This is a genomic window from Streptomyces sp. col6 (assembly GCF_008042035.1).
Classification (GTDB): domain Bacteria; phylum Actinomycetota; class Actinomycetes; order Streptomycetales; family Streptomycetaceae; genus Streptomyces.
Window position 1 is genome coordinate 1 of the sequence record NZ_RDBL01000002.1, and the last position, 53,394, is coordinate 53,394.

The 53,394-nt window shown below is 71.5% G+C and carries 48 protein-coding genes and 2 pseudogenes; 37 read left to right on the plus strand and 13 right to left on the minus strand.

Annotated elements, in window-relative coordinates; translation table 11 throughout:
- Window positions 1–65 precede the first annotated feature (65 nt).
- Window positions 66–1,106, plus strand: a complete 1,041-nt coding sequence (locus EAO73_RS00135; RefSeq protein WP_147969404.1) for an NAD(P)-dependent alcohol dehydrogenase — start codon at window positions 66–68, stop codon at window positions 1,104–1,106.
- Window positions 1,107–1,175: 69 nt separating this feature from the next.
- On the opposite strand, the gene EAO73_RS00140 is transcribed toward EAO73_RS00135, so the two are convergent.
- From EAO73_RS00140 to dhaK, 4 genes are read right to left on the minus strand one after another with little or no spacing between them, the layout of a single operon-like run.
- Complete coding sequence (locus tag EAO73_RS00140) at window positions 1,176–1,667, minus strand: NUDIX domain-containing protein (protein ID WP_147969405.1); 492 nt, start codon at window positions 1,665–1,667, stop codon at window positions 1,176–1,178.
- Between the two features lie 28 nt (window positions 1,668–1,695).
- Entirely contained in the window at window positions 1,696–2,106 is a 411-nt protein-coding gene (locus EAO73_RS00145) for a PTS-dependent dihydroxyacetone kinase phosphotransferase subunit DhaM (RefSeq protein ID WP_147969406.1), read from the minus strand.
- A complete protein-coding gene (gene dhaL, locus EAO73_RS00150; RefSeq protein ID WP_147969407.1) occupies window positions 2,103–2,717 on the minus strand; it encodes a dihydroxyacetone kinase subunit DhaL in 615 nt (204 codons plus the stop codon). Before dhaL ends, EAO73_RS00145 begins: the two co-directional genes overlap by 4 nt.
- Window positions 2,718–2,743: 26 nt before the next feature.
- A complete protein-coding gene (dhaK, locus tag EAO73_RS00155; protein WP_147969408.1) occupies window positions 2,744–3,736 on the minus strand; it encodes a dihydroxyacetone kinase subunit DhaK in 993 nt (330 codons plus the stop codon).
- Window positions 3,737–3,883: 147 nt separating this feature from the next.
- Between dhaK and EAO73_RS00160 the strand changes: the two genes are divergently transcribed.
- Window positions 3,884–4,429, plus strand: a complete 546-nt coding sequence (locus tag EAO73_RS00160) for a DUF1697 domain-containing protein (protein WP_147969409.1) — start codon at window positions 3,884–3,886, stop codon at window positions 4,427–4,429.
- 12 nt (window positions 4,430–4,441) lie between these two features.
- On the opposite strand, the gene EAO73_RS00165 is transcribed toward EAO73_RS00160, so the two are convergent.
- The gene (locus EAO73_RS00165; RefSeq protein ID WP_018102867.1) at window positions 4,442–4,837 is read right to left on the minus strand and encodes a TOBE domain-containing protein; all 396 of its coding nucleotides are present in this window, start codon (window positions 4,835–4,837) and stop codon (window positions 4,442–4,444) included.
- Window positions 4,838–4,935: 98 nt separating this feature from the next.
- Between EAO73_RS00165 and EAO73_RS00170 the strand changes: the two genes are divergently transcribed.
- The 6 genes from EAO73_RS00170 (at window position 4,936) to EAO73_RS00195 (ending at window position 13,562) form a co-directional block, all read left to right on the plus strand.
- A complete protein-coding gene (locus EAO73_RS00170; RefSeq protein ID WP_147969410.1) occupies window positions 4,936–6,441 on the plus strand; it encodes an MFS transporter in 1,506 nt (501 codons plus the stop codon).
- 10 nt (window positions 6,442–6,451) lie between these two features.
- Complete coding sequence (locus EAO73_RS00175) at window positions 6,452–7,477, plus strand: glutathione S-transferase family protein (RefSeq protein ID WP_147969411.1); 1,026 nt, start codon at window positions 6,452–6,454, stop codon at window positions 7,475–7,477.
- A 100-nt stretch (window positions 7,478–7,577) separates the two neighbouring features.
- Window positions 7,578–9,797, plus strand: coding sequence for an NADP-dependent isocitrate dehydrogenase (locus EAO73_RS00180; RefSeq protein WP_147969412.1), 2,220 nt, complete (start codon window positions 7,578–7,580; stop codon window positions 9,795–9,797).
- 174 nt (window positions 9,798–9,971) lie between these two features.
- Window positions 9,972–11,702 (plus strand): cytochrome c oxidase subunit I, encoded by a 1,731-nt coding sequence (gene ctaD / locus EAO73_RS00185; protein ID WP_147969413.1) that lies wholly within the window; start codon window positions 9,972–9,974, stop codon window positions 11,700–11,702.
- Window positions 11,699–12,067 carry a hypothetical protein gene (locus EAO73_RS00190; protein WP_147969414.1) on the plus strand — a complete coding sequence of 123 codons (369 nt, stop codon included), beginning with the start codon at window positions 11,699–11,701 and terminating at the stop codon, window positions 12,065–12,067. Before ctaD ends, EAO73_RS00190 begins: the two co-directional genes overlap by 4 nt.
- A gap of 133 nt (window positions 12,068–12,200) precedes the next feature.
- Complete coding sequence (locus tag EAO73_RS00195) at window positions 12,201–13,562, plus strand: NAD(P)/FAD-dependent oxidoreductase (RefSeq protein ID WP_147969415.1); 1,362 nt, start codon at window positions 12,201–12,203, stop codon at window positions 13,560–13,562.
- 34 nt (window positions 13,563–13,596) lie between these two features.
- Here the strand turns inward: EAO73_RS00195 and meaB are convergent, their stop codons facing one another.
- From meaB to mutA, 3 genes are read right to left on the minus strand one after another with little or no spacing between them, the layout of a single operon-like run.
- Window positions 13,597–14,595 (minus strand): methylmalonyl Co-A mutase-associated GTPase MeaB, encoded by a 999-nt coding sequence (meaB, locus tag EAO73_RS00200; RefSeq protein WP_147969416.1) that lies wholly within the window; start codon window positions 14,593–14,595, stop codon window positions 13,597–13,599.
- 11 nt (window positions 14,596–14,606) lie between these two features.
- Window positions 14,607–16,808, minus strand: a complete 2,202-nt coding sequence (gene scpA / locus EAO73_RS00205) for a methylmalonyl-CoA mutase (RefSeq protein ID WP_147969417.1) — start codon at window positions 16,806–16,808, stop codon at window positions 14,607–14,609.
- Window positions 16,808–18,664: a methylmalonyl-CoA mutase small subunit gene (gene mutA / locus EAO73_RS00210; protein ID WP_147969418.1), complete on the minus strand. Its 1,857-nt coding sequence runs from the start codon at window positions 18,662–18,664 to the stop codon at window positions 16,808–16,810. Before mutA ends, scpA begins: the two co-directional genes overlap by 1 nt.
- A gap of 210 nt (window positions 18,665–18,874) precedes the next feature.
- Here mutA and EAO73_RS00215 point away from each other — a divergent pair, with 210 nt between their 5' ends.
- From EAO73_RS00215 to EAO73_RS00225, 3 genes are all read left to right on the plus strand, one after another.
- Window positions 18,875–19,288 carry a DUF6325 family protein gene (locus EAO73_RS00215; RefSeq protein ID WP_147969949.1) on the plus strand — a complete coding sequence of 138 codons (414 nt, stop codon included), beginning with the start codon at window positions 18,875–18,877 and terminating at the stop codon, window positions 19,286–19,288.
- Window positions 19,289–19,337: 49 nt separating this feature from the next.
- A complete protein-coding gene (locus tag EAO73_RS00220; protein WP_147969419.1) occupies window positions 19,338–19,628 on the plus strand; it encodes an SHOCT domain-containing protein in 291 nt (96 codons plus the stop codon).
- 228 nt (window positions 19,629–19,856) lie between these two features.
- Window positions 19,857–20,660: a tyrosine-protein phosphatase gene (locus tag EAO73_RS00225; RefSeq protein ID WP_147969420.1), complete on the plus strand. Its 804-nt coding sequence runs from the start codon at window positions 19,857–19,859 to the stop codon at window positions 20,658–20,660.
- A gap of 83 nt (window positions 20,661–20,743) precedes the next feature.
- Here EAO73_RS00225 and EAO73_RS35810 read toward each other — a convergent pair whose 3' ends face one another.
- Together EAO73_RS35810 and EAO73_RS00235 are read right to left on the minus strand one after the other, a co-directional pair.
- Window positions 20,744–21,253, minus strand: coding sequence for a hypothetical protein (locus tag EAO73_RS35810; RefSeq protein WP_224756122.1), 510 nt, complete (start codon window positions 21,251–21,253; stop codon window positions 20,744–20,746).
- Window positions 21,252–21,728 (minus strand): annotated as a pseudogene (locus tag EAO73_RS00235) (electron transfer flavoprotein subunit beta/FixA family protein); the annotation flags it as partial. The gene EAO73_RS35810 and the pseudogene EAO73_RS00235, both read right to left, overlap by 2 nt.
- Window positions 21,729–21,837: 109 nt before the next feature.
- On the opposite strand from EAO73_RS00235, the gene EAO73_RS00240 reads away from it, so the two are divergent.
- The 4 genes from EAO73_RS00240 (at window position 21,838) to EAO73_RS00255 (ending at window position 26,670) form a co-directional block, all read left to right on the plus strand.
- On the plus strand, window positions 21,838–22,590 hold the full coding sequence (locus EAO73_RS00240) for a TetR family transcriptional regulator (protein WP_147969421.1): 753 nt from the start codon (window positions 21,838–21,840) through the stop codon (window positions 22,588–22,590).
- A 118-nt stretch (window positions 22,591–22,708) separates the two neighbouring features.
- The gene (locus EAO73_RS00245) at window positions 22,709–23,113 is read left to right on the plus strand and encodes a hypothetical protein (RefSeq protein WP_147969422.1); all 405 of its coding nucleotides are present in this window, start codon (window positions 22,709–22,711) and stop codon (window positions 23,111–23,113) included.
- A 193-nt stretch (window positions 23,114–23,306) separates the two neighbouring features.
- Window positions 23,307–26,027 carry a cellulose binding domain-containing protein gene (locus tag EAO73_RS00250; RefSeq protein ID WP_412074554.1) on the plus strand — a complete coding sequence of 907 codons (2,721 nt, stop codon included), beginning with the start codon at window positions 23,307–23,309 and terminating at the stop codon, window positions 26,025–26,027.
- Window positions 26,028–26,133: 106 nt separating this feature from the next.
- On the plus strand, window positions 26,134–26,670 hold the full coding sequence (locus tag EAO73_RS00255; RefSeq protein WP_147969423.1) for a hypothetical protein: 537 nt from the start codon (window positions 26,134–26,136) through the stop codon (window positions 26,668–26,670).
- Between the two features lie 97 nt (window positions 26,671–26,767).
- Here EAO73_RS00255 and EAO73_RS00260 read toward each other — a convergent pair whose 3' ends face one another.
- Window positions 26,768–27,652: an SIS domain-containing protein gene (locus EAO73_RS00260; RefSeq protein WP_147969424.1), complete on the minus strand. Its 885-nt coding sequence runs from the start codon at window positions 27,650–27,652 to the stop codon at window positions 26,768–26,770.
- 185 nt (window positions 27,653–27,837) lie between these two features.
- Here EAO73_RS00260 and EAO73_RS00265 point away from each other — a divergent pair, with 185 nt between their 5' ends.
- From EAO73_RS00265 to mmuM, 17 genes and pseudogenes are all read left to right on the plus strand, one after another.
- On the plus strand, window positions 27,838–28,638 hold the full coding sequence (locus EAO73_RS00265) for a DeoR/GlpR family DNA-binding transcription regulator (RefSeq protein ID WP_147969425.1): 801 nt from the start codon (window positions 27,838–27,840) through the stop codon (window positions 28,636–28,638).
- A 434-nt stretch (window positions 28,639–29,072) separates the two neighbouring features.
- Entirely contained in the window at window positions 29,073–30,083 is a 1,011-nt protein-coding gene (locus EAO73_RS00270; RefSeq protein WP_376556249.1) for an ABC transporter permease, read from the plus strand.
- A complete protein-coding gene (locus EAO73_RS00275; protein WP_147969426.1) occupies window positions 30,080–31,024 on the plus strand; it encodes a carbohydrate ABC transporter permease in 945 nt (314 codons plus the stop codon). The genes EAO73_RS00270 and EAO73_RS00275 overlap by 4 nt, the downstream gene beginning before the upstream one ends.
- Window positions 31,025–31,075: 51 nt before the next feature.
- On the plus strand, window positions 31,076–32,716 hold the full coding sequence (locus EAO73_RS00280; protein WP_147969427.1) for an extracellular solute-binding protein: 1,641 nt from the start codon (window positions 31,076–31,078) through the stop codon (window positions 32,714–32,716).
- Between the two features lie 43 nt (window positions 32,717–32,759).
- The gene (locus tag EAO73_RS00285) at window positions 32,760–33,935 is read left to right on the plus strand and encodes a Gfo/Idh/MocA family protein (protein ID WP_147969428.1); all 1,176 of its coding nucleotides are present in this window, start codon (window positions 32,760–32,762) and stop codon (window positions 33,933–33,935) included.
- 85 nt (window positions 33,936–34,020) lie between these two features.
- Window positions 34,021–35,196, plus strand: coding sequence for an RICIN domain-containing protein (locus EAO73_RS00290; protein ID WP_224756123.1), 1,176 nt, complete (start codon window positions 34,021–34,023; stop codon window positions 35,194–35,196).
- A gap of 326 nt (window positions 35,197–35,522) precedes the next feature.
- Window positions 35,523–36,521, plus strand: coding sequence for an MBL fold metallo-hydrolase (locus tag EAO73_RS00295; RefSeq protein ID WP_147969429.1), 999 nt, complete (start codon window positions 35,523–35,525; stop codon window positions 36,519–36,521).
- 59 nt (window positions 36,522–36,580) lie between these two features.
- A complete protein-coding gene (locus EAO73_RS00300) occupies window positions 36,581–37,954 on the plus strand; it encodes an ATP-binding protein (protein WP_224756124.1) in 1,374 nt (457 codons plus the stop codon).
- The gene (locus EAO73_RS00305) at window positions 37,951–38,376 is read left to right on the plus strand and encodes a roadblock/LC7 domain-containing protein (protein WP_147969430.1); all 426 of its coding nucleotides are present in this window, start codon (window positions 37,951–37,953) and stop codon (window positions 38,374–38,376) included. Before EAO73_RS00300 ends, EAO73_RS00305 begins: the two co-directional genes overlap by 4 nt.
- The gene (locus tag EAO73_RS00310) at window positions 38,373–38,726 is read left to right on the plus strand and encodes a DUF742 domain-containing protein (RefSeq protein WP_147969431.1); all 354 of its coding nucleotides are present in this window, start codon (window positions 38,373–38,375) and stop codon (window positions 38,724–38,726) included. The genes EAO73_RS00305 and EAO73_RS00310 overlap by 4 nt, the downstream gene beginning before the upstream one ends.
- Entirely contained in the window at window positions 38,704–39,318 is a 615-nt protein-coding gene (locus EAO73_RS00315) for a GTP-binding protein (protein WP_147969432.1), read from the plus strand. The genes EAO73_RS00310 and EAO73_RS00315 overlap by 23 nt, the downstream gene beginning before the upstream one ends.
- A complete protein-coding gene (locus EAO73_RS00320) occupies window positions 39,315–40,589 on the plus strand; it encodes a cytochrome P450 (RefSeq protein ID WP_147969433.1) in 1,275 nt (424 codons plus the stop codon). Before EAO73_RS00315 ends, EAO73_RS00320 begins: the two co-directional genes overlap by 4 nt.
- 83 nt (window positions 40,590–40,672) lie before the next feature.
- Complete coding sequence (locus tag EAO73_RS00325; protein ID WP_191133887.1) at window positions 40,673–41,092, plus strand: cell division protein SepF; 420 nt, start codon at window positions 40,673–40,675, stop codon at window positions 41,090–41,092.
- A gap of 7 nt (window positions 41,093–41,099) precedes the next feature.
- Window positions 41,100–41,495, plus strand: coding sequence for a nucleotide pyrophosphohydrolase (locus EAO73_RS00330; protein WP_147969434.1), 396 nt, complete (start codon window positions 41,100–41,102; stop codon window positions 41,493–41,495).
- A gap of 126 nt (window positions 41,496–41,621) precedes the next feature.
- Complete coding sequence (locus tag EAO73_RS00335) at window positions 41,622–42,158, plus strand: DUF6099 family protein (RefSeq protein ID WP_147969435.1); 537 nt, start codon at window positions 41,622–41,624, stop codon at window positions 42,156–42,158.
- A 92-nt stretch (window positions 42,159–42,250) separates the two neighbouring features.
- On the plus strand, window positions 42,251–43,174 hold the full coding sequence (locus EAO73_RS00340) for an LLM class F420-dependent oxidoreductase (RefSeq protein ID WP_147969436.1): 924 nt from the start codon (window positions 42,251–42,253) through the stop codon (window positions 43,172–43,174).
- Between the two features lie 13 nt (window positions 43,175–43,187).
- Window positions 43,188–44,132, plus strand: a pseudogene (gene mmuM / locus EAO73_RS00345) (homocysteine S-methyltransferase); the annotation flags it as partial.
- A gap of 6 nt (window positions 44,133–44,138) precedes the next feature.
- On the opposite strand, the gene EAO73_RS00350 reads toward mmuM, so the two are convergent.
- Window positions 44,139–44,582 carry a nuclear transport factor 2 family protein gene (locus EAO73_RS00350; protein WP_147969953.1) on the minus strand — a complete coding sequence of 148 codons (444 nt, stop codon included), beginning with the start codon at window positions 44,580–44,582 and terminating at the stop codon, window positions 44,139–44,141.
- A gap of 188 nt (window positions 44,583–44,770) precedes the next feature.
- Here EAO73_RS00350 and EAO73_RS00355 point away from each other — a divergent pair, with 188 nt between their 5' ends.
- The 5 genes from EAO73_RS00355 to EAO73_RS00380 all read left to right on the plus strand — a co-directional run bounded on the left by EAO73_RS00355 (window position 44,771) and on the right by EAO73_RS00380 (window position 52,962).
- Window positions 44,771–46,249, plus strand: a complete 1,479-nt coding sequence (locus tag EAO73_RS00355) for a 3' terminal RNA ribose 2'-O-methyltransferase Hen1 (RefSeq protein ID WP_147969437.1) — start codon at window positions 44,771–44,773, stop codon at window positions 46,247–46,249.
- The gene (locus EAO73_RS00360) at window positions 46,246–48,822 is read left to right on the plus strand and encodes a polynucleotide kinase-phosphatase (RefSeq protein ID WP_147969438.1); all 2,577 of its coding nucleotides are present in this window, start codon (window positions 46,246–46,248) and stop codon (window positions 48,820–48,822) included. Before EAO73_RS00355 ends, EAO73_RS00360 begins: the two co-directional genes overlap by 4 nt.
- Window positions 48,823–48,888: 66 nt before the next feature.
- On the plus strand, window positions 48,889–50,121 hold the full coding sequence (locus EAO73_RS00365) for an arginine deiminase (RefSeq protein WP_147969439.1): 1,233 nt from the start codon (window positions 48,889–48,891) through the stop codon (window positions 50,119–50,121).
- Window positions 50,122–50,231: 110 nt separating this feature from the next.
- Window positions 50,232–51,236, plus strand: a complete 1,005-nt coding sequence (argF, locus tag EAO73_RS00370) for an ornithine carbamoyltransferase (protein WP_147969440.1) — start codon at window positions 50,232–50,234, stop codon at window positions 51,234–51,236.
- A 307-nt stretch (window positions 51,237–51,543) separates the two neighbouring features.
- Entirely contained in the window at window positions 51,544–52,962 is a 1,419-nt protein-coding gene (locus EAO73_RS00380) for an amino acid permease (protein WP_147969442.1), read from the plus strand.
- Here the strand turns inward: EAO73_RS00380 and EAO73_RS00385 are convergent.
- The gene (locus EAO73_RS00385) at window positions 52,959–53,384 is read right to left on the minus strand and encodes an ATP-binding protein (RefSeq protein ID WP_147969443.1); all 426 of its coding nucleotides are present in this window, start codon (window positions 53,382–53,384) and stop codon (window positions 52,959–52,961) included. The two genes, EAO73_RS00380 and EAO73_RS00385, sit on opposite strands and share 4 nt — an antisense overlap.
- Window positions 53,385–53,394: the final 10 nt, after the last annotated feature.

Sequence of the window (53,394 nt, forward strand, 5' to 3'; positions counted from 1 at the left end):
GGACAACGGGGGTTTCGGGGGGGGGCAGCTCAGGAGTCACAGCCACAGAGGTCGAGGAGGACCCCATGAAGGCAGTCCAGTACCGCGAGATCGGCGCCGCACCCGAGGTCGTCACCGTGCCCGACCCCGAACCGGGCCCCGGACAGGTCCTGCTCAAGGTCACGGCGGCGGGCGTCTGCCACTCCGACATCGCCGTAATGAGCTGGCCCGCGGACCAGTTCCCGTACCCGCTGCCGCTCACCCTCGGCCACGAGGGCGTAGGCACGATCGCCGCGCTCGGAGACGGCGTCAGCGGCCTGGAGACCGGCCAGTCCGTCGCCGTCTACGGCCCCTGGGGCTGCGGCACCTGCATCAAGTGCGCCGAGGGCAAGGAGAACTACTGCCTGCGCGCCGCGGAGCTGGGCATCAACCCGCCCGGCCTCGGTTCGCCCGGCGCCATGGCCGAGTACATGATCGTCGACGACCCGCGCCACCTGGTGCCCATCGGCGACCTCGACCCGGTACGGACCGTGCCGCTCACCGACGCCGGCCTCACCCCGTACCACGCCATCAAGCGCTCCCTGCCGAAGCTGGTGCCCGGGGCCACCGCCGTCGTCATCGGCACCGGCGGTCTCGGCCACGTGGCCATCCAGCTGCTGCGCGCCCTCACGTCGGCCCGCGTCATCGCCCTCGACGTCAGCGAGGACAAGCTCGCCCTCGCCCGCACGGTCGGCGCCCACGAGGCCGTCCTGTCGGACGAGCACGCGGCGGACCGCATCCGCGAACTGACGGGCGGCATCGGCGCCCAGGTCGTCCTGGACTTCGTCGGGGCCCAGCCGACCGTCGCCACGGCGGGCGCGGCCGCCGCCATCGACTCGGACGTCACCATCGTCGGCATCGGCGGAGGAGCGCTGCCCGTCGGCTTCGGCGTCCTGCCGTTCAACACGACGGTCACCGCCCCGTACTGGGGCTCGCGCTCCGAACTGGCCGAGGTGCTCGACCTCGCCCACGCCGGCGCCGTGGACGTCCACGTCGAGACCTACACGCTGGACGAGGCACCGCTCGCCTACGAGCGCCTGCACGCCGGCAAGATCAACGGCCGGGCCGTCATCCTCCCGCAGAGCTGACCCGCCACGAGCCTCCGTGGCCGCCGCGGGCCGCCGCACGCTGCGGCGGCCCGCGGCGCCGTGTCCGGCTCAGTCGCCGCCCTCCGCCAGATGCTCGCGCAGCCGGTCCAGGAAGACGCGCTGGCCCTTGACCAGCCGCTCGGCCGCCGCCTCCGGCGTGCACCAGGCGAACCGGTCCATCTCCGGGAACTCCCGCCGCTCCCCGGATCCGCGCGGCCACTCCATAGTGAACGTACCGGGCACCGCGCTCGCCGGGTCGATGTCGCCCTCCAGCGCCCACACGGTCACCGTCTTCCCGCTGGGCTGACGGGCCTCGCCGAGCGCCACCCATGCACTCTCCGGCGGCGGGTGGCCGAACTCCTCCTCGAACTCCCGCCGCGCCGCCGCCCCGGGCTCCTCGTCCGGCTCGTACTCGCCCTTGGGCACCGACCACGCGGCCTCCTCGCGGCCCGTCCAGAACGGACCACCCATATGGCCGATGAGCACTTCGAGCCCGTGCCCGGCACCGGTGCGGAACAGCAGGAGCCCGGCGCTGCGGCGGGGGTTCTTCCTGGCGGTCATACAGTCAAGTGTGCGCGGCGCCCGGCCGCTACGCCTTGCGGTAGTCGTACGCCTCCGAAGCCGCCGCCTCCACCGCGTCGAGATCGCCGCCCGCCGACGCCGTGACCACCGCGGCCACCGCGCCCTCCACGAACGGGGCGTCCACCAGCCGCGCCCCGGCGGGGAGTTCGTCCCCCTCGGCGAGCATCGCCTTGACCGTGAGCACCGCGGACCCGAGGTCGACGAGCACGGCGACTCCCGCCCCGGCGTCCACCGACCGGGCGGCCTCGGCGATCAGCTCCGTACTCGTCCCGAGCCCGCCCGCCTGCGTGCCGCCCGCCGCGGCCACCGGAGCCGTCGCCCCTCCCGCCGCCAGCCCCCGGGCCAGCTCCGCCACGGACTCGGCCACCGGCCCGCTGTGCGAGACCAGCACGATGCCCACCTGCGCGTCCGTGTTCACGCTTCGCCCCCGGCCGTCTCCTCGGTGCCCGCCAGCGCGGCGATCAGCAGTGCGGACGATGTGGCCCCCGGGTCCTGGTGCCCGATGCTCCGCTCGCCCAGATAGCTCGCCCTGCCCTTGCGCGCCTGAAGCGGCACGGTCGCCTCCGCCCCGGCCCGCGCCGCGTCCCGGCCCGCCGCGAAGGAGGTCCCGAGCGCGTCGACGGCGGGCAGCAGCGCGTCGAGCATCGTCTTGTCACCGGCCTGCGCCCCGCCCAGCTGGGCCACGGCCGCGACGCCCTCACCGAGCGCCCGCGCCAGGTCGGCGGGGGACACGGCGGGGGCGTCGCCCAGTGCCTTGCCCGTACGCCGCAGCAACGTCCCGTACAACGGGCCCGAGGCACCGCCGACCGTCGAGATCAGCTGCCGTCCGGCCAGCATCAGCACGGCCCCCGGGGTCTGCGGCGACTCCTTCGCCAGGGCCGCCGACACCGCGGCGAACCCGCGCTGGAGGTTGCTGCCGTGATCGGCGTCCCCGATCGCTGAGTCCAGTTCGGTCAGGTACGCCGCGTCGCGGTCGACGAGACCGGCGGCCGCGGTCATCCAGCGGTGGAAGAAATCGGCGTCGAGCACATGATCTCCTAGGTCCGTCACGCGGATCAGCGTCCCCAGCGCAGCGCCGGTGTCTCGACCGGCGCGTCCCACAGCCGTACCAGCTCCTCGTCCACCTGGCACAGCGTCACCGAGCAGCCCGCCATGTCCAGCGAGGTCACATAGTTGCCCACGAGCGTACGGGCCACCACCACACCCCGCTCCCGCAGGACCCGGTGCACCTCGCCGCCGAACCCGTACAGCTCCAGCAGCGGGGTCGCACCCATGCCGTTGACCAGGGCGAGCACCGGTCCGTCGGGGCGCAGGTCGTCCAGAACCGCGTTCACGGCGAAGTCCGCGATCTCCCGCGAGGTCATCATCGCCCGCCGCTCACGGCCGGGTTCGCCGTGGATGCCGATGCCGAGTTCGAGTTCGCCGGCGGGCAGGTCGAAGGTGGGGGAGCCCTTCGCGGGGGTGGTGACGGAGCTGAGGGCCACGCCGAAGCTGCGCGAGGACTCGTTCACCCGGCGGGCGATGGCGGCGACCCGGTCGAGCGGGGCGCCCTCGCCGGCCGCCGCGCCCGCGATCTTCTCGACGAACAGGGTGGCGCCCGTGCCCCGGCGCCCGGCGGTGTAGAGGCTGTCGGTCACCGCGATGTCGTCGTCGACGAGCACCTGCTCGATCCGCAGCCCCTCCTCGTCGGCGAGCTCGGCGGCCATCTCGAAGTTGAGGACGTCCCCGGTGTAGTTCTTGACCACGAACAGCACGCCCTCGCCGCTGTCCACGGCGGCCGCCGCCCGCACCATCTGGTCGGGCACCGGCGAGGTGAACACCTCGCCCGGACACGCCGCCGACAGCATCCCGGGGCCGACGAACCCGGCGTGCAGCGGCTCGTGCCCCGAGCCCCCGCCGGAGACCAGGGCCACCTGGCCCGCCACGGGCGCGTCCCGGCGGACGACGACCCGGTTCTCCACGTCCACGGTCAGCTCGGGATGCGACGCGGCCAACCCGCGCAACGCGTCGGCCACCACGGTTTCGGGGACGTTGATCAGCATGCGCAACGGAATCTCCCAGGAGAGCTGTCGGACCCGGACGGCGTGAACCGTTCCCACCGTAGGCGGTGATCACGCCGCTGCGAAGACGGCGGGGCTACGCTGTCGCCGTCCGCCGCAGCCCGCAGTCCCTCCCGCATGAACAGGTGATCGGATTTGCTGTACATCGCACTGCTCCGAGGTCTGAACGTGCCGGGCCGCTCCGTGAAGATGGAGCGCCTGCGCGGTCTCTTCACCGAGCTGGGACTGGCGTCGGTACGCAGCTACATCCAGAGCGGCAATGTCTTCTTCGAGTCCGACGAGACGGACCGGCCGGCGCTCGCCGCCCGCATCGGGGACCACCTGGCGCAGGCGCTCGGGTACGACGTCGCGGTGTGCCTGCGTACGGTCCCCGAGCTGGAGGCGCTGATCGCACGCGACCCGTTCAAGGACGTCACGGTCACCGACGACATCCGCCAGTGCGTCGTGTTCACGACCGAGCGCATCGACCCGGACCTGGCGCTGCCGATGCTCTCCCCGAAGAAGGACATGGAGATCATCGGCGCGGCCGACCACGAGGCCTTCGTCGTCTGGCACCTGATCAACGGCAGGCCGCCGGCCGCCAAGGGCTTCCAGGAAAGCGTCCTCGGCCGGGACGCGACGACCCGCTTCTTCCACACCGTGGCGAAGATCCTCGCCGCCGCCAGGAAGGGCGCGGCCTGACCCGCCGCCCCGTCAGGCGCGGTCGATGTGCACGCTGGTCGACTTCACCCGGGCGGTGGCCTGCACGCCGACCTCCAGGCCCAGTTCCTCGACCGCCTCCCGGGTCAGCAGGGAGACCAGCCGGTGCGGGCCCGCCTGGATCTCGACCTGCGCGGCCACATCGCCGAGCTTCACGGCGGTGACGATGCCCGCGAACGCGTTGCGCGCGGAGGTGTACGACACCTCTTCGTCACCCGCGCCGTTCTGCGCGACCTCCACCGAGAACGCCGCCAGATCGCGGCCGTCGATGAGGCGGCGGCCGCCCTCGTCGCGGTGGGTCGCGACGCGCCCCGCGTCGGCCCAGCGCCGGGCCGTGTCGGGGCTGACGCCCAGGAGCCGGGCCGCCTGCCCGATCGTGTAGGACTGCATGCGCCGTACCCTAACCGGCCCCGCCCCCGCGCCGTCCCGCACGGCCGGGTGGACCAGCCGGGATGAGGAATCACGGTGTGGGTCCTAGGGTGCCAACCATGGCAGACAGCGCGGCGGACCGGGGTCCTGCGGGACGGGACGCGGACCCGGGGTCCGGGCACGACACGCCCGACCCGCGACGGTGGCAGGCGCTCGCCGTCTGCCTCGTCGCGGGCTTCATGACCCTCCTGGACGTCTCGATCGTCAACGTCGCACTGCCCTCCATCAAGGAAGGACTGCACACCCCCGAGTCCGACCTGCAATGGGTCCTGTCCGGCTACGCCCTGGCCTTCGGCCTGTTCCTCATCCCGGCCGGAAGGCTCGGCGACGCACGCGGCCGGCGCGCCGTGTTCATGGCGGGACTCACGCTCTTCACGCTGTCATCCGCCGCCTGCGGAGCCGCCCAGTCCAGCCTCTGGCTGGTGATCGCCCGACTGGTCCAGGGGCTGGCCGGCGGCATGGTCTCCCCGCAGATCTCCGCGCTCATCCAGCAGATGTTCCAGGGCCGGGAACGCGGGCGCGCCTTCGGCATGTTCGGCACGGTGGTCGGCATCTCCACCGCCGTCGGCCCGCTGCTCGGCGGTCTGCTGATCCAGGCGGCCGGGGCGGAGGAGGGCTGGCGCTGGGTCTTCTACGTCAACCTGCCGCTGGGACTCGTCTGCCTCCTGCTGGCCCGCCGCCTGCTGCCCGACACCCCGTCGGCCGGCGCGGTCCGGCTGCGGGACCTCGACCCGCTGGGCGTACTGCTCCTGGGCACCGGAGTCCTGGCCCTGCTGCTGCCCTTCGTCCAGTCCCGCCAGTGGCCCGGCAACGACAAATGGCTGCTGCTGATCCTGGCCGTCGCGCTGCTCGCCGCATTCGTCGGCTGGGAGGCCCGGTGCGGCCGCCGCGGCACCCAGCCCGTCGTCGACCTCCGGCTCTTCACCGTGCGCTCCTACTGGCTGGGCTGCCTGCTGATCCTGCTGTACTTCGCGGGATTCACCTCGATCTTCTTCATCACCACGCTCTACCTCCAGAGCGGCCTGCACTACACCGCCCTCCAGGCCGGCCTGGCGATCACCCCGTTCGCCCTGGGCTCCGCCGTCGCCGCGAGCCCCGGCGGCCGGCTCGTCGGCCGCTTCGGCCGTCCCCTCGTCGTCGTCGGACTGGCCGCCGTCGCCCTCGGGCTCGGGGCCACCGCGCTCGCCGTCCACCTGGTGCCGGGCCGGGGCGCCGGCTGGGCGATGGCGGCCCCGCTGCTGTTCGCGGGGCTCGGCAGCGGCCTGGTCATCGCCCCCAACCAGACCCTGACCCTCTCCGAGGTGCCGGTGGCCACCGCGGGCAGCGCCGGCGGCACCCTGCAGACCGGTCAGCGCGTCGGTTCCGCGATCGGGATCGCCGCCGTCGGTGCGGTGTTCTTCGCCCAGGTCGGCGGCGACGGCTGGTCCGACGCGTACGACCACGGGCTCGTCGTCTCCGTCGCCTTCGTCGTCGCCGCCCTGCTCGTCGCGCTCGCCGACGTGGGCGGCGCCCGCCGGGGCAGAAGCCGTACACAGCACTCCGCACCACCCGCAGCCGCCTCGTAGGGAGAACGCGATGAACGACTCCGCCGGCACCGAAGGCAACAGCTCGTACGGGCACAAACCCTTCAAGCGCTCCCGCAGCCACTTCGCGGACCGCATCACCGCCGACGGCCGCGACGGCTGGCCCGTCGAGGCGGACCGCTACCGGCTCGTCGTCAGCCGCGCCTGCCCCTGGGCCAGCCGCGCCCTCGTCTCGCGCAGGCTCCTCGGCCTGGAGGACGCCCTCTCGCTCGCCGTCACCGACCCGCTGCAGGACGACCGCAGCTGGCGCTTCACGCTCGACCCGGACGGCCGGGACCCGGTGCTCGGCATCCGCTACCTCAGCGAGGCCTACGACGCCCGGGAACACGACTACCCGGGCGGCGTCAGCGTCCCCGCGATCGTCGACGTGCCCAGCGGCAAGCTCGTCACCAACGACTACCAGCAGATCACGCTGGACCTCGCCACCGAGTGGACCGCCCTGCACCGCCCCGGCGCGCCCGACCTCTACCCCGAGCCGCTGCGCGCGGAGATCGACGAGGTCATGGAGGGGATCTACCGGGACATCAACAACGGTGTGTACCGGGCCGGGTTCGCGGACGGCCAGGACACGTACGAGGAGGCGTACGAGGCGCTCTTCCGCCGGCTTGAGCAGATGTCCGAGCGGCTCGCCGACCGGCGCTACCTCGTCGGCGACACGATCACCGAGGCCGACATCCGGTTCTTCACCACCCTGGTGCGCTTCGACGCCGTCTACCACGGCCACTTCAAGTGCAACCGCCGCAAGCTGTCCGAGGACCCGGTGCTGTGGGCGTACGTCAGGGACCTCTACCAGACCCCCGGGTTCGGGGACACGGTCGACTTCCACCACATCAAGCAGCACTACTACCGCGTCCACACCGGCATCAACCCGACCGGCATCGTGCCCGCGGGCCCCGACCTCTCCGGCTGGCGGGCTCCGCACCACCGCGAGCAGCTCGGCGGCCGCCCCTTCGGCGACGGAACCCCGCCCGGACCGGTGCCGGCCGGCGAGGAGATCCCGCCGGAGCACCGCCCGTAGGACGGGTTCCGGCCGGTGTGGGCAGGGCCCTGTCGAAGCGGCGCCGCTCACGAGATATCTTGATGTCAAGCAATGTTGCAGACGTAGAGCGGAGCACAGGGTGACTGACTCGACCATCATCTATACACACACCGACGAGGCCCCGGCCCTGGCGACGTATTCGTTCCTGCCCGTGATCGAGGCCTACGCCTCCAAGGCCGGCGTCACCGTCGAGAGCCGGGACATCTCCCTCGCGGGCCGGATCATCGCCGGCTTCCCCGACCGCCTGCGGGAGGACCAGCGGATCGACGACGCTCTCGCCGAGCTCGGCGCCCTGGCCACCACTCCCGGGGCCAACATCATCAAGCTTCCGAACATCTCGGCCTCGATCCCGCAGCTGAAGGCCGCGATCGCCGAGCTCCAGGCCCAGGGCTACGCCCTCCCGGACTACCCGGACGACCCGCAGACCGACGAGGACAAGGACGTCCGCGCCCGTTACGACAAGGTCAAGGGCAGCGCCGTCAACCCGGTCCTGCGCGAGGGCAACTCCGACCGCCGCGCCCCCGCCTCGGTCAAGAACTACGCCAAGACCCACCCGCACCGCATGGGCGCCTGGACCGCCGACTCCAAGACCAACGTCGCCACCATGGGCGTCGACGACTTCCGGTCCACCGAGAAGTCCGCGGTCATCACCGAGCCGGGCAGCCTGCGCATCGAGCTCGCCGGTGACGACGGCACCACCACCGTCCTGCGCGAGTCCGTACCCGTCCTGGCGGGCGAGGTCGTCGACGCCTCCGTCATGCGCGTCGCCGCCCTGCGCGAGTTCATCACCGCCCAGATCGCCCGCGCCAAGGCCGAGGGCGTCCTGTTCTCCGTGCACCTCAAGGCCACGATGATGAAGGTCTCCGACCCGATCATCTTCGGCCACGTCGTACGCGCGTTCTTCCCGAACACCTTCGCCGAGTACGGCGACGTGCTCGCCGCGGCCGGCCTGACCCCGAACGACGGTCTGGGCGGCATCCTCAAGGGCCTGGAGACCCTGCCCGAGGGCGCGAAGATCAAGGAGTCCTTCGAGGCCGAGCTGGCCGAGGGCCCCGCCCTCGCCATGGTCGACTCCGACAAGGGCATCACCAACCTGCACGTCCCGAGCGACGTCATCGTCGACGCCTCCATGCCGGCCATGATCCGCACCTCCGGCCACATGTGGGGCCCGGACGGCAACGAGGCCGACACCATCGCCGTCCTCCCGGACAGCAGCTACGCCGGTGTCTACCAGGTCGTCATCGACGACTGCCGCGCCAACGGCGCCTTCGACCCGGCCACGATGGGCTCGGTGCCCAACGTCGGCCTCATGGCGCAGAAGGCCGAGGAGTACGGCAGCCACGACAAGACCTTCGAGATCCCCGCCACCGGCACCGTCCGCGTCGTCGACGCCGCCGGCAACGCCGTGCTGGAGCAGGCCGTCGGCGCCGGCGACATCTTCCGCATGTGCCAGACCAAGGACCTGCCGATCCAGGACTGGGTCAAGCTCGCCGTCACCCGCGCCCGCGCGACCGGCAACCCGGCGGTCTTCTGGCTGGACGAGGACCGCGCGCACGACGCCCAGCTCATCGCCAAGGTCAAGACGTACCTCGCCGAGCACGACACCGAGGGTCTGCAGATCGAGATCATGACCCCCGAGAAGGCCACCGCCTTCTCCCTGGAGCGCATCCGCCGCGGCGAGGACACCATCTCCGTCACCGGCAACGTGCTCCGTGACTACCTGACGGACCTCTTCCCGATCCTGGAGCTCGGCACCAGCGCGAAGATGCTCTCCGTCGTCCCGTTGATGAACGGCGGCGGCCTCTTCGAGACGGGCGCCGGCGGCTCCGCGCCGAAGCACGTGCAGCAGCTCGTCAAGGAGGACTACCTGCGCTGGGACAGCCTGGGCGAGTTCCTCGCCCTCGCGGTCAGCTTCGAGCACCTCGCGCAGACCACGGGCAACGCACGCGCCCAGGTCCTCGCCGACACGCTGGACCGCGCCACGGCCACGTTCCTCAACGAGGACAAGTCGCCCAGCCGCCGCCTCGGTGGCATCGACAACCGCGGCAGCCACTTCTACCTGTCCCTGTACTGGGCCCAGGAGCTGGCGCAGCAGACCGCCGACGCCGACCTCGCCGCCGCGTTCGCCCCGCTCGCCAAGACGCTGGCCGAGCAGGAGCAGACCATCGTCGACGAGCTGATCGCGGTCCAGGGCAAGCCGGCCGACATCGGTGGCTACTACCAGCCCGACCCGGCCAAGGCCGCGGCCGTCATGCGTCCGTCCGCGACGTTCAACCAGGCGATCGCGAGCCTCGCCTGACCTGACGCGCACCCGACGCCCCGGCACGGCCTCCGCCGCGCCGGGGCGTCGCCGTGTCCCTCACCCCCCTGATGGGTGAATGTCGCGGCCCGGCGGGTGCCGGGCCCGGCTACGGGGCCGCTTCGCTGCTTTGCTGCATCCGGTAACACGGCTGACAAGCGAAGGAGCCGCCCCGTGACGACGACGGGCACAGCAGGTACGGCGGAGGACGAGGAGGCGTACGCCAACGAGCTACCGGTGCGCAGCAGGGAGCGCGGCAACGTCGTCATCCGGTGGGCGACCACCACCGATCACAAGACGATCGGCACGCTCTACCTGGTCACCTCGTTCGCGTTCTTCCTCTTCGGCGGTCTGCTCGCGCTCTTCATGCGCGCCGAACTGGCCAGGCCCGGCATGCAGATCATGTCGAACGAGCAGTTCAACCAGGCGTTCACGATGCACGGTACGATCATGCTGCTGATGTTCGCGACGCCGCTGTTCGCCGGCTTCACGAACTGGATCATGCCGCTGCAGATCGGTGCGCCCGATGTGGCGTTCCCGCGGTTGAACATGTTCGCGTACTGGCTGTACCTCTTCGGCTCGCTCATCGCGGTGGCCGGCTTCCTCACCCCGAACGGCGCCGCCGACTTCGGCTGGTTCGCCTACTCGCCGCTGACCGACGTGGTCCGCTCGCCCGGTGTCGGCGGTGACCTGTGGATCATGGGTCTGGCCTTCTCCGGCTTCGGCACGATTCTCGGTTCGGTCAACTTCGTCACCACGATCATCTGCATGCGCGCCCCCGGCATGACGATGTTCCGCATGCCGATCTTCGTCTGGAACGTCCTGCTGACCGCCGTGCTGGTGCTGCTGGCGTTCCCGGTGCTCGCCGGCGCACTCCTGGCGCTGGAGGCGGACCGCAAGTTCGGTGCCCATGTCTTCGACGCGGCCAACGGCGGCGCGCTGCTCTGGCAGCACCTCTTCTGGTTCTTCGGGCATCCGGAGGTGTACATCATCGCCCTGCCGTTCTTCGGCATCGTCACCGAGATCATCCCGGTGTTCAGCCGCAAGCCGATCTTCGGCTACATCGGCCTGGTGGGCGCGACGACCGCCATCGCCGGGCTCTCGATCACGGTGTGGGCCCACCACATGTACGTCACCGGCGGCGTGCTGCTGCCGTTCTTCTCGTTCATGACGTTCCTCATCGCGGTGCCCACCGGGGTGAAGTTCTTCAACTGGATCGGCACGATGTGGAAGGGCTCCTTGTCCTTCGAGACACCGATGCTCTGGTCCGTCGGCTTCCTCGTCACGTTCCTCTTCGGCGGCCTGACCGGGGTGATCCTGGCCTCCCCGCCCCTCGACTTCCACGTCTCGGACTCGTACTTCGTGGTCGCGCACTTCCACTACGTCGTCTTCGGCACGGTGGTGTTCGCGATGTTCGCCGGGTTCCACTTCTGGTGGCCGAAGTTCACCGGCAAGATGCTGGACGAGCGGCTGGGCAAGATGACCTTCTGGACGCTGTTCGTGGGCTTCCACGGCACGTTCCTGGTGCAGCACTGGCTGGGCGCGGAGGGCATGCCGCGGCGTTACGCGGACTATCTCGCCGCGGACGGCTTCACGGCGCTGAACACGATCTCGTCGATCTCCTCGTTCCTGCTCGGCCTGTCGATGCTGCCGTTCCTGTACAACGTGTGGAAGACCGCGAAGTACGGCAAGAAGATCGAGGTCGACGACCCGTGGGGCTACGGCCGCTCGCTGGAGTGGGCGACCTCCTGCCCGCCGCCGCGGCACAACTTCGTCACCCTGCCCCGTATCCGCTCCGAATCCCCGGCGTTCGACCTGCACCACCCCGCCGTACGGGAGCTGGAGGAGGCCGCGACCCGGCCCCACACCTCCGCGACGGTGGCGCCGGGGGACAAGCAGGCGTGAGCGGCGAGGAGAGGCGGGCGGCGGGCGGACCGGACACCGAGAGCGCCCGCGGGCTGGCCCAGATGGAGGGATACCTGCTGTGGAACGCCGAGGTCGAGCAGGCGCACCGGCTCGCCCGCCGCTTCACCGACCAGCTGCCCTGGCTCACGACCGCCCAGCGCGAGGACGTCGAGCGGGTCTACAGCGCGGAGCGCACCGCCGAGTCCCGGGCGATGTTGGTGCGGATCTCCGCCCGCGCCCTGCAACTGCGCGGTGAGTACACCGAGCGCTACCGCAGGCTCCGCGCCCGCTGCGTCGCCGCAGCCGTGCTCTGCGCGGGCGCGGCGGGCGGCGCCTGCGGTGTGCTGGGCTATCTGGCCCGATGACGCGCGGCGGTCGTCCGTTCTGCCGTCCCAGCAGGCGCACTCGCACCCCGGTCGTGAAGATGAGAGGTGACGGGCGCGTGTGACGGGGCAGGCGAACGGACGACCGTGCAGACCCCCAGAAGGGACGATCACTGTGGCACGACCCAGGATTCTCGTAGTCGGAGCCGGTTTCGCCGGGGTCGAGTGCGTACGCCGTCTGGAGCGGGGGCTGCGGCCCGGAGAAGCGGACATCGCCCTCGTCGCCCCGTTCTCGTACCAGCTCTACCTGCCCCTGCTGCCCCAGGTGGCGTCCGGGGTGCTGACTCCGCAGTCCGTCGCGCTGTCGCTGCGCCGCAGCAGCCGACACCGCACCCGCATCATCCCTGGCGGCGCCATCGGAGTGGACCCCGCGGCGAAGATCTGCGTGGTCCGCAAGATCACCGACGAGATCGTGAACGAGCCGTACGACTACCTCGTCCTCAGCCCCGGCAGCGTCACCCGGACCTTCGACATCCCCGGCCTCCTCGACCACGCGCGCGGCATGAAGACGCTGGCCGAGGCCGCCTACGTACGCGACCACGTGATCGCGCAGCTCGACCTCGCGGACGCCAGCGACGACGAGGAGGAGCGCGCCTCCCGGCTCCAGTTCGTCGTGGTCGGCGGCGGCTACGCCGGCACCGAGACCGCGGCCTGCCTCCAGCGCCTCACCACCAACGCGCTGCGGCACTACCCCCGCCTCGACCCGAAGCTCATCAAGTGGCACCTGATCGACATCGCGCCCAAGCTCATGCCCGAACTCGGCGACCGGCTCGGCGCCAGCGCCCTCAAGGTGCTGCGCGACCGGGGCATCGAGGTCTCGCTCGGTGTGTCGATCGCCGAGGCGGGGCCCGACACCGTGAAGTTCACCGACGGCCGGGTGCTGCCCTGCCGGACGCTGATCTGGACCGCCGGGGTCGCCGCCAGCCCGCTGGTGGGCACCTTCGACGCGGAGACCGTCAAGGGCCGGCTCGCCGTGACGCCCGAGATGGTGCTGCCCGGCCACGACGGCATCTTCGCGCTCGGCGACGTGGCCGCCGTGCCCGACCTGGCCAAGGGCGACGGCGCGGTGTGCCCGCCCACCGCCCAGCACGCGCAGCGCCAGGGCCGCAAGCTCGCCGACAACCTCCTGGCGAAGCTCCGCAATCAGCCGTTGCAGCCCTACGTCCACAAGGACCTCGGGCTCGTCGTGGACCTCGGCGGCAAGGACGCCGTCTCCAAGCCGCTCGGCATCGAACTGCACGGCATCAGCGCCCAGGCCGTGGCCCGCGGCTATCACTGGTCGGCGCTGCGCACCAACGTGGCCAAGGCCCGCGTCATGGCGAACTGGCTGATCAACGCCACCGCCGGCGACGACTTCGTACGCACCGGCTTCCAGATGCGCAAGGAAGCGACCTTGCGCAACTTCGAGTACACCGACAGCTATATGACCCCCGAACAGGTCCGCAAGCACACCGAGGCCCTGCACGCCCGGATGTGACCCGGGCGCCGGGCCCGGGTCACCGCCCGGCGGCTCAGTCCGCCGGGCGGGTGCCCCGGAACGCGGCGAGGATCTCCTCGGCGGCCAGCGTCGCCGGCAGCGTCCCCTCCCGCACCCGGCGCTCCAGATCCGGCGCCAGCGCCCGCACCCCGGCATGGGCGCGCAGGCTCTCCAGCAGCTCGTCGCGCACCATCGTCCAGGTCCAGTCGACCTGCTGTTCGCTGCGTTTGGCGGCGAGCCTGCCGGTCGACTCCAGCAGCGCCCGGTGCTGTTCCAGCCGTTCCCACAGCGCGTCGAGACCGGTCGACTCGCGTGCGCTGCACGTCAGCACGGGCGGCGTCCACGCCGCGTCCGCCGGGTGCATCAGCCGCAGCGCGCCCGCCAGTTCACGGGCCGCGGCGCGCGCGTCGCGCTCGTGCGGACCGTCGGCCTTGTTGACCGCGATGGCGTCCGCGAGCTCAAGGACGCCCTTCTTGATGCCCTGCAACTGGTCGCCGGTGCGCGCCAGGGTCAGCAGCAGGAACGTGTCGACCATGTTGGCGACCGCCGTCTCCGACTGGCCGACGCCGACCGTCTCCACCAGCACCACGTCGTAGCCCGCCGCTTCCATCACCACGATGGACTCACGGGTCGCCTTCGCCACCCCGCCCAGCGTGCCCGCGGTGGGGGAGGGGCGCACGAAGGCCGCCGGGTCCACCGCCAGGCGCTCCATCCGGGTCTTGTCGCCGAGGATGGAGCCGCCCGTACGGCTGGACGACGGGTCGACCGCCAGGACGGCGACCCCGTGCCCCAGCCCGGTGAGCATGGTGCCGAGCGCGTCGATGAACGTCGACTTGCCGACCCCGGGCACTCCGCTGATGCCGACGCGCCGTGCGTGGCCCGAGTGCGGCAGCAGCCGGCGCAGCAGCTCCTGCGCCAGTGCCCGGTGGTCGGGGCGGGTGGACTCGACGAGGGTGATGGCGCGCGCGATGTGCGCGCGCTTCCCGTCGAGCACGCCCTTCACATAACTGTCGAGATCGATCCTCGGGGCCATGGTTCAGCGGCTCACAGCTCGTGGCCGAGAGCGGAACCGAGCCGCGTCACCAGGTCGTGGGCCGCCTCCGGGATCACCGTCCCGGGCGGGAACACGGCCGCGGCGCCCGCCTCCAGGAGCGCGTCGACGTCCTGCGGCGGGATCACCCCGCCCACCACGATCATGATGTCCTCGCGCCCCTCGGCGGCCAGCTCCTCGCGGAGCGCCGGGACGAGCGTGAGGTGGCCGGCGGCCAGCGACGAGACGCCCACGATGTGCACGTCCGCCTCGACCGCCTGCCGGGCGACCTCGCCCGGCGTCTGGAACAGCGGGCCGACGTCCACGTCGAAGCCCAGGTCGGCGAAGGCGGTCGCGATCACCTTCTGGCCCCGGTCGTGCCCGTCCTGGCCCATCTTGGCGACGAGGATGCGCGGACGGCGCCCCTCCGCCTCCTCGAACGCGTCGACCAGCGCGCGGGTGCGGTCCACGGACGGCGACTCCCCTGCCTCGTTGCGGTACACACCGGAGATCGTACGGATCTGGCCCGCGTGCCGGCCGTAGACCTTCTCCAGGGCGTCCGAGATCTCGCCCACCGTCGCCATCGCGCGGGCCGCGTCCACGGCCAGCGCCAGCAGATTGCCCTCCAGACCGGGACCGGGGTCCCGCTCGGCGGCGGCGGTCAGCGCGCGCAGTGCGTCCTGGCAGGCCTGCTCGTCCCGCTCCTCGCGCAGCCGGCGCAGCTTCTCGATCTGCTGGGCGCGCACCGAGGTGTTGTCGACCTTGAGCACGTCGATCTGCTCGTCCGTCTCGACCCGGTACTTGTTGACCCCGATCACCGGCTGGCGGCCGGAGTCGATGCGTGCCTGGGTGCGGGCGGCGGCCTCCTCGATGCGCAGCTTCGGGATGCCCGCGTCGATGGCCTTGGCCATGCCGCCGGCCGCCTCGACCTCCTCGATGTGCTGCCAGGCCCGCCGCGCCAGGTCGTACGTCAGCTTCTCCACGTACGCGCTGCCGCCCCACGGGTCGATGACCCGGCCGGTGCCGGACTCCTGCTGGAGAAGCAGCTGGGTGTTGCGGGCGATGCGCGCGGAGAAGTCCGTCGGCAGGGCCAGCGCCTCGTCGAGCGCGTTGGTGTGCAGCGACTGGGTGTGGCCCTGGGTGGCGGCCATCGCCTCGACGCAGGTGCGCGTGACGTTGTTGAACACGTCCTGCGCGGTCAGCGACCAGCCGGAGGTCTGCGAGTGCGTCCGCAGCGACAGCGACTTGGCGTTCTTCGGCTCGAACTGCTGCACCAGCTTGGCCCAGAGGAGCCGGGCGGCGCGCAGCTTCGCGATCTCCATGAAGAAGTTCATGCCGATCGCCCAGAAGAATGACAGCCGGGGCGCGAAGGCGTCGACGTCGAGCCCCGCGTTCTGCCCGGCGCGCAGGTACTCCACCCCGTCGGCCAGGGTGTACGCCAGCTCCAGATCGGCCGTCGCCCCGGCCTCCTGGATGTGGTAGCCGGAGATGGAGATCGAGTTGTAGCGCGGCATCTTCTGCGAGGTGTACGAGAAGATGTCGGAGATGATCCGCATCGAGGGCTTCGGCGGATAGATGTAGGTGTTGCGGACCATGAACTCCTTCAGAATGTCGTTCTGAATGGTCCCGGCCAGCTTCTCGGGCGGTACGCCCTGTTCCTCGGCGGCCACGATGTACAGCGCGAGGACCGGCAGCACCGCGCCGTTCATCGTCATCGACACCGACATCCGGTCCAGCGGGATGCCGTCGAAGAGCTGACGCATGTCGTAGATCGAGTCGATCGCCACACCCGCCATGCCGACGTCGCCCGTCACCCTGGGGTGGTCACTGTCGTAACCGCGGTGCGTCGGCAGGTCGAAGGCGACCGACAGGCCCTTCTGCCCGGCCGCCAGATTGCGGCGGTAGAAGGCGTTGGACTCCTCGGCGGTGGAGAAGCCCGCGTACTGCCGGATCGTCCAGGGCTGGTTGACGTACATCGTCGGATACGGACCGCGCAGGTACGGCGCGATGCCCGGGTACGTGCTGAGGAAGTCGAGCCCCTCCACGTCCCGGTCGGTGTACAGCGGCTTGACCGCGATGCCTTCGGGCGTCTCCCACAGCAGATCGCCGTCGGAGCTGCCGGAGGACTCCTTGACCGCGGCGCGCCACTGGTCCTCGGTGACCTCGGGGGCGCCGCCCGGCCCGAGCGCGATGTCGGAGAAGTCGGGGATACGCATTACGCCACACCCATCCGGTCGAGAAGGGAAGAGAGCACGTCCACCGCGTCGCAGCCGGCGAAGACGTACGCGTCGACACCGTCGTACGCGGCGGGCCGCCCCGCCAGGTACACGCGCCGCGCGCCCGCCGCGACCAGCGCCGCGGCGACCTCCGCGGCCTGTTCGGCGTAGAGCGCGTCGCTGGAGCACAGGCACGCCACATCGGTCCCCGAGGCGGCGAACGCCTCGGCCACCGTCAACGCGTCCACCCGCGCCGGCTTGTGCACGGCCTCGATCCCGCCCGCCTGGAACAGGTTCGCGGCGAAGGAGGCCCGCGCGGTGTGCGCCGCCGCCGGGCCGAGCGCGGCGATGAACACCTTCGGCCGGCCGCCGGTCGCGGCCAGGTGGGCGTCCGAGCGGAGCCGCAGCGCCTCGAACGCCTCGTCGCGCCGCACGACCGGAAGCCCGCCGCCCACGGGGGCCGGCGGCAGCGGCTCGCGCTCCACCGGACGTTCGTCCAGCAGCGGGAACTCGCTCACTCCCGTCACCGGCTCCTTGCGCCGCGCCAGGTCCTTCTTGCGCGCCTCCCAGGTCGCCGCGATCCGCTCCGCGACGAGCCCCGAGTCCTGCGCGGCGGCCATGCCGCCCGCCCGCTCGATCTCCTGGAAGAACGACCAGGCGGCCTCCGCGAGTTCGTCGGTGAGCCGTTCCACGTACCAGGAACCGCCCGCCGGGTCGATGACCCGGGCCAGGTGCGATTCCTCCAGCAGGATCGTGGAGGTGTTACGGGCGATGCGCCGGGCGAACGCGTCGGGCAGGCCCAGCGCGTGATCGAACGGCAGCACCGTCACCGCGTCGGCCCCGCCGACGCCGGCGCCGAGACTCGCCAGCGTGGTCCGCAGCATGTTCACCCACGGGTCGCGCCGCGTCATCATCACCGGCGAGGTGACCGCGTGCTGCCGCTGCGCTCCCGCACCGGGAGCCCCGCAGGCCTCGGCGACCCGCGCCCACAGCCGGCGCGCGGCCCGCATCCGGGCGATCGTCAGGAACTGGTCGGCGGTCGCCGCGTACCGGAACTCCAGCTGCGCGCAGGCCTCTTCGACGCCGAGCCCGGCATCCGTCAGCGCCCGCAGGTAGGCGACACCGGTGGCCAGCGAAGCACCCAGCTCCTGGGCCGCCGAAGCGCCGGCCTCGTGGTAGGGCATCGCGTCCACCACGATCGCCCGCAGTCCCGGGTACTCCTCGGCGCACCGCAGCGCCCACCGGACGGCGTCCGCCAGGTCGGGCTCGGTGCCCTCGCGGGCCGCCCGCCCCAGCGGATCGGCGCCGAGACTGCCCCGCACCTGGTCCGCCGGGACACCGCGCGCGGTGTGCAGCCGCAGCAACTCGGTGGCCGCGGCGTCCAGTTCCGCGCCCGCGTCCAGCACGAGGGGCGCGAGGTCCAGAAGGACGCCGTCGAGCGCCCGCTCCAGACCGGACACCGGCACGCCACAGGCGCCCCCGACGGCCAGCCACAGCGAGGTGACGCCGTTCTCCAGGTCCGTGAGCACGGCCTCGTTGAGCCGGGCGGGGTCGGTGAACGCGTGCCGCTGCCGTACGCCCCAGCCGCTCGCCGTACACCCTTCCGGCCTGCTGCCGCGGGTGAAGGGGGCGAACCCGGGGAGACCGGCGTCGGGCGCGTCGTCGCGCGAGGTGTAGAGGGGGCGGGTGATGAGCCCGTCCTCCACCGTGGTGGACAGCGCTTCCTCGGCAGCCGGTCCCGACACGTCCTTGCCCGATTTGCGGAGCACACCCTCGACGAGGCTCTGCCACTGCTCATGGGCGGGGTCAGGGAATCCGGCGGCCAGCGAAAGCCCGTCAGCAGGCTGGACCGTCATGGCCCAGATGCTAGGACAGCTCCAGGGGGAGCAGCAGTGCGCCGGCCTGTGACCTTGCACTCCCCCAGCGCACTTGATCCTTTACGTACTGTCGCGTAGCCGAGGACCGGTGCTTTGCGATGGTCTGCCACAGTGCGCCACTGAATGCCCGAAGTTATGCTGCTCACGATCCATTCACGCGGAGAGGACACACCCGTGACCGTGGGACCCGTGGAGTACCTCGTCGTCGCCTTTCCGGGCAGCCGGTTCACCGGCGCCATCGCACCGGCGCTGGCCGACGCGGTCGCCTCGAAGGCGGTACGCATCCTGGACCTGACCTTCGTGCAGCGGGCCGAGGACGGCACGATCGAGGCCGTCGAACTGGACGATCTCGACCCCGACGACCTGGTCTCCTTCGAGCCGGTCGAGGGCGAGGTCAGCGGCATGCTGAGCAGCGAGGACATCCGGATGCTCGGCGAGCGCGTGCCGCCGGGGAGCTCCGCCGCGCTGATCGTGTGGGAGGACCTCTGGGCGGTCCCGCTGGCCGAGGCCGTGCGCGCGGCGGGCGGCCAGGTCATCGCCCACGAACGGATTCCCGCCGAGGTCGCGGAGGCCGCCGCCTCCGCCGCCGGCCACGAGAGCTGACGCCCGCACCGGAAGGGAACACGTCATGCCGATCTTCCGAGGACCCGGAATGAACCGCCGCGGACCCGGCCTCATCGGGGCCGCCGCGCGCACCGCCGTCGTCGCGGGCACCGCGTCCGCCGTCTCCGGGCGCGTCCAGCAGCGTCAGCAGGCCAGGTTCGCCGAGCAGGAGGCCGCCCAGCAGCCGGTGCAGCCCGCCCCGCAGCCCGCCGCACCACAGGCCGCCGTGCCCGGCGACGACGTGATCGGGCAGCTGGAGCGGCTGGCCGCGCTGAAGCAGCAGGGCATCCTGACCGACGACGAATTCGAGGCCCAGAAGGCGCGGCTGCTGGCCGGGTGAGGACGGGGCTTCGTCCCCCTCACCGGCCCATTTCCGTTGTACCGATTCTCGCGAGCGCCCGGCCCCGCAGTGCCGAAAAGGGCCTGCGTACCGCGAGTCCGCGGTCTGCCCGCGCCCGATCGATGATCCCCGGCGTTTTACTTTGTCGATGTGACGACATCATGCGACTTTTGATCCGGCCAGGCCGAAATCAATTCGGATACGCGCCGGGAAAAGAGGAAATCCATCGTGCAAACCGTCAGGGCAGTCCCGACCGTCTCCGCCCTCAATCTGCGCGATCTGGGAGGCATCACCCTGGGGCCGGGCCGGCAGGTCCGGCAGGGCGTGGTGCTGCGCTCCGGCCGGCTCGGCGGCCTGGACCCGGTGGACGCCGCGGCCGTGGCCGCGCTCGGCATCCGTACCGTCGTCGACCTGCGGACCGCCGACGAGCGCGGCTCGGCCCCCGACGCCCTCCCGCCCGGCGCCCGGCTCTTCGTGGCCGACGTGCTGGGGGACAACCCCGGCGTGACCCCCGCCCGCTTCCGCGCGCTGCTCGCGGACCCGGTCGAGGCGGAACGGCTGCTGGGCAACGGCAAGGCCGAGGAGGCGGTCGCCCAGTCGTACCGGCAGATGGTGCTCTCGCCCGGGGCCGCCGCCGCGTACCGCGCCTTCATCGACACGGCCGCCGACACCGCCGCGCGGCCGGTGCTCTTCCACTGCGCGACCGGCAAGGACCGCGCGGGCTGGGCGGCGGCCGTGCTGCTCCTGGTCCTCGGTGCCTCGCGGGACGTCGTGCGGCAGGAGTTCCTGGCCGTGAACCCGGTCCTGCGGATCGCCGGACGCCCGTATGTGCAGGGCTTCCTCGACGCCGGTGGCGACCCGGAGATCGCCTCCGCGATCATCGAGGTCCGCCCCCGCTATCTGGACACGGCCCTGGCCGCCATGGACGAACGCTGGGGCGGCCTGGACGGCTACGTACGCGACGGGCTGCGCGTCCCCGGGCCCACGCTGCGGCGCCTGCGCGGCGAACTGGTCGTCTACACGGGCTCGTAGCGGCCGCACAGCCCGCTGCCCCCGGCACACGTGCGGTGCCGGGGGCAGCGGGCGAAGGGGGTGGCAGGCCCGCGCTGTGCTCCTCAGATCTTCAGGAGCCGTTCGGTCAGGTCGCGGTAGTGCTGAAGGGTGATCCGCAGCTCCTCGGTCCGCGCGCCGGGGTCGCCGCCGTCCCGCTCTTCGACGTGCAGGGTGCTGCGGCGCTCCTTGAGCGCGTCCGTCAGGCCGGCGACCACCGCGTCGAACGTGGATTCCGCTTCCTCCACCGCCCGCTGAGGACTCTCGACGAAGTCGGTCACCGCCTGATGGAGGCGGTGGGCCAGCTTGTCCTGGTCACCGGTCGGGAGCAGGCACTCGTCCTTGCGGGGTGCACTGTGCGCGCGGCTGTCGCGGTCCGGCTCGTGCCGGGACGTCGTCGTACCGAAGGTGCCGGTGCCGGAACCGCTGCCGGTGTCCGTGTCGCGGGACTCGGCGCCCGGCGCCGCGAGTCCGGTGCCTGTGCGGCCCGTGTCCGTGCGTCCGGTGTCCGTGTCGCGGCCGGTGTCCTTCTCGGCCAGGGGCACGGGGGCGGTGGCCGGGGGAGTGGAGGGCACGCCCCCGCACCACACCACCCTCGACGGACACCTGCGACAGCAACGTCACCTGCGGCACACCCAGCCGCTCCGCCAGCAGCGCCGGAACCACACCCATCGTGCCGTCCGTCGACGCCATACCCGAGATCACCAGGTCGTACCCGGTCTCCTCGACCGCCTTCGCCAGCACCAGCGACGTCCCCAGCGCGTCCGTACCGTGCAGATCGTCGTCCTCGACGTGAACCGCCTTGTCCGCACCCATCGACAACGCCTTGCGCAACGCGTCCTTGGCATCCTCCGGACCCACCGTCAACACGGTGACCTCCGCATCATCCGCCGCGTCCGCGATCTGCAACGCCTGCTCGACCGCATACTCGTCCAGCTCCGACAGCAGACCGTCGACATCCTCACGGTCCAACGTCAGGTCATCGGCGAAATGCCGGTCACCGGTCGCGTCGGGCACGTACTTCACAGTGACAACGATCCTCAAGCTCACGCCGGCTCTCCCTGTACCTGGTGGTCTTCTACGGGAATCCTATGGCACTCAGTACCCTTCGTAAAGGTACCCAGTGCCGGATGACTGCTTTCGGTGTTACGTTTCCGGCATGACCGAAGACCGGCGGCCGGCCAAGAAGCCCCCCATGCGTGACGTGCTCGCCGAGGCGGCCTTCGCGCTGTTCCTGGAGCGCGGGTTCGAGCGGACCACGGTGGACGACATCGTCGCTCGGGCGGGGGTGGGGCGGCGCTCGTTCTTCCGCTACTTCCCCTCCAAGGAGGACGCGGTCTTCCCGGACCACGAGCGGTGCCTCGCGGACATGACCGCGTTCCTGGGCGCGGCCGAGGACGGCGACCCGGTCTCCACGGTGTGCGACGCGGCCCGGCTGGTGCTGCGGATGTACGCGGAGAACCCCGAGTTCTCCGTCCAGCGCTACCGGCTCACCCGCGAGGTGCCGGGGCTGCGCACGTACGAGCTGTCCGTGGTGCGCCGCTACGAGCGGACCCTCGCCGGCTATCTGGACCGGCGGTGGGCCGACGACCCGGCCGCCGGCCCGGACGCCTCGCTGCGCGCCGAGGTGATCGCGGCCTCGGTCGTCGCCGCGCACAACAACGGGCTGCGGTCCTGGCTGCGTTCGGGCGGCGAGGGCGACGCGGGCGCCGAGGTGGACCGTGCGCTGGAGCTGGTCCGCGCGGTGTGGAGCGAGGCGGGGGAACGCCCTGCCGCGCCGGTCCCGGTGCTTTCGGCGCCGCCCGGGACGGTGGGCGTGGGCGACGACGAAGTGATCGTCATGGTCGCCCGCAAGGGCGCCCCGATGTGGCGCGTGGTGCAGCACATCGAGTCCGCGCTCGGCAGCGCCTGAGGCCCCCGCGCACACTTTGCGGCACTCAGTGCCTTTACTCCTGGAACTAAGTGCCATACGGTGCCGGTGTGCCGTCGCCGAAGGTGCGGCGTACCGAGTCGAGCGCGGGAGGCGGAACGTGTTCAGTACCGGAATCGACGTGGTGGGGCGGCCGGCCCGCGAGGCGGTGGAGCCGCACAGTCAGGAAGGGCTCGTCTATCAGGTGTGCCGCTGGTGCCACACCGCCTCCTTCCGCAAACTCCTGTGCCCCGTCTGCGCGTCGAGCGACCTCGAATCCGCGCACAGCGACGGTTACGGGGTCGTCGTGCGGTCCAGCGTGGTGAACCGCTACTCGCGCGTGATGCGCAACGAGTCCCTGGTCCGCTTCCCCGAGGGCTTCGTCTACCGCTGCCGCATCGTGGGCGCGGCCCCCCACCTGGTGAACGTCGGCGACCGGGTGCGCCCGGCCGGCGGCCGGACCTCCGTGGCCGGCGAGGTCGTGCTCGAACTCTGCGACCCGCCCGGGTCGTCCGGCTGGTACTGAGCAGGCCCGGGGCCGCCACCGGCCCCGCACGCGTCGCCCTCACGCCCTCACGAGTCATCCGATGAACTTTGCGCCCGCCCTTCTCCCGGAGGGGCGGCGCCGCTACCATCGGGACGCGAAATGGGAGCGCTCCCACATCCGTTCACGCCCTTAACCGCCTTTGCCGGCGGTCCTGTTCGGAGGAGACGTTTCCGTGCGCAGAAGCGCAAGACCCCTCGCCGCCCTGGTGGCGGCGCTCACTCTCACCGCCGGGCTGTTCGCCGCCGGTGCGCCGGCGGCGGCGCGGGATAGTGACGCCACCACCACCGCGCAGGCATCCGATGTGTCCCTCGCGGCGGACACGTACGACTGGAAGAACGTCCGTATCGACGGCGGCGGGTTCGTCCCCGGGATCGTCTTCAACCGGTCCGAGAAGAACCTCGCCTACGCCCGCACCGACATCGGCGGCGCCTACCGCTGGGACCAGTCGGGCAAGCGGTGGACCCCGTTGCTCGACTGGGTGGACTGGGACCACTGGGGCTGGACCGGGGTGGTGAGCCTGGCCTCGGACTCCGTCGACCCGGACAACGTGTACGCCGCCGTGGGCACGTACACCAATGACTGGGACCCCACCAACGGCGCGGTCCTGCGCTCCTCGGACCGGGGCGCCAGCTGGAAGGCGAGCACGCTGCCGTTCAAGCTCGGCGGCAACATGCCGGGCCGGGGCATGGGTGAACGCCTCGCGGTCGACCCGAACAAGAACTCCGTGCTCTACCTCGGCGCGCCCAGCGGCAAGGGCCTGTGGCGGTCCACCGACTCGGGGGTCACCTGGTCCGAGGTCACGGCCTTCCCCAACCCGGGCAACTACTCCCAGGACCCCACGGACACCAGCGGCTACGGCAACGACAACCAGGGCATCGTCTGGGTGACGTTCGACGAGCGGACCGGGAGCGCGGGCAGCGCGACCCGGGACATCTACGTCGGCGTCGCCGACAAGGAGAACACCGTCTACCGCTCCACGGACGGCGGGGTCTCCTGGTCGCGGATCGCCGGGCAGCCGACCGGCTACCTGGCGCACAAGGGCGTACTCGACTCCGAGAACGGCTACCTCTACCTGACCCTGAGCGACACCGGCGGCCCGTACGACGGCGGCAAGGGGCAGATCTGGCGGTACACCACCGCGACGGGGGAGTGGAAGGACGTCAGCCCGGTCGCCGAGGCGGACACCTACTACGGCTTCAGCGGGCTCACCGTGGACCGGCAGCACCCCGGCACGGTCATGGCGACCGCCTACAGCTCCTGGTGGCCGGACACCCAGATCTTCCGCTCCACGGACAGCGGCGCGACCTGGACCCAGGCCTGGGACTACACCAGTTACCCCAACCGCTCCAACCGCTTCACCCAGGACGTCTCCTCGGTGCCCTGGCTGACCTGGGGCGCCAACCCCTCGCCGCCGGAGACCACACCCAAGCTGGGCTGGATGACGGAGGCGCTGGAGATCGACCCGTTCGACTCGAACCGCATGATGTACGGCACCGGCGCGACGGTCTACGGCACCGAGAACCTCACCAACTGGGACTCCGGCAGCCAGTTCAGGATCACCCCGATGGTGAAGGGCCTGGAGGAGACCGCCGTCAACGACCTGGCCAGCCCGCCGTCCGGGGCGCCCCTGCTCAGCGCGCTCGGTGACATCGGGGGCTTCCGGCACACCGACCTCGACGCCGTGCCGGACATGATGTTCACCTCGCCCAGCCTGACCTCCACCACGAGCCTCGACTTCGCCGAGAGCAGCCCGAACACGGTGGTCCGGGTCGGCAGCGCCGACGCCGCCCCGCACATCGGCTTCTCCACGGACAACGGCTCCAACTGGTTCCAGGGCTCCGAGCCGTCCGGGGTGACCGGCGGCGGCACCGTCGCGGCGGCGGCCGACGCGAGCGGCTTCGTCTGGAGCCCCGAGGGGACCGGGGTGTACCACACGACCGGGTACGGGAGTTCGTGGTCGGCGTCCACCGGGATACCCCAGGGCGCGACGGTCGAGTCGGACCGCAAGAACCCGAAGAAGTTCTACGGGTACAAGGCCGGCACCTTCTACGTCTCGACGGACGGCGGCGCGACGTTCACGGCGAAGGCGTCGAGCGGTCTGCCCGCCGAGGGCAACGTCCGCTTCAAGGCCGTGCCCGGCACCGAGGGCGACATCTGGCTCGCGGGCGGCAGCGCCACGGGCGCGTACGGCCTGTGGCACTCCACCGACTCCGGGGCGACGTTCACCAAGCTGACCGGCGTCGACCAGGCGGACGCGGTGGGCTTCGGCAAGGCGGCCGCCGGGGCCTCGTACCGGACGCTCTTCGTCTCCGCGAAGATCGGCGGGGTACGCGGCATCTTCCGGTCCACGGACGCGGGCGCCACCTGGACCCGTATCAACGACGACGCCCACCAGTGGGGCTGGACCGGCGCCGCGATCACCGGTGACCCGCGCGTCTTCGGCCGGGTCTACGTGTCCACCAACGGGCGCGGGATCCTGTACGGCGACTCCTCGGACGGCGACGGCGGCACCGACCCCGGTACGGACCCGGGCACCGACCCCGGAACCGATCCCGGCACCGGCCCCGGTGACGCCGCCTGTTCGGTGACGTACAAGGTCACCAACCAGTGGTCCGGCGGCTTCCAGGCCGAGGTGACGCTCACCAACACCGGCACCGCCGGGCTGGACGGCTGGAAGCTCGCCTGGACCTTCCCCGACGGGCAGAAGGTCGGCCAGATGTGGAACGCCACGCCCACGCAGGACGGGGCGAAGGTGACGGCCGCCAATGTCTCGTGGAACGGCAGGGTCGCTCCCGGCGCCTCCGCGGGCTTCGGCTTCACCGGCACACTGACCGGCGGCAACACGGCACCGGGCGCCTTCTCGCTGGGCGACGAGGTCTGCGCCACCGGCTGACGTGGGGTGCGGGGCCCCACCGTCGGAGGGCGGGCCTGGCGGCCGGGCCCGCCCTCCGGCACCCTCTTACTGGCCCCGTACAGGTTCGTCGGCCATACTGCCCGCCGTGGAGCAGCGCATAGACCCCAAGACCCAGCCCGCGTACGCCGCAGGGACCGACCCGGCGTACATCCCCGGTCTCACGGCCCCCCGACCCGCCGCGGCGGAGGAGGAGCCGGAGGACACCGAGGAGCCCGCACCCGCCGACGCCGTCGCGGAGCAGCCGGCCGACGCGGTACCGGTGGCGCAGGACGAGGAGGAGGCCGAGAGCGAAGAGGACGACGAGAGCGACGACAGCGACGAGAGCGGCGAAGAGGCCGCCGACGGGGCCTCGTTCGAGGTGAGCGACCGGCGCGGCTCGATCTCGGCCGGCCCGGCGGGCGTCCGGTTCACGCTGGACGACCAGCGGGCCGACTTCCTTTGGGACGAGATCGGCGCGGTCGAACTGAAGCCGGCCCGCTTCGGCCGCAGGTTCACCGTGACCGTCCACCTGTCGTCCAAGCGCTGGTTCAACGGCGAGGTCGAGGCGGAGTCCCGCGGCAGCCTCAAGGAGTGGACCGAGGGCTTCGACGCGGTCCTGGACGCGTACTTCGAGGAGTCCTGACCGGGGCTCCGGCCCGGACCCCGCGTCTCGAACGCCGGCGGGGCTGAATTTCAGCCCGTCCGGCGTTCGAGGACCGGGGGTCCGGGGGCAACGCGGATCAAGCGTCCGCCAGGACCACCGAGCGCGTCAGGTGGCGCGGGGCGTCCGGGTCGAGGCCGCGGGCGGTGGCGCGGGCGACGGCCAGGCGCTGGACGCGGACCAGGTCGGCCAGCGGGTCCAGACCGCTCTCCACCCAGCGGGCGCCGGTCTCCAGGAGCTGTTCGCGCAGGCCCTCGGGCGCGGCGCCGAACATCCAGGTGGCGGTGGTGTCGGTGGCGATGGAGATGGGGCCGTGGCGGTACTCCATCGCGGCGTACGACTCGGTCCAGGAGAGCGAGGCCTCCTTCATCTTGAGCGCGGCCTCGTTGGCGAGGCCGGCCGTCCAGCCGCGGCCGAGGAAGGTGAACTGGGTGCAGTCCACAAGGCCTTCCGGCAGCGGCTCGGCGAGCGCCTGCTCCGCGTCGCGGACCACGGCGTCGGTGTGCAGGCCGAGGTGCGCGCGCAGCAGCGTCAGCAGCGTGGTGGCGAACCGGGTCTGGACGACGGACTGTTCGTCGGCGAAGTCCAGCACGACGACCGCGTCGGCGGTCGTCATCACCGGGGTCTCCGGGTCGGCGGTGACGGCCACCGTGGGGGTGGTGCCGCGCAGTCGGCCGAGGAGTTCGAGCACCTCGGTGGTGGTGCCGGAGCGGGTGAGCGCGACGACCCGGTCGTAGCGGCGGCGGGAGGGGAACTCGGACGCGGCGAAGGCATCGGTCTCGCCCTGCCCGGACTCCTCACGGAGCGAGGCGTATGCCTGAGCCATGTAGAACGAGGTGCCGCAGCCGACGACGGCGACGCGCTCGCCGGGCGCGGGCAGCACGGCCGCGTGACTCTGCGCCAGCTCCGCTGCGCGGCGCCAGCACTCCGGCTGGCTGGCGATCTCGATCTCGACAAATGACACTTTTGCACTCCGTACTGGTGATGGGATGCTCGTTTACGCACGTTACCCGCGAGGAGTGAGCATTATCAAGCATTCTGCTTGCAGCGGGCTTGACTCGCCGGAGCCTTGTGCGACGCTTGCGGCTGTCCGGTGATCGCGCCCAAGGGGATGGGCGCACGCAGCCCGGACTTGTGAGGAGAACTCTCTTGTCCAGGGATGCCCGGTGGAACGCACTGCTGGAACTCGTAGGCAAGCACGGCCGGGTGGATGTCGAGGATGCCGCGAAGACGCTGGACGTCTCGGCCGCGACCATCCGGCGGGACCTTGACCAGCTCGCCGAGCAGCAGCTGCTCACCCGGACCAGGGGCGGCGCCATCGCCCACGGCGTCAGCTACGAGCTGGCCCTCCGCTACAAGACCGGCCGCAACGCCCCCGAGAAGCAGGCCATCGGCCGCGCCGTCGCCGACCTGGTCGCGGTCGGCGAGGTGGTCGGGCTCACCGGCGGCACGACCATCACCGAGGTGGCCCGCTCGCTCGCCGTCCGCGCGGACCTGGTGGGGGAGGGCGCCGGCGGGGCGCCGGGCCAGCCGACGCTGACGGTGGTGACCAACGCCCTCAACATCGCCAACGAACTCGTGATCCGTCCGCAGATCAAGATGGTGGTCACCGGCGGGGTCGCCCGGCCCCAGTCGTACGAGCTGACCGGCCCGCTGGCCAGCGGGGTGCTCGGCGAGATAACGCTGGACGTGGCCGTGCTCGGCGTCAACGCCATCGACACCGAACGCGGCGCGTACGTGCACCACGAGGGCGAGGCGAGCATCAACCGGCTGCTCGCCCAGCAGGCCCAGCGCGTGGTGGTCGCCGCCGACTCCTCGAAGATCGGCAAGCGCGCCTTCGCCCGGGTCTGCGACCTCTCCCTGGTCGACTTCCTGGTCACCGACCGGGGCATCGCGCCCGAGGCGTCCGCCCGCTTCACCGAGGCCGGCGTCACCGTCATCGCCGTCTGACCTCCCGTTTCACCTCACGGCGGGCCTCCGCGCACCCGGTGCGCGGAGGCCCGCCGTTCTGCGTGCACCCAAACCGGTTCAGGGCGCCCGACTGTGCGTGAAGTGTGCGCGATCAATCACAACCACGCACAGGATGGCCGATTCTGACGGAGGAACAGTGCATTCCGGGGGTGGCCTCGCCCGTATCAAGAGGCGGAAATGTGGCAGTTGTCTGTTCTGTGATGCCCTGTGGTGCTGCGTGGAGCGACTTTTGCTTGCCCATAGATGTTCGTTACCTCTGCGAAATGAACAACTCTTGCCATACGGGCGCACGGTCGTGAACTATGTGCCTGTCGCCGCGAAGGAGCGGCGGCCGCATCTCCCCGAGGTGCGCGCCGCCCTCCACGTATGCGGGACGTTCTCTCGCTCCATCAGCCCTGGAGGTGCCTGTGACGATGGCAAACACGCCGGTCACAGCTGCGCGGCCGCCCGTGCCGCAGCCCCGCGATCCGGAAGACGCGGACCGCTCCGCAGGGAGGAAGGACAAGAAGCGCCGAATACGGCAGCCGCTCCGGCACCGTCTGAAGCGCGACAAGGCGCTCCTGCTCTTCTGTCTGCCCGGCGTCCTGTACTTCGCGCTCTTCTTCTACCTGCCGCTCGCGGGCAACGTCATCGCCTTCCAGGACTACCAGCCGTTCCTGGGTTTCAAGCAGAGCCCGTTCGTCGGCATGGCGAACTTCACCGCGCTGCTGGCCCAGCCCGAGTTCTGGAGCGCGGTGTCCAACACCCTCCAGATCACGGCGATCCAGCTGCTCCTGTACTTCCCGGCACCGATCGCCCTGGCGCTCCTGCTCAACTCGCTCATCAGCGAGAAGATCAAGCGGTTCATCCAGACCGTCGTCTACCTCCCGCACTTCCTGTCCTGGGTCGTCGTCGTCGCGATGTTCAAGCAGGTGCTCGGCGGCGCCGGTTCGGTCACCACGCTGCTCATGGAGCACGGGGTGAGCATCGGCAACGTGATGACGGACCCCGGCACCTTCAAGTTCCTCATCACCGCGCAGGCCATCTGGAAGGACTGCGGCTGGGGCACGATCATCTTCCTGGCGTCCATCGCCTCGATCGACATGGGCCAGTACGAGTCCGCCGCCATGGACGGCGCCGGCTGGCTCCGCCGGATCTGGCACATCACCCTGCCGGGCATCCGCCCGGTCATCCTGATGCTGCTGATCCTGCGGCTCGGCGACATCCTCTCCGTCGGCTTCGAGCAGATCCTGCTCCAGCGCGACGCCGTCGGCCCGGACGCCGCGGAGGTCATGGACACCTACGTCTACTTCCACGGGGTCGTGGACGGCGACTGGGGCATGAGCACCGCCGCCGGACTGATGAAGGGCGTCATCGGATTCGCCCTCATCCTCGCCGCCAACAAGCTGGCCCACCGCTTCGGCGAGCAGGGAGTCTACCGATGAGTCAGTCCGTCGCGACCCGGCTGCGCGCCGCCCGGTCCGGGGCCCGCCCCCGCAAGTCCCACGGCAGGCCGCCGTGGATGGAGCGCCCGCACTGGTACGGGCAGGGTGCCAAGGGCCTGGCCCTGATCGTGCTCACCGTGATCGTGCTCTACCCGTTCGTCCTCGCCATCGGCACCAGCCTCGCCGGCCGCGAGGAGCTGAACGCCAACGGCGGTTACGTACTGATCCCGCACCACCCGACGCTGGAGGCCTACCGGGTCATCCTGTCCGGGGGCGTGGTCACCCGCGCCGCCGTGGTCTCCATCTTCATCACACTGATCGGCACCGCGCTCAGCCTGGCCTGCACCGTGATGATCGCGTACGGCACCTCGCGCCCCGGCACCGTCCTCGCCAAGCCGATCCTGCTGCTGGTGCTCGGCACGTTCCTCTTCGCGCCCGGCATCATCCCGACGTACCTGGCGGTCCAGCAGTTCCACATGCTGGATACGTACGCGTCACTGATCCTTCCGGTCCTGCTGAACGCCTTCAACATCGTCGTCGTCCGCTCCTTCTTCCAGAGCATCCCGGAGGAGCTGTACGACGCGGCGCGCATCGACGGCGCCGGCGAGGTCACGGTCCTCTTCCGGATCGTCCTCCCGCTGTCGAAGGCGGTCCTCGCGGTGGTCGGCCTGTTCTACGCCGTCGGGTACTGGAACAGCTTCTTCAACGCGGTGCTGTACCTCAACGACTCCAGCAAGTTCCCCATCCAGGTGATCCTGCGCAGCTACGTCCTCAACGGGCAGAGCATCAACGCCTCCGCGATGGGCGTCCACGCCGTACCGCCCGCGACCTCGCTGCAGATGGCCGTACTGATCATCGCGATCGTGCCCATCTTCTGTGTCTACCCCTTCCTGCAGAAGTTCTTCGTCAAGGGCGTCCTCACCGGGGCGATCAAGGGCTGATCCGCCCGCCCCGCACCACCGCCCCGCAGGCCACACACTTCAAGGAGCCCCATGTCCACCCACTTGTCCCGGCGCGGTTTCATGGGCGCCGCGGGAATCGCCGGCCTCACCGTCGCGGGTCTGTCCACCCTGAGCGCCTGCGGCAGCGGCGCCACGGTCAGCAAGGGCGGCGCCAAGGCGTCCGCCAAGCTGAAGCTCCCGACGTACGTGGCGGCCCAGACGGCCCCGGCCGACCTCGCGGGCAACGCGGCGGGCCTCGACGCCACCTACCTGCGCTACCCCAAGGCCCTCACCAAGTCCGTCGCGAAGACGCCCGGCGACGGCAGCCGCATCACCGCCCTCACCGAAACGTTCACCACGCCCGCCCCGCCGCAGGCCAAGAACGGCTACTGGCAGGAGCTGAACAAGCGGCTCGGGTCCCAGTTCGACATGACGATCGTGGTGGACCAGGGCGTCGACGCGTACCTCACCAAGTTCAACGCCATGATGGCCGGCGGCGACATACCCGACCTGGTCTGGTTCCCGCCGAACCAGGGCATCCAGCGCGTCCCCGAGCTCCTGGACGCCAAGTTCCACGACCTCACCCCCTACCTCTCGGGCGACGCGGTCAAGGCGTACCCGAACCTGGCGAACCTGCCGACCACCGCCTGGAAGACCGCCGTCGTCAACGGCAAGATCCGCGGCGTCACCGTCGCCTACGGCTCCATGGGCCAGGTCTACGTCGTCAACCAGGACTTCTGGAAGCCGGTCGGCGGCGCCCACTTCACCAGCGCGGAGGACTTCCTCGCCAAGGGCAAGGAGCTGCTGGACGTCAAGCGCAACAAGTACGTCCTGGAACCGGCGTACGTGAACCACATCGGCCAGTTCGCCCAGTGGTTCGGCGCCCCCGCCGGCTGGCGCCTCGAAGGCGGCAAGCTCACCCACCAGTACGAGACGGAGGAGTACCAGGAGGCCCTGGCCTTCGCCGTCAAGTGCGCCCAGGCCAAGCTCTTCTGGCCGGACCCCAACCTCAGCACCACCATGGAGAAGATGGCGCAGGGCTCCCTCGGCGCCTACGTCCAGTCCTTCCCCAGCTTCCTGGTCGACGCCAAGACGTACGACTTCCCGTTCGGCGTCATCGTGCCGTTCGCCGGCAAGGAAGGCGCCACGCCGCACTACAGCATGGGCTACGGCTCCGTCGGCTACACCGCGATCAACAAGAAGGCCGACGAGAAGCGCGTCAAGATGCTGCTGCGCGTCATGGACTACCTGGCCGCACCCTTCGGCACGGAGGAACGCCTCTTCCTCGACAACGGCATCGAGGGCAAGCACTGGACCCGCACCGCCGAGGGCGACGTCAAGCTCACCCCCAAGGGCAACTCCGAGGCCGTCACCACGGCGATGCCGCTCGCCTTCCTCGCCGCCGGACCCGAGTACATCTACCTGCCGGGCCAGGGCGAACTCGCCGGCAAGATCCACGGCTGGCAGCAGGACCTCCTCAAGATCGCCCAGTCCAACCCGACGAGCGGCCACTTCTCGGACACGTCCACCAGCAAGAGCGCCTCGCTCACCACCGCCATGAGCGACATCCAGCTCGACATCGTCGCCGGCCGCAAGCCGCTCTCCGCCTTCAAGGAACAGCTGAGCAAGTGGCGTTCCGGCGGAGGCGACAAGATGCGCGCCGAGTTCGAGGCCTCGCTCGCCGGTAAGTAGTCTCCGCCCGCCCGCACCACCCGTACCAACCGAAGGGACTCCCGTGTCAGACCTGCGACTCGGCGTCATCGGGCTCGGCCTGCGCCGGTCCATCGCGATGTCGGCCCACCACCCCGGCAAGGGATCGGCGATCACCGCCGTATGCGACCTCGACCCGGAGGTGCGCCGGCGCGAGGCCGAGCGCTTCGGCGCCGAGATCGCGGTCGAGGACTACAAGCTGCTCCTCGGCCGGGACGACCTGGACGCGATCATCATCGCCACCCCGGACGATACCCACGAGGTCATCGCCATCGACGCCCTGCGGGCGGGCAAGGCGGTCTTCGTCGAGAAGCCCCTCGGCATCACCGTCGAGAGCTGCGACAACGTCCTGCGCGCGGCGTACGAGACCGGCTCCCGGCTCTACGTCGGCCACAACATGCGCCACATGGGCGTCGTCCGGCTGATGCGCGACATCATCGCGCGCGGCGACATCGGCGAACCCAAGGCCGTATGGGTGCGCCACTTCGTGGGCTACGGCGGCGACTACTACTTCAAGGACTGGCACGCCGACCGCACCCGCACCACCGGGCTGCTCCTCCAGAAGGCCGCGCACGACATCGACGTGCTGCACTGGCTGGCCGGCGGCTACACCCGGCGCGTCAACGCGCTGGGCGACCTGCTCGTCTACGGCGACCTGCCGCGCCGCGAGCCGGACACCCCGCGGCCCGAGAACTGGCTGCGCGAGTTCGACTGGCCGCCCACGGCCCGCAAGGACCTGCACCACATCGTGGACGTCGAGGACGTCTCGGTGATGAACATGCAGCTCGACAACGGGGTCGTCGCCGCCTACCAGCAGTGCCATTTCACCCCCGACTACTGGCGCAACTACACCGTCATCGGCACCGAGGGCCGGCTGGAGAACTTCGGCGACGGCCCCGGCGACGAGGTCAAGGTCTGGAACACCGGCCCCAGTGGCTACCGCGCCGACGCCGACATCACCTACCGGGTGCCCGAGGCCAAGGGCTCCCACGGCGGCGGTGACGGCCGGATCATGGAGGAGTTCTGCCGGTTCGTGCGCGACGGGGGAGTCACCGACACCTCCCCGGTCGCCGCCCGGATGAGCGTCGCCGCCGGTGTCCTCGCGACCCGCTCCCTGCGCGAGGGCGGTGCGCCCCACGAGGTGCCCGCCCTCGACCCGGAGCTGATCGCGTACTTCGAGCGCGGCCAGGTCCGTTCCTGAGGATCTGACCGGGAAAGACCGGGCCCGGGGCCGCACGGCCCCGGGCCCGGGGTCCCCTTCCCCCCATCGGAAGCAGGTGCACCGCATGAGATCGCGTCACTTGTTCACCACCCTCACCACCACCGTCGCGGCAGCCGCTCTGGCGCTGCTCGGCACCGCACCCCCCACCCAGGCCGCGGAGATCGGCACGACTCCCGGCACCTACACCAACTACTCCTTCTCCGGCGCCCCGGTCCTGACCGACGTCACCTGGTCCACCACGGTCCAGCACGACCCCGGCTACCGGGCCAACGTGTTCTGGAGCCATCAGTTCGGCTTCGACCAGGGCAACGGCGCCTACCTCGGGATGCAGTCCAACGGCGGCTCGAAGCGGACGCTCCTGTTCTCCGTCTGGGACGTCTCCGAGGCGAAGGCCGGCTCCACGGGCAGCTGGTGCCAGTCCTTCGGAGGCGAGGGCGAGGGCATGAGCTGCCGGATGAACCTCGACTGGACCGCCGGCCACCGCTACACGTTCAAGGTCGCGGCCGAGGGCGACGGCTGGTTCGGCGCCACCGTCGCGGACACCGCCACCGGCGCCTCGTACAAGCTCGGCACCATCAAGACCCCGGCCACCGCCATCTCGCCCTCCGGCATGGTCGACTGGACCGAGTACTTCGAGTGGAACGATTCCCGCGCCACCTGCTACGACCAGCCCTTCAGCGACGCCCGGTTCGGGGTGCCGACGGGCAACGGCGGTACGGTCACCGCCTCGGTCTCGTCCACGTCCAACAGCGGCAACGCCTGTGCGCCGATGACCCGGACCGACGTCTCGGCGGACGCGACGGTCCAGAACCTGGCGGTCGGCAACTCGGTGCGCGGCGCGGTGACCGGACAGGCCGGCAAGTGCCTGGACGCCTTCGGGGGAGTGGGGGACGGCGTGGTGGCCGACCTGTACGCCTGCTCCGGCGGCGCGAACCAGGCCTGGGTGCGGGCGGCCGACGGCTCCCTGCGCCTGCCCTCCGACTACTGCCTGGCAGCCGACGGCACCGGGAACGGCGCCGCGGTGCGGGTGCGCGACTGCGCCGGTACGGGGACGGGCGGCGCCGTCACGGACGCGGCCCGGCAGTGGACGTACAGCACGAGCGCGCACACCCTCGTCAACAAGGCGTCCGGCCGCTGTCTGGACGTCCCGGGCGGTGACACCACGAACGGGACCGCGCTGGTGCTGTGGGACTGCGCGGGCGGCGCCAACCAGCAGTGGAGCGTGCCCGCGACCTTCTAGGCACGTCTGAGCCACGGGCCCCCGGCGCACCGCACGACGCGGTCCCGCCGGGGGCTCGTGGCGTCTGTTTTCAGCCATGCTCAGTGGGTAATCGGCCTCTCCCGGTTTGACGGCGCCGACTTTCGTACCGGTGACGGGCACGCGCCGATCCGCGCTTCTCGTCCCGCTTCATCCGGAAGGTTCCGTACAGCCGCACACCCCCGCGCTCTCGTACGGTCACCGGCCGGGGCCCCTCGGAAGGCGGGAAGGTCTGTTTCAAGCCAATAGCGGGACCGGATGGCCGGGTTCGAACGCGCGACCGGAAAGTGGTCGGCATAATCGCGTCCATGTCGATCACGGGTGGAGATGTCGTTGACCTGGGCAGGGGCCTGTACGCATGGCTCCCGCCGAAGCGTGGCTGGGGGCTGGCCAACTGCGGCCTGCTCGTCTCGCCCCGCGGCGCGCTGTGGATCGACACCCCGTACGATCCGGTGCTCGCCGGACAGTTCCTCGCCGAGTCCGGCAAGCGGCTGCCCGACGGCGTCTCCATCGACCGGGTGGTCGTCACCCACGCCAACGGCGACCACTTCTGGGGCGCGGGCGTGCTCCCGGACGCCGAGATCATCGTGACGCGCGAGGCCAGGGAGCACATCCACTACGAGCCCACGCCGCAGCAGCAGCACGCGCTCGTCAACGGCGGCGACCCGGCCACCCCGCTCGGGGCCTACCTCGCACGGCACTTCGGCCCCTTCGACTGGTCGCAGACCGAACCGGTCCGGCCCACCACCTACTTCACAGGCGAGCTCGAACTGACCGTGGGCGACTACCCGGTGCAGATCACCTCGCTCGCCCCCGCCCACACCACCGGCGACCTGATGGTCCACCTGCCCGCCCAAGGCGTGGTGTTCAGCGGCGACATCATCTTCGCGTCCTCCGAGGAACAGCCCGGCGACCACCCGTGCCACTGGGAGGGCCCGCTGAGCAACGTCATCGCGGCCTGCGAACAGGTGCTCGCCACCGGGGCCGAGACCATCGTCCCCGGCCACGGACCCGTGATCGACCGTGACGGTGTCCGCGAGCACATCGCGTACCTGGAGTACATCCGCGAGCGCTCCCACGCCCTGCACGCCGCCGGCGTCCCCGCCACCGACGCCGCCCGGCAGGTCATCGCCGAAGGCCGCCACCCCGCACTCGGGCTCCCCGAACGGCTCGTCATCACCATCGGCAGCGAGTACCGGCAGCTCGACGGCTCCGAACGCCCCAGCGTGGTCCAGGTCATCACCGACGTGGCCACGGTCGCACAGGAAGTGGAGCAGGCCGGTGCGCCGGCAGGCAGCGCCGGCTGACCACCCGGCCCGCCCCGAGCCCCGGCGGACCGGCCCGACGACAGAAACGCGGTAACGGCATGGCATGGATCTTCACGGTGATCGCCGTCGTCGCCGCGATCGCGGGGTTCTCGCGCGCGTACCGGACCGGCCTCCTGGAACAGCAGGCTGTGACCCGCGCCGAACTCGCCGAACGCCAGGCCAAGGCCGCCGAGGCCCGCACCGCCGCCCTCCTCGACGAGATCCGGCAGCTCGCGCGCCGGCGGATACCCGCCGCCGCCCTCGCCCTCTCCCACCCCAGCGCCACCGTCCCCGGACTGCGCGAGGCGGCCGAGGTCGACGGCGGCGCCGCCCTCCTGCTCACCGAGGCCGTCCAGGCCGCGAGGACCGCCGTCCTGGAGGAGCGCGGACGCGTCGACGCGGCGGCCCGCGCCGCGATGCGCGGCACCTCCGCCAAGATCCAGTCGCTGCTCAACCAGTCCCAGCAACTGCTGCACGAGCTCCAGCACGAGTACGACGACCCGCGCATCCTCCAGCTCGACTTCCGCAACGAACTCGCGCTGCGCCGCACCCAGTCCACCGCCGTGCTCTGCGACGCCTGGCCCGGCCTCGCCCGGCAGAACTCGCCGCTCGTCGAAATCGTGCTCGGCGCCCAGTCACGGGTCGCCGGCTACGAACGGATCAAGGTCGCCAACCACCTGCGCGACGAACGCCTCGCCCTCGCCGCACGGGCCGCCGAACCCCTCGCCATCGCCCTGGCTGAACTCCTCGCCAACGCCACCGCCTACTCCCACCCCGACACCGACGTGCAGGTAACCGTCCAGCAGAGCGGCGGCCGGGGCGCCTTCCTGGTGGTCGACGACGCCGGCATCGGCATGGACGAGGACGCGCTCGAACGGGCCCGCGCCCTCCTCGCCGGACCCGCCGAGGTGCTCCTGACCGAACTGGGCGACCCTCCGCAGACGGGCTTCGCGGTCGTCGGCCGGCTCGTCGTGCAGTACGGCTTCGACTGCCACATCGAGGCCTCCCCGTTCGGCGGCATGCGGACCATCCTGCGCGTCCCCGCCCACCTGCTGACCGTGCTCGACGAGGACCGGAACCTCTCCGCGCTCGCCCCGGCACCCGTCTCCGCGGCCAACGCCCCGGCCGCGCCCGCGCCCGGCGCCCAGGTCCCGGCGGGCACCCCCGCCGCGGGCGCCGACGAGCCCGCCGCACTTCCCAGCCGGCGCCGCCGGGCACCCCGCCGCACCCCCGCCGAGGCCACCGCGACCCGGACCGCCGAACCGGCCGCCGGACAGATGCCCCGTACACCGGAAGCGGCCGGGGCTTCCTGGGCGGCCCTCCAGCAGGGCACCCTCAACGGCAGGAGCGCCACCGGACAGCACCCCGCACCGGACACCGGCGCCCACGACCACCAGGACGACCAGGACGACCAAGGAGACGACGAGAAGTGAGCGCCCCCAGCCCCACCTCAGGCGACCTCGCATGGGTGCTGACCCCGCTGCTGGAACTGCCAGGAGTCCAGCACGCCGTGGTCGCCACCGGTGACGGCCTCGTCGAAGGCGCCTCGCCCGGCCTCGACCGGGCCTCCGGCGAACGGGTCGCCGCGATGACGGCCACCCTGCACGCCGCCGCCCGCGCCTTCACGACCGCCTTCACCGACGTCGAGGCCCCCCAACTGGCTCAGACCGTCGTCGAATCGGACCTGGGCTTCGCCATCGTCGTACCGGCCGGACGCAACACGACGCTCGCCCTGTTCGCCGAACCCGGCGCCAAACTCGGCGACATCGCCTACCAGATGCAGGTCCAGGTCACCGCGCTCACCCGGGCGATGCACGCACCCGCCCGTCAGCCGGACACCGCCGCCCGGCCATGACCCCCGGCCCAGCACGCCGCCTGATCCCCGCCTACCTGGTCACCGGCGGCCGGTCCCGCCCCGCCGGCCCCGCGCTCGACCGGCTCGCCGTACTCGTACGCACCGACGCGCCCGTGCCCGACGACGCCGGAACACAGGCGCGCAGGCTGTGCGCCCTGCTGGAACCGGGCGCCCTCACCGTCGTCGAGTGCGCGGCCCACCTGGACCTGCCGGTCAGCGCCACCGTCTTCCTGGCCACGGACCTCGCGGCCACCGGACTTCTGCTCACCCGACCGCCGATACCCAGTGCCGGGCAGATCGACAGGTCGCTCGTCGAGAGGCTGCTCGTTGGACTCCGCTCCCTCCCCTGACCGGACCGGCGTCGGCTATCTGCCCGCCGCCGCCAGGACCCTGATGAAACTCGTCGTCACGGGTCCCTTCGGCGTGGGCAAGACGACCCTGATCCGAACGCTCTCGGAGATCGCCACCCTCCACACCGAGGAGGCGATGACCCAGTCCAGCACCCGGGTCGACTCCACCGCCGGACTCCCCGAGAAGACCACCACCACGGTCGCCATCGACTTCGGCCGCCTCACCGTCCCCGACGACCTCGTCCTCTACATGTTCGGCACGCCCGGCCAGGAACGGTTCCTTCCCCTGTGGGAGGACATCGCCCGCGGCGCGCTCGGCGCACTCGTCCTCGTCGACACCCGGCGGCTCGCGGACTCCTTCGCCGTGATGGACATGGTCGAGGAGCAGGGACTTCCGTACGCCGTCGCGGTGAACCGTTTCCCCGACGCCCCCGCGCACACGGACGAGGTCCTGCGCAAGCATCTCGACCTCGACGACACGACCCCGCTGGTCCAGTGCGACGCGCGCGAACGCCGCGGCAGCATCGACGCCCTGATCGCCCTGGCCGAACACGTGCTGACCCGCATGCCGCAGCCCGAGGACGCCTCATGACCACCTACGCACCGCCGCCGCAGCCCCTCGCGCTGTTCGGCCCGGCCTTCGCGGCCGACCCGCAGGGCCACTACCGCGCCCTGCGCGAGCACGGCCCGCTCGCCCCGGTGCGGATCGCCCCGGACATCGAGGCGATGCTCGTCACCGACTACCAGGCCGCCATCGACCTGCTCCGCGACACCCACACCTTCAGCAAGGACCCCCGCGCCTGGCAGGCCACCGTCCCGCCGGACTCCCCGGTGCTGCCCGTCCTCGGCCACCGTCCCACCGCGCTGTTCAGCGACGGCGCGGTGCACGCCCGCTACCGGGAGGCCATCAACGACAGCCTGGCCCTGATCGAACCGCACGTCCTGCGCGCCGAGGTCGCCCGCGTCGCCCGCCAGCTCATCGGCCGGTTCGCCGCCACCGGAAGCGGCGACCTCATCGCCCAGTACGCCCGCCGGCTCCCGATGCACATCTTCGTCACCTGGTTCGGCGCCGACCCCAAGGACGGCGACCGCATCGTCGACGGGATCGCCGGGATGATGAACTCGGCTGCGGACGCCGCCGCCGCGTACGCCGACCTCGTCGACGTCGTCACCCGGCTGGTCGCCGACCGCCGCGCCCGGCCCCGCCGCGACCTCACCTCGTACTTCCTCGCCCACCCGGCCGGACTCGACAACGACGAGACGGTCCGTCAGATCACGCTCGTCATGAGCGCGGGCAACGACCCGATGACCAACCTCATCGGCAACGCCATCCTCCACATGCTCACCGACGAGCGGTACGCGGGCTCCCTGCACGGCGGCGCGATGACCGCCCACGAGGCCATCAACGAGGTGCTGTGGCGGGACCCGCCGCTCGCCAACCTCGCGGCCCACTACCCGCGCCACGACACCGAGTTCCACGGCGTCCGGCTGCGCGCCGGACAACTCGTCCTGGTCTCCTACGCCGCCGCCAACTCCCAGTCCGCACCGCCCGTCTCGGACGACGGGGTCCGCTCCGGGGCCAGCGCCCACCTCGCCTGGTCGGCGGGGCCCCACCGCTGCCCCGCCAAGCAGCCGGCCCTGCTCATCGCGATGACCGCCATCGAGCAGCTCACCAGTCTCCTGTGCGACGCGGAACTCGCCGTACCGGCCGGTGAACTGCTGTGGCGGCCGGGCCCCTTCCACCGCGCGCTCGCGCACCTGCCCATCCGTTTCACCCCGCTGGACACCACCGCCGCTCCGGGCCGGTCCGTCACTGTCGCCGATCCCTCGGACGTGCTTCCGGCGGGGGCGATCGATTCCTGAGCCGTGTCGCTCGTAGGCCGAACGGGTGAGGCGGGGGACAATCGCCCGATGAACAGTGAGCGCAGCCGGCACAACGCCGACCGATGTGCGGACGGGGTGGTCCGGTGAGCAGGTACGACAGGTACGACGTCACGGACGAGCAGTGGGAGGGGCTGGCCCAGGTCGTACCGCTGCGCAGCCGCAACGAGTGGCCGTCCCGGGTGGACCACCGCACGGTCCAGGACGAGCCGGAGGCCGCCGAGCAGCGGCGCATGGTGGTGCTGCGGGTCCAGGTGTTCGCCGACGCCCGCGAGGTCGCCGAGTACCTGGTGGCGCAGGTGCCGGTGCTGCTCGACCTGACCAGCGCGGAGGGCGATGTGGCCAAGCGCATCCTGGACTTCACCAGCGGAGTCGTCTTCGGCCTCGGCAGCGGGATGCACCGGGTGGACCGCAACGTCTTCCTGCTGTCGCCCGTCGGCATGGAGGTCGAGGGCGTCACGGCGGCCGGCGTCCCGGGGGCGTAGGACCGCGGTGAGCGAACTCGACGTACGGGCCCTCCAGCAACGGCTGGCCGACTTCGCGGCCGCCCGCGACTGGGGGCCGTACCACACCCCGAAGAACCTGGCATCGGCGCTGAGCGTGGAGGCCGCCGAACTGCTGGAGATCTTCCAGTGGCTGACGCCCGAGCAGTCGGCGCGGGTCATGGAGGACCCGGCGACGGCGCCCAGGGTGGCCGACGAGGTCGCGGACGTGCTCGCGTATCTGCTCCAGTTCTGCGAAGTACTGGGGATCGATGTGCTGGCCGCCCTCGCGGCCAAGATCGAACGCAACGCATCGCGCTTCCCGGTCCCGGAATCCGCCCCGGGCCCCGTGCCGGGACCGGCCCGCGGATCAACGGGCACCCAAGATCGTCACTCTTCGGAGTGATCGACTTGTCCACACTCGATCGAGTGTCCACAGATTTCCGAAATCCTCTGGCGTTTCGGTGCGGACGCCCTCACTGTGGGTAATGAACGTGGTGAGCGGGTTTTCGCGGTCGAACGGGGGCAATCGATGGAAGCGGAGCGGCTGGTAACGGTCATCAGGCAGGCGCTGGCGGAGAGCCGGGGCACACCGGACATCATCGCCGAGGCCTGGCAGGCGCAGGCCCTGGCCCAGGCGGTCGGCAGCCGGCTGGCCGCGAGCGGACCCAAGGAGTTACGAGCCGAGGCGCGCGCCCTGAGCGAGATCGGCGGCAGGAGCAGCGGCGCGCTCGACCACCCGGCGGCCCGTGCGGGGGTCGCCCGCGCGGCACGGCTGACCGAGGTGGCGGATCCCCGCGCGGCCCTGACGGGCCTGGCCGCGTTGCTCGGGGAGGTCGGCATGGCTTTGGTCGGGGTGGCCTGCGAGACCGATGAACAGAGCCTGTACTGGCAGTGCATGGAGGCGATCGACGCCGCCGACGAGTCCACGGACCGGGTACGTGGCATGCTCCGCCTGCTCGACGAGCGGGAGCGCGAGCGGCGCCAGGATCTGGAGCGCGGCCGGGAGCGGGACGGCCCGCACGGTGTGCTGCACGGCCCGGTCGGTCCGGTCACCGGCATCCAGTGACCGGCGCCCGCCGACCGGTCCGTCCCGGACGCGGCGACGTGCGGAAGGGGCCGGAGAGGGGTGTGCGGTGCGCACGGGTGCAGGATGGAGGTATGGATCTTCGCATCTTCACCGAGCCCCAGCAGGGGGCGAGCTATGACACCCTTCTCACCGTCGCCAAGGCCACCGAGGACCTCGGCTTCGACGCCTTCTACCGGTCCGACCACTATCTGCGCATGGGGCAGGGCGACGGACTGCCCGGTCCGACGGACGCCTGGATCACGCTGGCCGGACTGGCCCGCGAGACCAAGCGCATCCGCCTCGGCACGCTGATGACGGCGGGTACGTTCCGGCTCCCCGGCGTCCTCGCCATCCAGGTGGCGCAGGTCGACCAGATGTCCGGCGGCCGGGTCGAACTGGGCCTGGGCGCGGGCTGGTTCGAGGAGGAGCACAAGGCGTACGGCATCCCGTTCCCGAAGGAGAAGTTCGGCCGCCTGGAGGAGCAGCTCGCGATCGTCACCGGGCTGTGGGCGACCGAGGTCGGCAAGACGTTCAGCTACGACGGCACGTACTACCAGCTCACGGACTCGCCCGCCCTGCCCAAGCCGGCCCAGTCCAGGATCCCGGTGCTGATCGGCGGACACGGCGCGAAGCGCACCCCGCGCCTCGCCGCCCAGTACGCCGACGAGTTCAATATCCCGTTCGCCTCGCTGGAGGACAGCGAGAAGCAGTTCGGCCGGGTCCGGGAGGCGGCCGTGGCGGCGGGCCGCAAGTCGGACGACCTGGTGTACTCCAACGCGCTGGTCGTCTGCGTCGGCCGGGACGACGCGGAGGTCGCGCGCCGGGCCGCCGTCATCGGCCGTGATGTGGCCGAGCTGAAGGCCAATGGGCTCGCGGGCTCGCCCGCCGAGGTGGTCGACAAGATCGGCCGGTACGCGGCGATCGGCGCGTCGCGGATCTACCTCCAGGTGCTCGACCTCGGTGACCTGGACCACCTGGAGCTGATCTCGTCCCAGGTCCAGTCCCAGCTGGGCTGAGAACGGAGTCGCGATGACACCTGGGCCCGGCCGCCCCCTCGCCGCCGCACTCGCCGAGGGCACGGTCCTCCTCGACGGCGGGCTCTCCAACCAGTTGGAGGCGCAGGGCTGCGATCTGTCCGACGCGCTGTGGTCCGCCCGGCTGCTCGCCGACGGGCCCGGACAGATCGAGGCGGCCCACACCGCCTATGTGCGGGCGGGTGCCCAGGTGCTCATCGCGGCCGGCTATCAGGCGAGCTTCGAGGGGTTCGCGCGGCGCGGGATCGGACGGGAGGCGGCGGCCGGTCTCTTCGCCCGCAGTGTGGAGCTGGCCCGGCGGGCGGCCGGCACGGTGGAGCGGGACGTCTGGGTGGCGGCCTCCGTCGGCCCGTACGGCGCGGTGACGGCGGACGGGGCGGAGTACCGGGGCCGTTACGGGCTCACGGTGGGGGAGCTGGAGCGCTTCCACCGCCCGAGGATCGCGGCGCTGGCCGCGGCCGCGCCGGACGCGCTGGCCCTGGAGACGGTGCCGGACACGGACGAGGCGCGGGCGCTGCTGCGGGTGGCGGGGGAGTACGGGCTGCCGGTCTGGCTCTCCTACACCGTGGCCGACGGCAGGACCCGCGCCGGGCAGCCGCTGGACGAGGCGTTCGGCCTGGCGCGGGAACACGACGAGGTGATCGCGGTCGGTGTGAACTGCTGCGACCCGGCGGAGGTGGAGTCCGCCGTGCGGGCGGCGGCGGAGGCGGCCGGGAAGCCGGTGGTGGCCTACCCGAACAGCGGCGAGCGCTGGGACGCCGCGTCCGGCGGCTGGACGGGGGACGCTACGTTCGACCCCGGGCGTGCGGCCCGCTGGCAGCAGGCGGGCGCCCGACTGATCGGCGGCTGCTGCCGGGTCGGCCCGGAACAGATCGCACGGCTGGCGGCGGCGGTGCGCGACCGGGGGGCGGGGGGGGGAGCCCGGTCGCAACTCGGGGGCCGGGACTCAGGAAGGGGTGCACGCCTCGGCGATCGATACGCTGTTCTCGTAGAGGTGATGCCGAGTGATCCGGCCCTCCTCGACGGTGAGGCGCAGCGCGAAGGGTCCCTCGAACGACTTCCCCGTCGCGCGCACGGTCCCCGAGAGGTACCCGGTCAGGACGGCGTCGGTGCCATCGACGAGGAACGTGTCGACGCAGGCCCGTGCGTCCTCGGCCACCGTGTGCTCGGCCAGCTCCGTGAACTGGGCGGCGCATTCGGCTCCGGTGGAGCGCGGCCGGATCCACGGGACGGCGGGGTTCTCGGCGAGCACCCAGTCGACGTCGTCCGCGAAGAGCGCGACGAGCCGCTCGACGTCCCCGGCCATCCGGGCGGCGAGGAACTCCTGGACGACGTGGCGGGTGGTGCCGGTGACGGACCTCGCGGTGAGGCCGGCGGACTTGATGGGCATGGTTGCTCCTCGCGCCTTGGGTGACGGAACCCTCGTCGGGATCTCGTTGACATGTGCCACGCTGCCGCAGCAGGGGAGCGTGGTCGATTACGTCGGAGGTAGTGGCCGGGTGGAGGGCCTCCACGTCATAGGGCGGGGCCCGGGAAATTGCCTGGTGGGGCGAGCGCGGGCGGATCATACTCAAACGTGTGTTCCTGACGATCAGTACAACCGGCACCCCGGAACGTCCCGCCACCGATCTCGGCTTCCTGCTGCACAAGCATCCCGAGCGGGCGCAGACGTTCTCCACCTCCCACGGCACCGCGCACGTCTTCTATCCCGAGGCGTCCGCGGAGCAGTGCACGGCGGCCCTGCTGCTGGAGGTCGATCCCATCGCCCTGGTGCGCAAGGGCAAGGGCAAGGGCCGGGGCGGCGCCCCCGACGCGGCGCTCGCGCAGTACGTCAACGACCGCCCCTACGCGGCCTCCTCGCTGCTGTCCGTCGCGATGAGCACCGTCTTCAAGTCCGCGCTGAGCGGTGCCTGCAAGGCGATGCCCGAGCGGGCGGCGGCCCCCATGGAGCTGCGGATCGAAGTGCCCGCCCTGCCGGCCCGTGGTGGTGCCGAGCTGGTGCGCAAGCTCTTCGGTCCGCTCGGATGGACGCGGGTGGAGGCGGAGGCCGTACCGCTCGACGAGAAGTTCCCCGAGTGGGGCGACTCGCGGTACGTACGGCTGGTGCTGGAGGGCGAGTTGCGGCTCGCCGACGCGCTGCGCCAGCTGTACGTGCTGCTGCCGGTGCTCGACGACGCCAAGCACTACTGGGTGGCGCCGGACGAGGTGGACAAGCTGCTGCGCGCCGGTGAGGGCTGGCTGGCCGAGCACCCCGAGCACAAGCTCATCACCAGCCGGTATCTGTCGCGGCGCTGGGGACTGACCCGGGAGGCGATGGAGCGGCTGGAGCTGGTGCGGCTCGCGGAGGCGGACGACCTCGAAGTCGAGAGCATCGACAACGCCGTGGACGAGGGCTCCGACACGGAGGAGCGGCCGGTGCCGCTGGCCGTGCTACGCCGGGACGCGATCCTGGCGGCTCTCACCGCCGCCGGGGCGGCCAGGGTGCTCGACCTCGGCTGCGGCCAGGGGCAGTTGGTGCAGTCGCTGCTGAAGGACCCGCGCTTCACGGAGATCGTGGGTGTCGATGTGTCGATGCGTGCCCTGACCATCGCCTCGCGCCGGCTGAAGCTGGACCGGATGGGGGAGCGCCAGGCCGCCCGGGTGACGCTGCGGCAGGGTTCGCTCACCTACACGGACAAGACGCTCAAGGGGTACGACGCGGCGGTGCTCAGCGAGGTGATCGAGCACCTGGACCTGGAGCGGCTGCCCGCCCTGGAGTTCGCCGTGTTCGGCTCCGCGCGCCCCCGTACGGTGCTCGTGACCACGCCGAATGTCGAGTACAACGTCCGCTGGGAGACCCTCCCGGCCGGGCACACCCGCCACGGCGACCACCGCTTCGAGTGGACCCGGGCCGAGTTCCGGACCTGGGCGGACGCGGTGGCCGGACGGCACGGGTACCACGTGGAGTACGTGCCCGTGGGCCCGGACGACCCCGAGGTGGGCCCGCCCACCCAGATGGCGATGTTCACGATCGCCACCACCACCGACGAGACCGAGAAGGAGGCGAAAGCCGCATGACCACCGAAGACACGGGGCACGCCCCGCACCGTACGCTCCCCGTCACCGACCTCTCCCTCGTCGTGCTCATCGGGGCCAGCGGCTCCGGCAAGTCCACCTTCGCGCGGCGGCAGTTCAAGCCGACCGAGGTCATCTCGTCGGACTTCTGCCGCGGCCTCGTCGCCGACGACGAGAACGACCAGAGCGCCAGCAAGGACGCCTTCGACGTCCTGCACCACATCGCGGGCAAGCGCCTCGCCGCCGGCCGGCTGACGGTCGTCGACGCCACCAACGTCCAGGCCGAGGCCCGGCGTCAGCTCGTACGGCTGGCCCGGGAGCACGACGTGCTGCCCATCGCCATCGTCCTCGACCTGCCCGAGGAGGTCTGCCTCGCCCGCAACGCGGCCCGCCCGGACCGCGCCGACATGCCCCGCCACGTCATCCAGCGCCACCGCCGCGAGCTGCGTCGCTCCCTGCGCGGCCTGGAGCGAGAGGGCTTCCGCAAGGTGCACATCCTGCGCACCGAGGAGGAGGCCGAGCACGCCGAGGTGGTGCTGGAGCGCCGTTACAACGACCTGCGCCACCTCACCGGCCCGTTCGACATCATCGGGGACATCCACGGCTGCCGCTCCGAGCTGGACACCCTGCTCGGCAGGCTGGGGTACGTGGACGGCGCCCACCCCGAGGGCCGCACCGCGGTCTTCGTCGGCGACCTCGTCGACCGCGGCCCGGACAGCCCCGGCGTCCTGCGCCGCGTGATGTCGATGGTGGCGGACGGGAACGCGCTGTGCGTGCCCGGCAACCACGAGAACAAGCTCGGCCGCTATCTCAAGGGCCGCAAGGTCCAGCTCACCCACGGCCTCGCCGAGACCGTCGAGCAGCTGGAGCGGGAGGACGCGAAGGACCCGGAGTTCCGCAAGCGGGTCGCGGAGTTCATCGACGGGCTCGTCAGCCACTACGTGCTCGACGACGGACGGCTCGTCGTCTGCCACGCCGGGCTGCCCGAGAAGTACCACGGCCGCACCTCCGGCCGGGTCCGCTCGCACGCGCTGTACGGGGAGACCACCGGCGAGACCGACGAGTTCGGGCTGCCCGTGCGCTACCCGTGGGCGGAGGACTACCGGGGCCGCGCCGCCGTGGTCTACGGCCACACGCCGGTGCCCAGCACCTCGTGGATCAACAACACCATCTGCCTGGACACCGGTGCCGTCTTCGGCGGGAGGATGACCGCGCTGCGCTGGCCGGAGCGCGAGCTCGTCGACGTACCGGCGGAGCAGGTCTGGTACGAGCCGGTGAAGCCGCTGGCGACCGAGGCGCCCGGGGGCCGGGAGGGCCGCCCGCTCGACCTCGACGACGTGCGGGGCCGCCGGACCGTGGAGACCCGGCACATGGGCCGCCTCGCCGTCCGCGAGGAGAACGCGGCCGCCGCCCTGGAGGTCATGAGCCGGTTCGCGGTCGACCCCCGGCTGCTGCCGTACCTGCCGCCGACGATGGCGCCCACCGCCACCTCGCGGGAGGACGGCTATCTGGAGCACCCGGCCGAGGCGTTCGGCGAGTACCGGGCGGCCGGCGTGGCGAAGGTCGTGTGCGAGGAGAAGCACATGGGCTCCCGCGCCGTGGCCCTGGTCTGCAAGGACGCCGCCGCGGCCCGGGAGCGCTTCGGGACCGGGGGTGCGGACGAGAGCGGACCGACCGGCGCGCTGTACACGCGCACCGGGCGCCCGTTCCTGGACGACTCCGCGCTCACCGAGACCGTGCTCGGCCGGCTGCGCGCGGCGGTGACCGCCGCCGGGCTGTGGGAGGAGTGGGGCACCGACTGGGTGCTGCTCGACGCCGAGCTGATGCCCTGGTCGCTGAAGGCGGGCGGCCTGCTCCGCTCGCAGTACGCGGCGGTGGGGGCCGCGTCCGGCGCGGTGTTCCCGGGCGCCACCGGGGCACTGGCGGCAGCCGCGGCGCGCGGCGTCGACGTGGGCGCGCTCGCGGACCGGCAGCGGGACCGGGCCGAGGACGCGGCCGCGTTCACCGAGGCGTACCGGCGCTACTGCTGGAGCACCGAGGGCCTGGACGGCGTGCGGCTGGCGCCGTTCCAGATCCTCGCCGTGCAGGGCCGCTCGCTGGCCTCCGTACCGCACGACGAGCAGCTGGCCTGGCTGGACCGGCTGGTGGAGCACGACCCGAGCGGCCTGCTCCAGGTCACCCGGCGGCTCGTGGTGGACACCGCCGACGAGGCGTCGGTCCGTGCGGGCGTCGACTGGTGGCTGGAGATGACCGGCCGGGGCGGCGAGGGCATGGTCGTCAAGCCGCTCGGCGCGCTCGTCCGGGACGGCAAGGGCCGGCTGGTGCAGCCCGGCATCAAGGTGCGCGGCCGGGAGTACCTGCGGATCATCTACGGTCCCGAGTACACCCGCCCGGACAACCTGGACCGGCTGCGCGGCCGCTTCCTCGGCCACAAGCGCTCGCTGGCGCTGCGGGAGTACGCCCTCGGCCTGGAGGCCCTGGACCGGCTCGCGGACGGGGAGCCGCTGTGGCGGGTCCACGAGGCGGTGTTCGCCGTCCTGGCCCTGGAGTCGGAGCCGGTGGACCCCCGGCTCTGAGCACACCGGGAGAACAGGCTGGCGATTCGCCGGGTGAACGGCGCGCCGCGCGGTGAGGATGTGGGCATGGGATTCCATGTCGACTCCGAGGCCGGGCGGCTGCGCCGCGTCATCCTGCACCGCCCCGATCTGGAACTGAAACGGCTCACACCGAGCAACAAGGACGCGCTGCTCTTCGACGACGTGCTCTGGGTGCGCCGGGCGCGTCAGGAGCACGACGGCTTCGCGGACGTGCTGCGCGACCGCGGGGTGGAGGTGCATCTCTTCGGCGACCTGCTCCGCGAGGCGCTGGAGATCCCCGTCGCCCGGCGGCTCGTCCTGGACCGGGTCTTCGCCGAGAAGGAGTACGGCCCGCTCGCCACCGAGCATCTGCGGGCCGCCTTCGAGGAGTTGACCGCGGCAGAGCTGTGCGAGGCGCTGGTCGGCGGGATGACCAAACGGGAGTTCCTGGAGCGGCACAAGGAGCCGGTCTCGGTGCGCTTCCATGTGATGGACCTGGACGACTTCCTGCTCGGTCCGCTGCCCAACCACCTGTTCACCCGGGACACCTCGGCGTGGATCTACGACGGGGTGTCCATCAACGCCATGCGCTGGCCGGCGCGGCAGCGCGAGACGGTCCACTTCGAGGCGATCTACCGTCACCATCCGCTGTTCACGGGCCCGGAGGCGGGTGCCTTCCACCACTGGTCCGAGGGGCAGGACGACTACCCCTCGACCATCGAGGGCGGCGACGTCCTCGTCATCGGCAACGGCGCCGTGCTCATCGGCATGAGCGAGCGCACCACCCCGCAGGCCGTGGAGATGCTGGCCCGGGGCCTCTTCGACGCGGGCTCGGCCCGGACCATCGTGGCGCTGGACATGCCCAAGAGCCGGGCCTTCATGCACCTGGACACCGTGATGACCATGGTCGACGGGGACACCTTCACCAAGTACGCGGGCCTCGGCATGCTCCGCTCGTACACGATCGAGCCCGGCGACGGTCCCCGCGACCTCAAGGTCACCGACCATCCGCCCGAGCAGATGCACACGGCCATCGCCCAGGCGCTCGGTCTCGGCTCGATCAGGGTGCTCACCGCCACCCAGGACGTGCACGCGGCCGAGCGGGAGCAGTGGGACGACGGCTGCAACGTGCTGGCCGTCGAACCGGGCGTCGTCGTCGCCTACGAGCGCAACGCCACCACCAACACGCATCTGCGCCGGGAGGGCATCGAGGTCATCGAGATCCGCGGCAGCGAGCTGGGCCGGGGCCGGGGCGGTCCGCGCTGCATGAGCTGCCCGGTGGTCCGCGACGCCGTGTGAGGGGAGGCGGGGGTCCGTACCGCGAGACATCTCTGTATAGCGATGCATTGCGTCGTATAGGGTTCCAGCGTTACCGTATGCGTCCCCCGTCCGACCCAGGAGCAGTCACCATGGCCATAGACCTCGCAGGCCGCCACTTCCTCAAGGAGCTGGATTTCACGGCGGCGGAGTTCCGCGGCCTGATCGACCTGGCCGCCGAGCTCAAGGCCGCCAAGAAGTCGGGGACCGAGACGCGGCGGCTGAGTGGCCGGAACATCGCGCTGATCTTCGAGAAGACCTCGACCCGCACCCGGTGCGCCTTCGAGGTGGCCGCGGCGGACCAGGGCGCCGCCACCACGTACCTCGACCCCTCCGGTTCCCAGATGGGGCACAAGGAGTCGGTCAAGGACACCGCGCGCGTCCTCGGCCGGATGTTCGACGGGATCGAGTACCGGGGGGACAGCCAGGCCGTCGTCGAGGAGCTGGCCGCGTACGCCGGGGTGCCCGTCTTCAACGGGCTCACCGACGACTGGCACCCCACCCAGATGCTCGCCGACGTGCTGACGATGACCGAGCACAGTGACAGGCCGCTGGAGGAGATCTCCTTCGCCTACCTCGGCGACGCCCGCTTCAACATGGGCAACTCCTATCTGGTGACCGGCGCGCTGCTCGGCATGGACGTGCGCATCGTCGCACCCAGGGCGTACTGGCCCGCCGACACGGTCGTGGCCGAGGCGCGTGCGCTCGCCGAGGCGTCCGGGGCGCGGGTCACGCTCACCGAGGACGTGGCCGAGGGCGTGCGTGGCGCCGGCTTCGTCGCCACCGACGTCTGGGTCTCGATGGGTGAGCCCAAGGAGGTGTGGGACGCCCGCATCGCCGCCCTCACGCCGTACGCCGTCACCATGGACGTCCTGCGGGCCACCGGGAACGCCGGGGTGAAGTTCATGCACTGCCTGCCCGCGTACCACGACCTCGGGACCGGGGTGAGCCGCGAGATCCACGAGCGGCACGGTCTGAGCGAGCTGGAGGTCAGTGACGAGGTGTTCGAGTCCGCGCACTCCGTCGTCTTCGACGAGGCGGAGAACCGCATGCACACGATCAAGGCGGTCCTGGTGGCGACGATGGCCGGGAAGTAGCTCGGCCCCGCATGTTCATACACCTAATTGGGTGAATATGCGGACAGGTGTCTATGATGGTTCCGATTGGTGGGGTTCGAGCTCGCACGCTCGAACCCCCTTTTCGTGCGTGCGACGGCCCCCACGGCCCCAGCCGCTCACCCCCCACGTGTACCGCCAGAGATGAGACACCGCCGTGACGCCGCCCGCGCCGTGGGTGGCGAAGGGGGCGAGGTTGCCGCGCTCGAACGCGGTGAACGCGATGACGCAGAACAGCGCCAGGACGACGAGCTTGAGGCACGTGTACCGCCAGAGATGAGACACCGCCGTGAGCCCCCTGCGCCTCCCCGGCCCCCCGCACCGCGTCAAGGACCCGCACCGGCTGATCGCCGAGTCGGGTGCCGACCTGGAGGGCCACGGCCTCAAGCGCACCATGGGCCTGTTCCAGCTGGTGTGCTTCGGGGTCGGCGCCGTCGTCGGGACCGGCATCTTCGTCGGCCTGTCCGACAGCGTGGCCGAGGCCGGACCCGCCGTCGTGGTCTCCTTCGTCCTCGCGGCCGTCACCTGCGTCTTCACGGCGTTCTCCTTCGCCGAGCTGGGCAGCGCGATCCCGGTGTCCGGCAGCTCGTACTCCTTCGCCTACGCGACGCTCGGCGAGCGCCTGGCCTTCCTCGTCGGCTGGTGCCTGCTCCTGGAGTACGGCGTCTCGGTCTCCGCCGTCGCGGTGGGCTGGAGCCAGTACGTCAACGAGCTCCTCGACAGCCTCTTCGGGCACCAGCTGCCCGCCGCGCTCTCCGCCGGACCCGCCGACGGCGGCGTGATCAACCTCCCGGCCGTGATCGTGGTCATGATGGCCGCCACCCTGCTGGTGCGCGGTGTACGGGAGAGCGCGACGGCCACCGCCGCGATGGCCGTCCTCAAGCTCGTCGTCCTGGCGCTGTTCTGCGTCATCGCGTTCACCGCGTTCGAGCGCGGCAACCTCGCCCCCTTCGCCACCCACGGCGCGGGCGGCGTCACGGCGGGCGCGTCCCTGGCGTTCTTCTCGTACATCGGATTCGACGCGATCACCACCGCCGGGGAGGAGGTCAAGAACCCCCGGCGCAACATCCCGCTCGCGATCATGATCTGCATCGGCCTGGTCACCCTGCTCTACTGCGCGGTCGCCCTCGCCGCGATCGGCGCGCTGGGCCCGGACGCCGTCTCCGACAAGCCCGCCGCGCTCTCGCTGATCGTCGACCAGGTCACCGGCTCGTCGGTGGGCGGCGGGATCATCGCCTTCGGCGCGGTTGTCGCCATCGCCTCGGTCGTCCTCGCGGTGATGTACGGTCAGACCCGCATCCTGATGTCCATGTCCCGCGACGGCCTGGTCCCGAGGGTCTTCGAGCGGGTCTCGCCGCGCACCGCGACGCCGGTCGCCAACACCTGGATCGTCGCCGTCGTCTTCGCGGTCCCGGCGGCCTTCTCCTCGCTCGGCATGGTGGTGAACCTGACCACCATCGGCACGCTCGCCACCATGGTCGCCGTCAACGCCGCCGTGCTCGTGCTGCGCCGCCGCAACCCCGAGGTGCGGGGCTCCTTCCGGGTCCCCCTCTACCCGCTCAGCCCGCTCATCGGCATCGGCTTCTGCGTCTACCTGATGTACGGCACCGGCTGGACGACCTGGGTGCAGTTCGCCGTGTTCCTCGCGGCCGGGGCGCTCGTGTACGCGGTCTACGGTCACCGCCGCTCCCGCCTGGCGCGGTCCTAGGGCTGCACGGGCGGCAGCCGGAACCAGACCGCCTTGCCGCGCTCGGTCGGGCGGTGGCCGCAGGACGAGCTGAGCGTACGGATCAGCAGCAGCCCCCGGCCGTGCTCCTGCCACGGGTCCGGTACGTCCTCCGGCTCCGGGCGGGACAGATCGCCGGGCGGGGCCGGATCGCCGTCGTGCACCTCCACCTGGCAGCCGGCCGGCAGCAGCTCCACCACCAGCTCTATGGGGTCGTCGCCCGGGGTGTGCTCCACCGCGTTGGCGACCAGCTCGGCGGTCAGCAGCTCGGCGGTGTCGCTGTCGGCGGGGGCGTCGATGTCCGTCAGCACCGAGCGGATCAGCGCGCGGGCGATCGGCACGGCGGCCGTGGAGTGCGGCAGGGTGATGCGCCAGGAGGGGGGTGGCGGTCCGTCGGGGGGCACGAGGTTTCCG

Excerpts from the sequence above, each read along its gene's own strand:
- EAO73_RS00350 (WP_147969953.1), bottom strand. The coding sequence starts at position 44,582 with ATGCCCATCAAGTCCGCCGGCCTCACCGCGAGGTCCGTCACCGGCACC.
- scpA (WP_147969417.1), bottom strand. The coding sequence starts at position 16,808 with ATGCGTATCCCCGACTTCTCCGACATCGCGCTCGGGCCGGGCGGCGCC.
- EAO73_RS00300 (WP_224756124.1), top strand. The coding sequence starts at position 36,581 with ATGGCATGGATCTTCACGGTGATCGCCGTCGTCGCCGCGATCGCGGGG.
- EAO73_RS00290 (WP_224756123.1), top strand. The coding sequence starts at position 34,021 with ATGAGATCGCGTCACTTGTTCACCACCCTCACCACCACCGTCGCGGCA.
- EAO73_RS00360 (WP_147969438.1), top strand. The coding sequence starts at position 46,246 with ATGACCACCGAAGACACGGGGCACGCCCCGCACCGTACGCTCCCCGTC.
- EAO73_RS00175 (WP_147969411.1), top strand. The coding sequence starts at position 6,452 with ATGAACGACTCCGCCGGCACCGAAGGCAACAGCTCGTACGGGCACAAA.
- meaB (WP_147969416.1), bottom strand. The coding sequence starts at position 14,595 with ATGGCCCCGAGGATCGATCTCGACAGTTATGTGAAGGGCGTGCTCGAC.
- EAO73_RS00240 (WP_147969421.1), top strand. The coding sequence starts at position 21,838 with ATGACCGAAGACCGGCGGCCGGCCAAGAAGCCCCCCATGCGTGACGTG.
- EAO73_RS00325 (WP_191133887.1), top strand. The coding sequence starts at position 40,673 with ATGTGCGGACGGGGTGGTCCGGTGAGCAGGTACGACAGGTACGACGTC.
- EAO73_RS00295 (WP_147969429.1), top strand. The coding sequence starts at position 35,523 with ATGTCGATCACGGGTGGAGATGTCGTTGACCTGGGCAGGGGCCTGTAC.
- mutA (WP_147969418.1), bottom strand. The coding sequence starts at position 18,664 with ATGACGGTCCAGCCTGCTGACGGGCTTTCGCTGGCCGCCGGATTCCCT.
- EAO73_RS00140 (WP_147969405.1), bottom strand. The coding sequence starts at position 1,667 with ATGACCGCCAGGAAGAACCCCCGCCGCAGCGCCGGGCTCCTGCTGTTC.
- argF (WP_147969440.1), top strand. The coding sequence starts at position 50,232 with ATGGCCATAGACCTCGCAGGCCGCCACTTCCTCAAGGAGCTGGATTTC.
- EAO73_RS00270 (WP_376556249.1), top strand. The coding sequence starts at position 29,073 with ATGGCAAACACGCCGGTCACAGCTGCGCGGCCGCCCGTGCCGCAGCCC.
- EAO73_RS00280 (WP_147969427.1), top strand. The coding sequence starts at position 31,076 with ATGTCCACCCACTTGTCCCGGCGCGGTTTCATGGGCGCCGCGGGAATC.
- EAO73_RS00165 (WP_018102867.1), bottom strand. The coding sequence starts at position 4,837 with ATGCAGTCCTACACGATCGGGCAGGCGGCCCGGCTCCTGGGCGTCAGC.
- EAO73_RS00335 (WP_147969435.1), top strand. The coding sequence starts at position 41,622 with ATGGAAGCGGAGCGGCTGGTAACGGTCATCAGGCAGGCGCTGGCGGAG.
- EAO73_RS00340 (WP_147969436.1), top strand. The coding sequence starts at position 42,251 with ATGGATCTTCGCATCTTCACCGAGCCCCAGCAGGGGGCGAGCTATGAC.
- EAO73_RS00320 (WP_147969433.1), top strand. The coding sequence starts at position 39,315 with ATGACCACCTACGCACCGCCGCCGCAGCCCCTCGCGCTGTTCGGCCCG.
- EAO73_RS00135 (WP_147969404.1), top strand. The coding sequence starts at position 66 with ATGAAGGCAGTCCAGTACCGCGAGATCGGCGCCGCACCCGAGGTCGTC.
- EAO73_RS00365 (WP_147969439.1), top strand. The coding sequence starts at position 48,889 with ATGGGATTCCATGTCGACTCCGAGGCCGGGCGGCTGCGCCGCGTCATC.
- EAO73_RS00220 (WP_147969419.1), top strand. The coding sequence starts at position 19,338 with ATGAACCGCCGCGGACCCGGCCTCATCGGGGCCGCCGCGCGCACCGCC.
- EAO73_RS00170 (WP_147969410.1), top strand. The coding sequence starts at position 4,936 with ATGGCAGACAGCGCGGCGGACCGGGGTCCTGCGGGACGGGACGCGGAC.
- EAO73_RS00275 (WP_147969426.1), top strand. The coding sequence starts at position 30,080 with ATGAGTCAGTCCGTCGCGACCCGGCTGCGCGCCGCCCGGTCCGGGGCC.
- EAO73_RS00310 (WP_147969431.1), top strand. The coding sequence starts at position 38,373 with ATGACCCCCGGCCCAGCACGCCGCCTGATCCCCGCCTACCTGGTCACC.